Consider the following 55,808-nt stretch of genomic DNA (forward strand, 5'->3'; position numbering starts at 1 on the left):
GTCGAGAGTGAAGTTCAGCGCGTCAAACGCCGTTTATGGTCGAATTGTCGGATTCATCCCCGTCCTAAAGGACGAGGCTTTCTCCTTGACTTTCCGCAAACCGAACGACCGACACCTTTTGTTTCCCGAATCGCTACGAAGGCGTATGAACCGACGGACGCTCCTGATCGGAGCGGCGACAGTTCCACTCGCCGGTTGTCTCGATTTCGGCGAGGGCGGCGGTTCCGGACTGCCGAGCAGCGGACAACCCGACCTGCTCGACGAACGCGGTGAAATCGAAATCGTCATCGACGGCTCGGAGTTCAATCTCTCACAGGACCGATTTCAGGCCGAACACTCGCAGAATCACTCGTTAGATTTCCACCTCCACGAGTTCGACGACTACTGGTATATGGAAGGTATCGAACGGGTTACGGTCGCTGAAGGAGTCGATCTCCTTCCGTACGTCGAATATACGCAGGAGAACGATAGCCGTCGTCTCGTCATCGACGAAACGGAGTACGACGACCGCGAGTCCGACACCGAAATTACGTTTTTCGTCGAGGACGACGAAGTCGATCCGACCGAGTACGAACTCAAGGACGGAGACGAGGTTCGTGTCGAAATCACGACCGAGTAACTGCCTTTTTGCTCTGTCACTCGCTCGAGTCGCCGACGAACTGATCCAGCGTCGTGTAGATGCTGTTTCGAACGTCGCTGACGAGCGGTCCGTCAATGTCGAGCCCGAGCACGTTCAGCGCCGCGCGGCCGACCTGTTCGCTTGAGGCCGCAGGCGAGTAGACGCCGAGTCGCCATTGAGAGTACTGAGCCGATCGCAGCGCGTCCACGAGCGGCGACTGCTGGCCAAGCGGGCGCACCTCGCCGTTGACCATCACTCGAGACGTCGATTCGGTCATCGACGGCCGACTCGGAACGTCCAGAATGACCGCTTCGGGATCGACATCGGCGTTCTCCGCAATCTCACGTTCGAACTCGCGGATCGCGTCGTGATCCGATTCGATGATTCCGCCGGGAACGTCGTCGATTTCGGCCCAGACCGCGCGTTTGTAGAGGTTACGATGATCCAGCCTGCGGGAGAATTCGCTCGTTTCCGGACGCCTTCGCAGGGCGACGATCAGATCGTGATCGTCCATTCGCTGGAGGGTTGCGGCATCGGTCTCGGTCTGTTCGAGGAGCTGCTCGCCCGCTCGTCTGAGCATTGCCTTGCTGATTCTGGCGACGCTGTGACTGTACACCGTTGGGTTCATCAGCGCGCGCGCGACGAGTAGGCTCTCTGCGGTCTGGACGTTACCTTCTGCGAGAACGAGTTCACCGTCGACAAAGGAGAGTTCGCGCACGAGTCGCCCATGGTCGATCGTTCCGTACGGGACGCCGGTGTGGTGGGCGTCTCTGACGAGGTAGTCCATTCGGTCCACGTCGAGTTCACCCGAAACCAGTTGGCCGAACCGACCGTCGCCGGCGACGAGATCCGCCACGTTGTCGGGCTCGAGGTCGTGGTCTCGAAGCACGTCCCCGACCGCGCCGTCGGCGAGCAGGCCGTGAACGTCGTCGTGATATCTGCCCGTTCGACGGTAGGTCAACGACTCGAGGTTGTGACTGAACGGTCCGTGTCCAACGTCGTGTAAGACCGCCGCGGCCTCGACGCGTTCGGCTTGCTTCCCTTCCACGCCGAGGTGTTCGAGGGCGTTACACGCGAGGTGGTAGACGCCGAGGCTGTGCTCGAAGCGGGTGTGGTTCGCCGAGGGATAGACCAGCGAGACGGTTCCGAGCTGTTTGATCCGTCGGAGCCGCTGGAGCGGCGGCGTATCGATCAGATCGCGTGCGACTCCGTCGATCTGAATGTGATCGTGCACGCTGTCCTTGATAACTTTCATTGCCGACGTTTCGGCTGGATGCTACAAAAACTGTTGTACACCCACGACACGGAAGAACCTGAGTTCTTCGATGCGGTGGCGTTTTGCGTTCGCTTCGGGTGAGGTATTTATATCACCAGGTCCTCTCGTCGGATTCTTCTACGACGAACAACATCACAGATAATATTCGGTATCGGTTAAATAGCAAGAGTTAATATAAATTTCCCTAATGATAATAACATGGCCGGAGCCATAGACAGTGCTCGGATCAATCGGCGGCGGCCGATTCGATCGGGATGGATCGTTTCGAGGTGCAAACCCGAAGTTTTACAACTAACATTTCACTACTTAAAATCGAATTGATGTCCGTGACGCATCATCCCGGTTACCCACGGACCGACACGTCCCGTTCCGGGGCGGTCGACGCTCGTGTGCTAAATACACAGTCGACATCGATGCCGATACGAGGAGTATGGATCCGCCGGAGTGAAAACGCGTGATACGATCCCTTCTCTCTCGGATTGGCTCGATGTCAGTCGTCCTCGTGGGCGTTTCGCTTATCACGTACGCGTTCGTATTTCTCACGCCCGGCGATCCAGCGTACACGATCCTCAGAGAGCAACAACAGGGCCCCCCATCCGACGCGCAGGTCGAAGCGTTTCGAGCCGAACAGGGCCTCGACGAGCCGTTCGTCGTGCAGTACGCTTCCTGGCTCGGAGACGCCGTTCAGGGAGACCTCGGCATCTCTTATTACCGATCGGAACCCGTCACGTCGCTGTTGCTCGAGTACCTACCGAACACGCTCGAGCTCGCCCTCGCCGCGGTAGCGGTTTCGTTGCTGCTGGCGATTCCGACGGGAGTTGCAAGCGCCGTCCATCGGGACACGTGGATCGATCGAACCAGCCAAATCGTCGCGCTGACCGGCATTTCGATGCCGAACTTCTGGCTGGGATACCTGCTAATTCTCGTCTGCTCGCTCTGGTTGGGACTTACACCCGTTTCCGGCGCGGGAACGCTTGGCCACCTGGTGTTGCCCGCGATCACCCTCGGGACGGGGATGGCCGCGGTCGTCACACGACTGGTCCGCACGTCGATGCTCGAGGTGCTTGACGCCGAGTACGTCGATACGGCGCGGTCGAAGGGCGTCCGCGAACGCCTCGTGGTGTACAAACACGCCCTGCGAAACGCACTCATTCCGGTCGTGACCATCGTCGGACTGCAGTTCGGGTTTATTCTCAACGGCGCGGTCATCGTCGAGGTTGTCTTCCAGCGTCCCGGGCTCGGCACCTTGCTCGTCGACTCCATTTTTATCCGTGACTATCCGATCGTACAGGGCGTTGTCCTGGTGACCGCGGTCGCGTTCGTGGTGACCAACCAACTCGTCGACCTCGCTTACGTCGCGCTCGACCCGCGAATCGAGCCGGGCGGCCGAGGGGTGAGCGCGAATGAGTGAACACACCGCGGGCCGGAGTCAGCCCACCTCGAGGGTCTCTGCCGTTCTCGAGCGCGTGCGGCGGTTCGGTCGCTCTCGGGTCGGAACGGCGATGCGGATGAACGGACAGATTCGCCTCGGCGGCGGGATCGTCTGTCTGCTCGGACTCGTCGCGGTCGTCGGACCGTTTCTCACGCCGTACGATCCGGCGGCCCAGGCGCTTGAAACTCGCCTCCAGGGGCCGTCGCTCGCACATCCGCTCGGAACCGACTCGCTCGGGCGTGACGTTGCGACGCGGCTGGTCCACGGCGCGCGGATTTCGCTCGCGCTCGCCGTCGCAGCCACGGCCGTACGGGTCGTCCTCGGTACGACTATCGGACTGCTCGCGGCCGTCAGCGGCGGGCTGGTCGACACCGCGTTGATGCGACTCGCGGACATTCAGCTCGCGTTCCCGGGACTCGTTCTGGCGCTGGTGATCGCCGGGGCGCTCGGACCCAGCATCCAAAACGTTGTCATCGCCCTCTCGGTAGTCGGATGGGCGACGTACGCGCGGATCGTTCGCGCCAATGCACTCGCCGTCAAGGAGCGGCCGTTTGTGCAATCGGCTCGCCTCTATGGCACGCCGAAACGGCGGATCGTCAGGCGGCACCTGCTCCCGAACGTCGTCAACCCGGTGGTCGTCCTCGCGACGCTCAACCTCGGGACGGTCGTGCTCGCGGCCGCCGGCCTCTCGTTTCTCGGCCTCGGCGCACAACCGCCGACGGCGGAGTGGGGGACGATGATCGCCGGCGGCCGGGACTACCTACGAGCCGCGCCGTGGCTGATCACGGCACCCGGCGTCGCGATCGCGTTCACCGTCATCGGGTTCAACCTCCTCGGCGACGGTCTACGGGATGCACTGGACACTGACCACATTGACGACGGCAAACGGAGGCGAACCTGAGATGACCGGAACGCTCTCGGTGGAGGACCTGCACGTCAGGTTCCGAACCGAATCCGGGCAGGTTCACGCGGTCAACGGCGTGAGCTTCGAGGTATCTCAGGGCGAGATCGTCGGCCTCGTCGGCGAGAGCGGCTGCGGCAAATCGGTCACCGCGCGCTCGCTCGTCCGCCTCGAGGATCCCGGAGAGATCGTCGACGGGCGCGTGCGCTTCGACGGACGCGAACTCACGACCGCCGATGAGCGGACGTTGCGAGGGCTTCGAAGCACCGAGCTGGCGATGGTCCCGCAGGATCCGTCGACGGCGCTCAATCCGGCCTACACCGTCGGCGAACAGATCGCCGAGGCGCTTCGAGTTCACCGGAGTCCAGATGACCAGCCGTTTTTCTCGGAGCTCGCCATTGGTGTCAGCTCGCGGCTTCGCTCTCGAGCGCTCCAGTCGCGAGTTCTCGAGTTGCTGGAGACGGTTGATATTCCCCGTCCCGAGGACCGGATCGACGACTACCCCCACCAGTTCAGCGGCGGCATGCGCCAGCGTGTCTTGCTCGCGATCGCCCTTGCCCGCGATCCGTCGGTGCTGATCGCCGACGAGCCGACGACGGGATTAGATACGACGACGCAAGCGGCGATTTTGGACCGACTGGCCGACCTCAACGACTCTCGAGACATGGGAATGTTGCTGATCAGCCACGACTTCGGCGTCGTCTCGGAACTGTGTGATCGGGTCGTCGTCATGTACAACGGGACGGTCGTCGAGCGTGGGCCGGTCGAAGCGGTCCGTTCGAATCCGACCCACCCCTACACGAAGGCGCTACTGGGTTGTCTGCCACACCGATCCGAACCGCAATCGCGACTGCCGACGGTCGGGGGGTCACCGCCGGATGGATCCGCGTCACCGGACGGCTGTGCCTTCGTCGACCGGTGTCCGTTCGCGACGGAAGATTGCCGCGGGGCCGCTCCGCCGGTCGTTCACGTCGCGGACAACCACGACGTCCGGTGTGGCGTTTCCCAAGCGCGCGAGGCGACCCTCGAGTCGACGCTTGCGGCCGACGACGACGGTTCGTTGGACAACCCAGCACCGGCGGGAGATCCGGATGCGAGACAACCGACTCCGGCGACCGTCGTGGACGGCGGGGCCGTCCGAACTGACGAGACGGGCGGCGAACGGACGGGTGATCGAACGGCGGAACCGACGATCGCGAGCGATCCAGCGGCTACCGCCGAAAAACCGTCGGCAACCGCCGGCGACGACGCGACGGCCGCGCCCACCTCCGACTCCGGCGACACGTCGCCGGTCGTCGAACTCGAGAACGTCCACAAATCCTTCCGAGAATCCGACGCGCTCCTCGATCGAGTGCTTCCGTTCGGGGACGACGAGACGGTCGACGCCGTCAGGGGCGTCTCGCTCGAACTCCGCGCGGGGGAGACCCTCGGGCTCGTCGGCGAGAGCGGCTGCGGAAAGTCGACGCTGGCGAAGCTGGTGACCGGCCTCGAGGCGCCGACGGGCGGGAGCGTTCACATTCGCGGTGAGGCCGTCGACGGGGTCGACCGACGGACGAACGAGCAACTCGCAGAGATCGGTGCCGTCTTCCAGAACCCCGGAGCCAGTCTCAACCCGAAGCGGACGGTCGGCGAATCGATCGCCGAGCCATTATTCGAAGCCGGCTGGGACAAACAGCGACGAATCGATCGGATCGAAACGGTGCTCTCGCTCGTCGATCTCCCGCTCGAGTGCGCCGATCGGTACCCGCGACGGCTTTCCGGCGGTCAGCAACAGCGAGTGGCGATCGCTCGCGCGCTCGCGCTCGAGCCGGCGGTGCTCGTCCTGGACGAGCCGACGGCCGCCCTCGACGTCTCGACCCAGGCGACGGTCCTCAATCTCCTCGCCGACCTCCAGGACGAACTCGGGCTCGCGTACCTGTTCATCTCTCACGACCTCGACGTCGTGCGCAACGCCGCTGATCGAGTCGCCGCGATGTATCTGGGTCGGCTCGTGGAGGTCGGACCGACCGGGCGAACGCTCTCCAAACCGACACATCCCTACACACAGGCGCTTCTGGACTCGATCCCCGGCGATCGATTCGGCGAGGGGTCGTCCGATCTCCGACTCACGGGCGAGCCGCCGAGTCCGACCGACCCGCCCGATGGCTGTGCGTTCCACCCTCGCTGTCCCGCCGCCACGCCGGAGTGTTCGCGGATCGACCCCGACCTCGAGTCCGTCTCAGAAGGACAGTCGCGGTGTCTGTACGCACCCGATTGGCGGGACGGTGCGGGCGAGACCGATCAGCATCGAGTGACGGACGAACGGCGAGCGACGGGCGAACAGCAGTCGATGCCGCGATCGAGCGGCGACCAGCGCTGATCCCGCGAGTACCCACACCGACGCGAAACAGACCCCGAAACCGAATACGACGACCGAAAGACGATGACAGAACGAACACGACCGACGATGAACCGACGTACCGCCTTGCAAACGACGATCGGAACGGCCGCGCTCGCGGTTGCCGGCTGCCTCTCGAGCGAGCCGGACGAGGTCGACTTTCGAATCGGTTCCCCGTGGGACATCAATCGAGATCCCCTCGACGGCGGGAGTATGGTTCGGCGACTCGGAATCGCGGAGTCCTTACTCAGTGTCGACTACGAGGCGAACCCCGCACCGGGAATCGCGACCGAGTGGGATCGTCCAGACGACTACCACTGGGAGTTCTCGCTTCGCGAGGACGTAACCTTTCACGACGGCGACTCGCTCGAGGCGGAGACCGCGGTCGAATCGCTCGAGCGCACGTTCAACGCGGCTTCGTTTACGGACTTGCCGGTCGAATCGATCGACGCGACGGACGAGACCACTATCGAAATCGCGACTGAGACGCCGTTTTCGCCGCTACCCGCACATCTGGCCCGAAGCGACGCGTGCATCCTGAACCCCACGACGTTCGGCGATGAGGGGTCGGTTTCGGAACTGATCAGTACGGGACCGTTCGCCGTCGACGAGTTCCAGCCGGGCACCTCGGTAACGACCGTTCGCCACGAGGAGTACTACGGCGAGGTCCCCGAGATCGAATCTGTCCGCTGTGAGATCATCGAGGACGACCAGACTCGGCGCATGAACCTCGAGAACGGCGACATCGATATGGCGCGGATCATGCCCCTCGAGATGGTCGAGTCGCTCGAGACGAACGACGATATCGAACACTACATGCCCGAAATCCCGCGGATACGGTTTCTCACGTTCGACACCGAATCGGAGCCGTTCGACGATGCAGACGTTCGCCGGGCGGTGAACTTCGCGATCGATCTCGAGGGGCTCACCGAGTCGATCCTCGCAGGGGTCGACGAGCCCGCAGTTGGACCGTTTTCCGAGGAGATAACCGAGTGGGCGAACCCCGACCTCGAGGGGTACGAACACGACCCAGAACGCGCCCGCGACCTGCTCGCCGATGCCGGGTGGACGGCGGCCGGTTCCGACGACGTTCGAACCCGAGACGGCGAGGCCCTGGAGATCGAGTTCGTCACGTTCGACTCGAGAAGCCTGCCGTTGATCGCGGAGGTGCTTCAGGACGATCTCGCGACGGTCGGATTCGACGTCGACGTCTCGACGGTCGAGTACAATGCGATGCTCGACGAGGTCGGACAGGGGTCGTTTGACGGCTACCTCACCTCGTGGGGAACCTTGCAGTACCCGGATCCGGACCGCATCGCCGAAATGTTCCACTCCACGGATGCCACCCTGTTTCACGGGTACGAAAACGAGCGGGTCGACGAACTCCTCGAGGAAGCGCGCGAACTGACCGACCGGGAGGAACGAGCGGAACGGTACCACGAAGTGCAATCGATCGTCCGCGATGAGGCCCCCGTCGCCTTCCTCACGAACTACACCAACGTCGTGGCGACGGTGCCCGAACTCGAGGGCTATGAACCGCATCCGACGGAAGCGAGCTACGGGCTCGAGACCGTCTCGATGAACGGGGAGTGAGGCCGCGCCGTCCTCGGCGAATGTCCCCTCGCTGTCTTCGGGTTGTGATCCCCGAACAGTCTCACTCGTTGACGAGCAGAAGCTTGCCCTGGAAGTCGCCCGCTTCTCCCGCGCGGTGTGCGTCGGCGACGTCTTCGAAGGCGAATCGCTCGTCGATGTGCGGTTCGACGACGCCGTCGTCGACCAGCGTCGCGATATCCGCGAGTTCGTCGCCGATCCGCTCCTGTCGCTCGCCGAGTAACACGGGAAGGATCACGAGCACGACGCCGAGCTCGAGCGAGCGTTGGTGCATCGCGGAGAGGTCCTGCGTCGAGCTCGATTCCGTCGTTACAACGGTTCCGAACGGCTCTACAGCGTCGAAAGCCGTCTGGAGGTGGTCGTCGCCGATCGGATCGAAGACAACGTCGAAGCCGTCGCCGCCCGCGTGTTCCTCGACGTACGACTCGACGTCGGTCGCGGTGTAGTCGACCGTCGTGTCGGCACCGAACTCTTCGGCGAGAGCGCGTTTTTCTTCGCTCGAGGCCGTCGCGGTCACGTCGGCCCCGAACCAGTCGGCTAACTGGACGCCGATGTGACCGACGCCGCCGGTCGCGCCGTAGACGAGCACCTCGTCCCCGAGATAGACGGTCGACTTGTCCACGAGCATCTCCCAGGCTGTGAGCCCGACGACCGGTAACGCCGCGGCGTCCTCAAGCGGGATCGACGCCGGCGCGTGGGCGAACGTCCCGACGTGGCCGACGACGTAGTCGGCCAGCGAGCCCTGCCGTCCTGCGCCGCCGGGCATACCGTACACCTCGTCACCTTCGTCGAAGCGCGTGACGTTCGCGCCGACTTCGTCGACGACGCCCGACACGTCACAGTGGAGCGTCGCAGGGAATTCCGGCGCGAAATCGGGAATGGCTCCCTGTCGGATCTTGTAATCGACGGGATTGACGCTCGAGGCGACGACTTCGACGCGAATTTCGTTCGGATCGGGTTCGGGAACGTCGACGGTCGTCTCCGTGAAAACGTCCGGTTCTCCGTACTCTTCGATCACGTGGGCGGTCATTTCGGAAGGCATACCGATTCGACAGTCGGTCGCCAACAGGGAATATACGGCGCTTGCGGCGATCGAGTGGGGTGGTCGCGGCGACCCGAAACGCCTAGTCGACGCGTTCAACAAACGAACCGAGCGCGTCGACTGCCGTCTGGAACACCGCTTCGCCCTGTTTTGCGGTGGCGCCGGTCGCGTCTCCGACCGCACCGTTTTCGCTAAAGCCGTCGGTGAATCGGTGGAGGGTCCCGCCGTCGACCGTGTCGTCCCACTCGAGTGCGTCGCCGACGACGGGTTCGCCGACGTCGTCCGGGCACAGGTGGAGCAAGACGGCAGTCTCGAGTTCGCCCGCGTGACCGACGTGCTCGTCGACGGCGCGCATCCACTCCCAGCGATAGGCCTCGAGGCCGTTCGACGGCGATTCGCTGACCTCTCGAGCGAGGTGTGCGAGCGTGTCTCCGTTCCCGCCGTGGCCGTTGACGAACACGACGGTTTCGACGCTCGAGTCCGACAGCGACGCGACGATGTCCCGAACGTAGCTCCGGAGGGTTTCGGGCGAGACAGAGAGGGTGCCAGGGAAGTGTTCGTGATACGGGGCGACACCCACGGGAAGCGCCGGGAGCACGACCGAGTCGGTGTCGCCTGTCCGGTCTGCTTCGGCGGCAATTGCTCGCGCGACGATCGTATCGGTTCCAACGGGCGCGTGCGGTCCGTGCTGTTCCGTACTCCCGACGGGAAGCAGGGCTATCGTCGGCGCTTTCTCGTCGACCTCCGTCCACGAACTCGTCTCGAGGTGCATGCGATCACCTTCTCGCGCTGAAACTAAGGGACTGCTATCTCGAGTCGTCGCACGATGAGTGAAGGTCGCTCCGAGTGGTGGCTCTTGGGCCCTACTTGCGGCGTTCTCGAGGCCGCAAGAGGGAAAAACAGGGAGTGTGTTTCGGAAACGTCGCTTTCGTTACTGCTCGAACCCGCCCTGGAACGTGATCTCCGAAAGTGGTTTGCGGTCGCTCGGCTGCTCACGTTCCTGCAGTTCCTCCGAGAGCGTCTCGGGCGGCGCGCGCTCGCCGACCGCGAACATGGCTTCGACTTCGAACTCCTCTGGGACATCGAGGTCTTCGGCGGCCTGCTCGTAATCGAACCCGGCCATCCCGTGGACCGCAAGCCCTCGACGTGCGCCCTCGAGCGCGAGGTTCTGCCAGGCGGCACCCGTATCGAAGGAGTGGACCGGCGCGGGTTCGCCGTTGTGATCGAACGTCGTCTTCGAGACGACGACGGCGAGGACGCCCGCCTCGGTGGCCCACTGGTTACCCTCGCTCAGGAGGTCGACGAAGGTGTCCCACTCGTCGTCCTCTCGAGTCGCGTAGAGGAACCGCCAGTGCTGGTTGTTGAACGCCGACGGAGCCCATCGGGCGGCTTCGAACAGCGGGAGATACTGTGCTTCTTCGAGCGCTTCACCGGTCATCGCCCGCGGAGACCATCGGTTGACAAACAGCGGGTCGATTTCGTGGTCAGGGTCGCGGTGGTCGGCGACTTCGTCGTTGAGTTCGCGGTCAGTAGCAACTGTCTCTTGCATACTCCGGCGTTCGGTCCCCACGTATGTCTGTGTTTTTGGACGGTTGGGTTACCTGGTAACGCTCGTGTCGTCGGTTCGAGTCAACAACTGTCGTGAAATCCGTTCCCAGGCCACTTCCAGAGTTCCGCTCGCGGGGATTCGCGGTCGGCGCGCTGACCGCTCGAGCGATGAACGCGCCAAGAAAAACGGGTTCGAACGCGGCGATAACACGCCGTCGAAAATCTAATCGTCCGCAGGCGCAGGCGTCTCGCGTTCAATGTCGATTTCGCCGGCATCGAGCTGTGCTTCGACGTTGCGAGCGGCCTCGACCATGTTCGCCATCTTGCCGTAGGCGACCTCGCGCGGAAGGAGCTTCACGCCGCAGTCCGGCGAGACGACGAGCTGTTCGGGCGGCACGATCTCGAGCCCTTTCTTTATGTTCTCCTCGATCTGCTCGACCGACTCGACTTCCGCAACGTGAACGTCGGTCACGCCGAGTGCGAGATCCGCGGTGAACTCGGGGTCCTTGAAGACATCGAGCTGGTCGTAGTCGCCGTTGGCGAGTTCGAGGTCGAACTCGTCGACGGGGAACTCGAGGATCTCGGGGTAGATCCGGGAGTAGTCGCCGTAACAGACGTGGAGGCCGATGCGAACTTCCTCGGGAATGTCGGCGACGATGTGTTCGAGCGCTTCGCCGACGATAGCGTGGTCGTCAGGCGTCGTCGCGAGCGCGGGCTCGTCGATCTGGATGTAGCGAGCGCCGGCGTCGACGAGCTTTTCGATCTCCTCGTTAACGAGGTCGGCAAGCTCGAGCGTGAGGTCGTCGTCGTCGTCGTAGGCCTCGTTGAACGACCAGTTCGCAAGGGTGTAGGGTCCCGTGATGGGGACCTTGACGGGGCGGTCGCTGGCCTCGGCGGTGAACTCGTACTCGTCAACGAGCCAGGTTTCGTCGTACTTGACCTCGCTGACGACGCTCGGCTTATCGAAGTAGTTGTGTCCCCAGACCTTGACCGGACCGTTGAACTCGTAGCCCTCGATACGGTGGGCGAAGAACTCGACCATCTCGTTTCGGCGCATCTCGCCGTCGACGACGACGTCGAGTCCCGCTCGCTCGTGTTCGTTGGTGATGAGGCGGGCGGCGTCGTCTTTGGCTTCCTGATAGTCGCCCTCGTCGAATCCGTGGTCCGGGTCCTGATAGAGCTCTTTTGCGCGGTTGAGCCACTTCGGTTTGGCGTAGCTGCCGACGACCGTCGACAGCAGGAAGTGGTCGTTTTCGTGATCGTCCGGTCGGAACTGGTCTTTGTTCTCGTTCGTGCTCATGCGGCTTTCACCTCGGCGAGATCCGCGGCTTCGGCAAGGATCTCGAGTTTCGCTTCGTGTTTGTTATACGGCAGGTGGAACGTTCCCGTGTTCGTGGTCAGGTAGACGGTCTCGAAGTCGGTGACGGGAATCTGGTCGAACACCCAGTCGGTTCGATCTCGAACCGCTTCCGGATCCTCGACAAGCGTGTTCTGGCCGTCGACGAGTCCGAGCGAGATCTCGTTCGTCGCGCCGTACTCCTGAATGTTGTAGAGGTTGTCCTCCTGTTCGGAGACGAAGTCGAAGCCGACCGCGTCGATGTCGGCATCGAGCAGGTGCGCGTAGGTCTTCTCCTCGAGTGCGCCCCAGTAGGGGTGGGCGACGACGTCGGCGTCGGTCGCGGCGGCGACCGTGTCGATGGCCTCGCTGGCGCGTTCGTCGAGTCCGTCTTCGGGTGCATCTTCGACGAGCGACGGCTCGAGCAGGTACAGCGTCTCGACCTCCGGGAATGCCTCGACCTCGCCCGCGAGGAAGTCAGCAACCGCGGCAAGAAAGTCGGCTTCGTCGTCGTAGTGTTCGTCGGTCGCGAGCTCGGCCAGTGAGTACGGACCGGGGAGAACCGCCTGTAGATCCGCATCCGGCGCGAGTTCACTGGTCGCCTCGAGCTCGGACGCAATGTCGCCGGAGAAATCGAGCTCGCCGGAGACGACGGGCTCTCGGTAGAAGTTGTTGTTGTCGTAGTATCGAACGATGCCCCGCGTTTCGACGGCATCGTGGACGGCAAGGGGATGGGCGAGCATATCGTCCCAGCGCAGTTGCCCTTCAACGATGCGGTCGAGCCCGGCATCCTGTTGGGCGTCGACTACTTCTTCTCGAGCGCTTTCGTAAACCGAGGTAATCTCCTCGCTTTCGTCACCGCCGATGAGGTCGTGCTTCTGGTGTCCCTTCAGATCCGAAAGGTCGTCTTTCGCCCAATCGGGGAGCGCAAAGAGCCCCGCCGTGGTCGAAACGTATTCGGTCATGCGTATAGCCGGCTAGGCTATGCCGACGCTTAATATTTTCCATCCACGTTAATACACCACAGTAATTATGCGGCGGAAGCCGTCCGAAGCTCGACGCCGTCGGGACAGACGGAAATCGGTGACGAAGGACCTAAGAGGTGAACGCAGACAATGTGAGTTAATGGAGACGACCCACCGGTTGTTCGTCGGCGACTCGCGGGACCTGACCGCCGTCGCTGACGATTCCGTCGAACTCGTCGTCACGTCTCCGCCGTATCCGATGATCGAGATGTGGGACGATCTCTTTACCGACCTTGATCCGGACGTCTCGAGCGCGCTGGATGCGGGTGACGGACAGGCGGCGTTCGATGCGATGCACGCCCAACTCGATCGCGTCTGGGACGAACTCGAGCGGGTGCTCGTCGACGGCGGAATCGCCTGTATCAACGTTGGCGATGCGACCCGCTCGCTCGAGGACAGCTTTCGCGTCTATCCGAATCACGCGCGAGTGACGGAGGCGTTCGAAGAGCGAGGGTTCGACCCGCTCCCCGACGTGCTCTGGCGGAAGCCGGCTAACAGCGCCGCGAAGTTCATGGGAAGCGGCATGATCCCGCCGAATGCGTACGTCACGCTCGAACACGAGTACGTCCTGATCTTTCGCAACGGCGGCGACCGTCGGTCGTTCGAACCCGGCGCGGATCGGCGGTACGAAGCGGCCTACTTCTGGGAGGAACGCAACCGCTGGTTCACCGACGTTTGGACGGAAGTCCGGGGCGAGTTACAGGACCTCGAGAACGTGCCCGAGGACGTTCGGGAACGTTCCGGCGCGTATCCGCTCGAGATACCGTATCGCCTAATATCGATGTATTCGACGTACGGCGACACCGTTCTCGATCCGTTCTGGGGGACCGGAACGACCTCCCTGGCCGCGATCTGTGCCGGCCGTAACTCCGTCGGCTACGAACTCGAGGACGGCTTCCTCGACGTCTTCGACGAACGGGTCGCCGAAATCGGATCCCTCTCGAGGGATATCGGTCGAACGCGCCTCGAACGACACCGCGAGTTCGTCGAGCAACGCCGACGAGACGGGGATGACCTTTCCTACGAAGCCGCCAACTACGACGTCCCCGTCATGACGAAGATGGAATCCGAGATTCTGTTCAGAGAGGCCGAGGAGGTACGAGAAACCGACGCGGGGTATCGCGTCGAACACGTTCCGCTCGAAGAATCCAAGTAAGCGCCGGAGCGTTCTCGTCAGCGTTTCACGCTGTGACGACGGCCCCACACTACCGCGACGCGGACTTTTTATACGGTCTCGAGCAAACCACCGCTATGGATATCGACCTGGACCGGTACGACTCGAGGCGATCGACGGTCTACGCGGATCGTGGAATGGTTGCCACGAGCCAACCGTTGGCGGCGCAGGCGGGAGTTTCAGTTCTCCAAGACGGCGGGAACGCGTTCGACGCCGCCGTCGCGACGGCAGCCGCGCTCAACGTCGTCGAGCCCACTTCAACGGGTCTGGGCGGCGACGTCTTCGCGCTCTATCGGACTGCCGACGGGGAGGTCGGCGGCATGCGTTCCTGCGGCGGTGCGCCTGCTGATGCGACCATCGAGAACGTCCGGGCCTCGCTCGAGGAGACGGACGATCGGTCGGCGTACTATCCCGAGTCGAGAGGGTACGCGGTCGACGCGGGCGAGGAGACCGACGACCTCGAGATGCCGTTTCTCGGCCCCCACGCCGTCACCGTTCCCGGGACGGCGCGAGGTTGGGAGGCGACGATCGATAAGTTCGGCGAGACGTCGCTCGCTCGCGCGCTCGAGCCGGCCATCCACTACGCGACGGAAGGGTACCCCGTCTCCGAAGTGATCTCGTACTACTGGAAGGGTGCCGACGAACTCTTCACCGACGATAACGCTCGCGAAACGTACCTTTTTGACGGGGAAACGCCCGCCGCGGGTCAGACTGTAACGCTCCCGCGTCTCGGCGAGTCGATGCAAACGATCGCGACGGAAGGGGCCGACGCGGTCTACGAGGGCGAGATAGCCGGCGAAATCGCCGAAGAGATACAGCGCCAGGGCGGGTTCATGACTCGCGAGGATCTCGCGAATTTCGAACCGGAGTTCGTCGACCCCGTGAGCACGACCTACAACGGCGCGGAGATCTTCGAACTGCCGCCGAACAACCAGGGGCTGATCGCCCTCGAGGCGTTAAATATCGCCGAGGAAATCGACGCGGGCGAGCACGCCTACGATTCGCCCGAGCGGGTGCACGCGTTCGCCGAAGCGATGAAACTCGCGTTCGTCGATGGCCACCACTACATCACGGATCCGGAGTACGAGAAGGTGCCCCCGCTGGCGTCGAAAGCCTACGCCAGCGAGCGCGCCGAAGCCATCCGCGACGACGGGTCGCCGATTCAGGACCCGGCGGTGGGCGTTCCGACTCGAGCGGCCGAAGACGCCGACACCGTCTTGCTGACCGTCGGCGACGAGGACGGAAACCTGGTTTCGTTCATCAACTCCCGTTTTGCCGGCTTCGGGAGCGGAATCGTCGCTGGCGACACCGGCATCGCCCTCCAGAACCGCGGCGCATCGTTCTCGCTCGATCACGAGGACCCGAACAGTCTCGAGCCCGGAAAGCGCCCGTTTCACACGCTGGTTCCGGCTATCGCGAGGTTCGACGAAGACGACTGGGCGGCCTTCGGCGTAATGGGTGGATACATGCAACCGCAGGGCCACGTTCAGGTGATTTCGAACGTCGTCGACTACGGGATGACACCGCAACAGGCCCTCGATGCACCGCGATGGCGATACCGCGAAGACGGCGCGCTCGGCGTCGAGGAACGGTTGCCGAACGGATCAAAACTGGCACGAATCGGCCACGACGTTCGCGTCCTCCCGCCGACGCTGTTCGGCGGCGGACAGGTCGTCAGGTTACGAAACGGGACCCTCGAGGGCGGTACCGAACCGAGAAAGGACGGCGATGTCGCTGGGTATTGATTCCGCTCGGCCGTTCGCATCAACGAGAAAATGTAGATCTATTGAAAATACGCGAAGCTTTTACTTCCAGAGCACTGACCGCCTGCATGAACAGCGGTCCCGAGGTGGCCAGTCTTTCGTCGATCCGCGTTCTCGTCGTTGGCACACCGGCGTGGACGGAGTCCGTCGCGTCGTCGCTCGAATTCGGTGACGTTTCCGTCGAGGGACCAGTCAGCGACCTCGACGATTCCGACCTGACGGATGTGAACTGCCTACTCACGGACGACCACTCGCTCTTCCCGAACGGAAACGTGCAGTGTCCAACCGTCGTCGCTATCGACGGCGGCGACACCGATCAGGCCGAACGACTGCTCGAAAGCGGGGCGACGGACGTGATACGAGGGGATGAAGCGCAGAACGCGGAGCTGTTAGAACATCGAATCCGCCAGGCGATCGACTCTTCGGCGGCGTCATCGCCGTCGGTCGACCGAAATAGATTATGTCGGGAACTGCTCGCTTATACGCGGGAGCCGGTGTTGGTTCTGAACAGGGAACGGCGTCAGATTTTCGTGAGTCCAGCGATCGAACGGTTCACCGGTACCGGCCCCGAAGCGTGTCGCGGTGAGACGGTCGATGACGTTATCCATCCGGCAGACGTCTCCGACTTCGTCGGCGCCTTCGAGGACATCCGTGCTGGTGGCCCCGAAACCACGACGACTTGCGAATACCGCTTCTGTCACGCGGACGGATCGTGGCACGTCCACGAGGCAGTTCTCACGAACAAATTCGAGGACGAAACTATCGGCGGCGTCGTCGTATCGATACGAGATGTCACGGAGAATACAAAAATCGAACAGGAACTCCGCGAATCCTTCGAACGAGTAACGGACGCGTTTTTCGCACTCGACTCGAGTAACAGATTTTCCTACGTGAACGATCGCGCCGAAGAGTTCTTCCAGTGCAACAGGTCCGAGATCGTCGGACGACACTTCCTCGACGTGTTCCCGGAACTCGCAAACACTGAGTTCGAAGCACAGGCGCTCGACGTACTCGAGTGTCAAGAGCCGCGGACGGTCGAGGGCTACATCGAACGATATCAGCGGTGGATCGAAGCCCGATTTTTCCCCTCCGAATCCGGCCTCTCGGTGTACTTTCGAGATATCACCGAGCGAGTTGACCGCGAACAGACCCTCCTCGAGCGAACCGAGCGACTCGAGACGCTCCTCGAAAACGTTCCGTTGATCGTTTCCGTTCTCGATGACGACGGGAAATTCACGTTTGCGGAGGGAAGAGCACTCAAAAACCTCGGATTCGACTCCGGCGAAGTTGTCGGCGAATCGTTTTTCGAAACGTTCGAGGAGTATCCGGAGGTCCGTGCGGACGCAAACCAGGCACTCGACGGCAACCCCGTCCATTCGCGAAGAACAGTCGGGGAACGGGTCCTCGAAACGTGGTACCGTCCCGTTTTTGACGAGGAGGAATTGGATCGAGTCATCACCGTCTCGGTCGACGTGACCGAGCGTGCGCAGTACGAAGAGACGTTGAGCACGCTTCAGGAGGCGACGCGGCACTTGCTTTCCGTCGATTCGAAACAGGAGGCCTGCGAGTACATCGTCGACGTTGCCGACGACGTACTCGACCTCGATACCGTCGTCTTTCGCTTCGACGAACGCGCGAACGAACTCGTCCCCGCAGCGTACGCCTCGGATATCGAAGACTCGGTCGGGGTTCCGACACGATTCAAACCGAACGAGAGCATCACCTGGGAAACGTTCGTGACCGGCGAGCCACGATGGTTCGACGACGTTCGAGACTCGCCGGTGGTGTACAACGAATCGACGAACATCAGAAGCGGCCTCTACGTCCCATTCGGCGATCATGGCGTTCTGGCTGCCGTCTCGACGGAGCACGGTCAGTACGACGAGGAGACGTTCGAACTCGTGAAACTGTTCGGTGCGACCGCCGAAGCCGCACTGGACCGCATCGGTCGAACCCACCGCCTTCGAGAACGCGAACAGGAACTCAAACAGCAGAATATGCGCCTCGAGCGAATAAACCGTGCGAGTCAGTTGCGAGAGGAGATCGAAGAGCACCTGTTACGTTCGAACACGCGAAGCGAGATCGAACGCGGAATCTGCGAGCAACTTGTCGAGATGACGGAGTGTTCGTTCGCCTGGATCGGCGAACCCGACCCCGGCGGAAATCACATCGTCCCCCGGACGAACGCCGGACGTGGAGCGGAGTATCTCGAGGAGGTTTCCGTCACGACCGTCGATGATTCGGCGACTGAACCGGCTGGACGGACGGTCCGTTCGGAAACACCGACGTACATCGAAAACGTCGCCAGCGAACTCCGGAACGGCGAGTGGCGAACGGCCGCACTGTCTCGCAACTTTCAGTCGGTCTACTCGGTCCCGCTCGTGTACGACGATTTCATGTACGGAGTGTTGACCCTCTACGGAACCCAGTTCGAGGCGTTCGACGAGACGATCAGATCGATGCTCGAAGAACTTGGGGAAACGATTGCATACGCGATCGATACCGTCAAACGAACGAATCCGCTGACCGAAAGCGGCCGAACCGAGATCGAACTCGAGATCGAGGACGGCTCGGTTCTGAACGAGATAGCTGAAACGTTCGACACCAGTGTTTGGCTCGAGGGAGCGATTCCACAGTCCGACGGATCCACGATCGTCTTCGCACGGACGACTAACGTAACCGACCCCGATTGGACGTCCCTCGAGGGGATCAGCGACGTGTCGACAATTGTGGACGGCGATGATAGTTCGACGATTCAGCTCCGACTGGATACGGAGTTCTTCGGTTCCGTCGTCGAAACGAACGGCGGCGTGTTACGAGAATTCTTCACAGACGAATCGGGAACTCGAGCGACGGTCGATGTCCCCCACTCGGTCGACGTTCGCGAAGTGATATCCGGAATCAATCGACGCGGCTTCGACTCGAGGATGATCGCGAGACACGAGAAGTCTTCGGAGACGCAGCCAGTTCTCGGCGCGAGTTCACGAAATCTCCTCCTCGAGGAGTTCACCGAGCGACAGCGGGAAGTCGTCCAGACCGCGTACCACGGCGGGTTCTTCGAGTGGCCCCGCCGAACTACCGGCGAAGAAGTCGCGAGTTCGCTCGACATTTCATCGCCGGCGTTTCATAAACACGTTCGGTCGACTCAGCAGAAGGTGTTCTCGTCACTATTTGATTCGGAAATTACCTCCGAAGACGGTTAATCAGTTAACCCCCAACTGAATGAGTCATTATACAGTTAACGGCCAAACTCTTTACGACCACTACCAAAGATGGCGCTGTCTCCGAACAGCGTATGGGGATACGCATATACCATGACCGAAATGACTACACAATCTTCGTTCACAGCAACTGATGAGGAGTACTCCGTACAGTATGATAGACTCGGTAACGAACCGCTGAGTGTTGCCGTTGCCGAAGCGGTCGCAACGTTCTGCGGTGAAGATGTCACCGAACTCGAGCCGCTACATTACACTATCAACGCCGACGCACTCGAACGATTGTTCGAGCCACGAGCGGACGGTCTCCGATCGGGCGGATCGGTTACGTTCGAATACAACGGTTGCGTGGTTACAGTAACCGCTGCCGGCGAGATTGCCGTCGAATCGGACACGCTCGAGTGACTCGAGTCGGCGCAAATACACCTTTTCCGGCCAGTCGTTAACCGGTGCCTCGCTCGCCGAAATACATATTTAGTGCGGCGTGGTAACACAGATCATGGCAAAGCGAAAATCACCGACCACGATGAAAGAGATCAGCCACACGCCGCCGACCGGGAACTCGGTTACGAACGTCTGGAAACGAGGGAGCGACGAGTGAATTACTCCTTTCTAGGGCTTCCTGTACCGAACTGACGGGCAATATTTATCCCTCTCAATCACCAAATCAGACATATGAAAGGCGAAATCAAACGTCGACTGAGCCGTGCGCGATACGCAGCGATGGGAGCCGCGGCCGGCGCGGCAATTGGTGGACTGGTAAGCCGGAACGGAGCGAGCACCGGCGGCGCTATCGGCGGCATCGTCGGCGCTGTCGTCGGCGAAAAACGCGTCGCCGCCAGTACGTTCGTCAACCGGGTCAAAGACCGAAATCAAGAGCAAATCGCGGATTCGAACTGAGCCGATAGTCACCGCGTCGACCGCCCATTCGAATCGTTGCTATTCGACCCGTTCCAATCCAGGCGGATCGACGGGCGTGACTCCCTTTTCGTCGACGAATTCCTGCAGAAACGGCGTTCGATTTTCGACCTCGGCGGGCGCGTGACTATCAGAGCCGATCGTAAACGCAACGCCATGATCGAGTAGGATCTCGAGAAGCCCCGGACGGGGATGGACGATCGCGCGATCTCTCAGTGCTCGGCCGGCGTTGATCTCCGGAACCGTTCGAGAGTCGTCGAACGCGCGTGCGATCCGCTCGTACTGATCAATCGTTGCGCGCCCGGCCAGCGGACTGGTTCGCTCGAACAGGTCCAGATGGGCCGCAACGTCGAAAAGCTCCGATTCGATCAACTGGACGAGCGACTCGACGTACTGCTCGACGAGGTCGTCGAGTCCGGCGTCCGACTCGTCGCTGAAGTGAGACGGAACCTGCACGTTTCGACCGGCCAGCTCGTGGACGCTTCCGATCGCGTAGTCGAAGTTCGCTTCATCAAGGAACGATCGAATCTCCGCTTCGTCGTCCGGATGGTAGTCCATCTCGACCGCGTCGTAGACCGCAATCTCTGTCTGTTCTCGCACTCGCTCGATACCACGCCGCCGACGCTCGTAGGTCAAATCGAGGTTGAAGCCGTGTGTCGCACGCATCGACTGCGGACGGTCGCGGGTCGAGATTGTACAGTGATCCGTTACGCCGATTCCCCCGAGACCCGCCGATTCCGCGGCTCGGACCATTTGCAACAGAAAGGTGCCGTCGGAATAGTTCGAATGCAGATGGAAATCGTGCATACGCCTTCCATCAGCGGCTGGATGTTAGTTCCTTCGTCGTCGTGGGTGAGTTGTAGAGTGCTCGAAGCCGATTGTGACACTCGAGTCGAACTCTACGACCTCGATCCGAAGCGGCCGGAACGCTCGTCTCCTCCGCGTCATCGAAACGCCGTCGATCTATACCAACTCGCCGAGCGCTTCCATCGTCGTTTCGATGTCCTCCTCGGTCGCCCCTCGGACCGATCCGACTCGAACGGCGTCGACGCCGTCGATCTCGCCATACTCCTCGACCCACTCGCGGACCTCCTCCGGCGTTCCTGCGGGCGCGAGTTCGTCGAGCAGGTCGTCGGGAAGCGCCGCCGCCATCGCGTCGGTATCGCGCTCGGCCCAGGCGTCGCGGATATTCGAAACGGCCTCCGAGTAGCCCTGTTCGGCGACGGAATCACCGTAGTACGGGCCGTAGGCACCGAGCATGAACGCGATCGTCGACCGTGCGAGGTGACGCGCGCGCTCGCGGTCTTCCGAGGCGATGGCGCGAACGAGCGGGCTCACTCTAATATCCGAGAGAGCTTTCCCGCCGAGTTCAGCGCCTCGTTCGAGGTCCTCGAGTCGGTTCTCGAGCCCGTCGGAAGTGAACATCTGCGGGGCCCAGCCGTCGCCGAATCGACCCGCCATCTCGGTCGCCTTCGGACCGAGCGTCGCGACGTCGATCGGCGGCGGATTTTCGGGCAGGTCGCGCTCGTATTCCAGTCCGCCAATATCGAAAATCTCGCCCTCGTACGCCGGCGTTCCGTTCTCGTAGACCGCCCGGATAATCTCGATCGTTTCGCGGGTTCGCCGGAGCGGCCGGTCGAACTCGACGCCGTGCCATCGTTCGGTGATCGCCGGCGAACTCGGGCCGAGCCCGATTCGGTACCGTCCGTTCGAAACCTCCTGCAGGGTGAGGGCGGTCTGGGCTAACATCGCCGGCGAGCGACCGAACGGGGAGATGACGTCGTTCGTGACACCGATTTCGTCCGTTCGATCGGCGATGAGCGTCAGCACGGGGACGATGTTCCAGCCCGTCGTCTCGCCCATCGTCACGCGGCTGAATCCGAGTTCCTCCGCGAACCGTGCGCGATCGGCTGCGGAACCGGGGTCCTCGTGGTTGCTGAGGATCATCAGGTGGTCGAGTTCCGCGTTCACGGTTCTTCCCTCCGGCCGGCGTTCGCAACTGCTGTTGCCATCATCCGCATTGACATGTTGATTCATTATAAATCTCTCCGTCGGGGAAATATCCTCGTCGGAAAGACCACTTGGACCGGCCGAACGGTTCGACCGGCTCGGTACTGTCGGTTCTTCGGTAGGGCTGAGCGCTAATCATCCCGAGAACGCGACCGCCGGTTATTGATCGTCCAGAACGTCGTCGCAGATTTGCTTCGCCGCCTCGAGGTGTGCCGTCGCCTCCTCGTTATTCGGCGTTTCGGCCTCCTCGAGAAGCCGCTGTACCTGCCGAACACGTGTCTCGATCACCCGTTTCTCCAATCCGGGCGTTATCGCATCTTCAGCGACGGCTTCCGCCTCGCCGAGCCATCGGTTTGCCTGCCGATCGATCGGCAGTGAAGCGGTCGCCTCGAGGTGGTCGTAGAGCGCGGTTACCTGCGATTCAATCGAATTCGATCGATCCGGAAGATTCGACACGAGTCGACGGACGGCTTCGATCACCGTGAGAGTTCGCCTCCCGGTACATTCGATCCTGCGAGCAGATATCGAACCCGACCACCTCGCACGAGACGGTGGAAACGTTGATATCGGTCGTGGCCAATGATGGCCTATGTCATACGACTGCTCGTTCCTCGCGGACCTCCGGCTCGAGGACGGCCAGTTCTCGTCCGACGAAAGTCACCTCGAGAGCCACGCGGCCGATTGGGGTACCCAGGAAACTGATCGCGCGGTTGTTCCCGATGCGGTCGTCTATCCCCGCTCCACCGCCGACGTCTCCGCAATCCTCGCGGCGGCGTCCGATCGGGGCGTTCCAGTAACCCCCTACGCGGCCGGAACCGGTCTCGAGGGCGGTGCCGTTCCCGCGTCGGCCGGGATCAGCCTTGATCTGACGGAAATGGATCGAGTGGCGGACTACCGACCCGAAGATTTTCAGATCGACGTCGAACCGGGGATCATCGGGTCGGCCGTGAACGAGCACGTCGCCGAGGACGGGCTCTTCTTCCCGCCGCTTCCCTCCTCCGGCGACATTTCGACAATCGGCGGCATGATCTCGACCGACGCGAGCGGTATGAAGACCGTCAAGTACGGCGAGATAGCAGACTGGGTGCTCCACCTCGAGGCGGTGCTGGCCGACGGAACCGTGATCGAAGCCGGCTCGAGGGCGGTCAAGACCTCGAGCGGCTACAACTTGAAGGATCTTCTCGTCGGAAGCGAAGGAACTCTAGCCGTGATAACGCAAGCGACGCTCGAACTCGCCGGGCGGCCGGCCCAGGTCCGTGGCGGCCGGGCTATCTTCGAAACGCTCGAGGATGCCACCAGAGCGGTTTCGGACTGCGTTCAGGCGGGCGTCGACGTGGCGAAGATCGAAGTTGTCGACGGGCTGAGCGCGACGATGGCCAACGAGTACTTCGGAACCGAACTCCCCGACGCGCCGATGGTCTTTCTCGAGTTCCACGCGAATCACGGCATCGACGAGGAGGTCGAATTCTGCCGGGCGATCTTCGAAGATCACGACGTGTCCCGTTTCGAGATGAGCGACGACGATGACGAGATGGACGAACTGTGGCAAGTGCGTCGGGAACTCGCCTACGCCGTCGCGACGTACGATCCGGGCCTCGAACCGATCCAGTCAGGGGATGTGACGGTCCCCATAAGCAAGTATCCGGAGATCGTCCGGACGGTCAAACGCCTCGCGGCGGAACACGATCTCCTCGCCCCGTGTTTCGGACACGCTGGCGACGGGAACCTCCACTACACAGTGCTCGTCGATTACGACGATCCGGTCCACCTCGAAACCTGCAAGGACCTCTACGCGGAAGTCGTCGATCGTGCGATCGGCCTCGGCGGCACCGCGACGGGCGAACACGGCGTCGGACTCGGCAAACGAGACTACCTCGAGGACGAACACGGCGGTGCAGCCGTCGACGCGATGAAAGCGATCAAGCGGACGCTCGATCCGGACGGGATTCTTAACCCAGGGAAGATCTTTCCTGACGACGAGAGCCGTCGAGCCGACGATTAATCGGCTCGGAGGCGGCCGTGATTCGGACGACGAGAACGGGCTGTCAACCCAGCACCTCCCCAAACCAGGACGTCATCTCGCAGTGGACGGAGACGGCAGTGCAGCTTTGCTGTGGACCTCCCTCGTTACACAATAGAGCTCGGACACCGAAATTTGGCTGCGGTATTATAGGTTACTCCCTCGTTACTCGTGCTATGGAACTGGCACGACACGGGTCCGGCCTCGAGGCGACGACTCGAGCCTATCTGTCACAAGTCCATCCCGTGTTCATGTTGCCGCCGCTCGCCGCCTCGGTATTCGGCGCGCTTCTCGCCCAACGAGTCGACCCGGCGCTAGCGGCGATCCACGTGCTCGCGATATTTGCTGCGGTGTACACTGCCCACGTCAAGGACGGCTACGTCGATTTCCACCAGCGGGGTGAAGACGACGACCACCCGCTCACCGAGACGGGATGTCGGCTCGGACTCGTGGCCTCGACATCGGTCTTCGTCGGTTGTTGTGCCCTCCTCTGGCTGTTCGTCGGGCCGGTAGCCGTCGCGCTCACCGCGCCGACGTGGGTAATCGCGTACCACCACGCCCCGCAACTCGATACGAACCCCGTGACGGCGACGACGGGGTATCCACTGGGAATCGCACTCGCCATCGTCGGCGGGTTCTACGTCCAGACCGCGACGCTGACTCCCGTCGTGGTGGCGTTCGCACTCGTCTTTCTCACGCTTCTGTCCGGCGTCAAGGTGATCGACGACTCGCAGGACTACGACTACGACCGATCGATTCGGAAACGAACCGTCGCGGTCGTACTCGGCCCCGAACGGGCAACGGCGGTCGCGTACGGACTGATGCTAACGGCACTGCTTGCGGTCGTCGGATTCGCGGCCGTCCGAGTCTTTCCCCCGACCGCCGTTCTCGCCTCGGTGGCGTTCGGCGTCGTCGCGCTCTTCGCCCGCCGGAGCGGACCGGAAATCGCCACGATGCTCCTCGTTCGCGGCTCCTACGTCTTCCTCGCCATCCTCGTGGCGGCCGTCTGGTTCGAACCGCTGGCCCGGTTCCTGTGACCAGCAGTTCGCTCCGGAAGCTGAACGTCTGCCTACAAAACTACCAGCGCGTACAGGACCGATAGCGAGATACTGAACAGTCCGAGTCCAGCGAGCAGGTAGCCGACCCAGCTTCGGCGCATCACTGTCGACAGTTTGTAGCCGAAGTAGGCCGCGAGAAACCCCACGATCGGAATCATGAGCGAGCCGAACGCCGAAAGCGCCGCACCCCACAGATAGGCCGTATTTTCCTCGTGTGCACGCTCTAGGTCGTCCATCAGCGATGGCGTTGTGGTTGTCATGTCTCTCGAGGGCCAGTACGATTTCGCCGGATTTAAACTGACCGGTCAGTCAGCAGATCACCGGGTAATGAACGGAACGGAATGTTAACCGAACAGCGTCTCGTCGTGGAGAATCCAGGACTCTCCGGCCGGACTCAGTCGGCTGGAATGTTCACGAGGCTGTCGAAACGATCTTGATCAGTACTTCTGAGTACACACAACGTACACAACGGATAAATACAGCCAGACTCCGTGAGCTGCAATAGCAAGGATTACCTCGGGTGCAGTATGATTGAACGAACGAATGGCAGACTCGTTCTGGTATCCGTCAGTGGGCGACGTTCTCGCCATCCACGACGACACCGTATCAGAGTATTCTGACACGCACGCTGGCGTCCAGAATCGTGGAGATATCGAGTTTGCCTTGAACTACATCGAGAGTGGGAGTTTTGGGACGGTACCCGAGACCATTCACGAGAAAGCGTTTCACCTCCTCTGACTGTTGGTAGCAAATCATCCGTTCGTCGATGCAAACAAACGCACCGCGCTCAACACGACGGTCGTGTTCTACTTCCTCAACGGATATCGGTTCGTGTACGACGACGAAATCAGGACGATCCTCAAGCAGTTCGGCACGGATCAGGCAACCGTCGACGAAACGGAAACCCTCGAATACCTTCGATCTCACACCGAAGAAATCGACCTCGCAGGTGAAATCGAACAGTGGCGCGACGATCTCATCCGGTACGGACTGGACGAACTAACCGGCGACTCGTCTAACCCGAACGATTAACCGCAGTTGGGGCGATACAACAGCTATGGCGACCAAGGAAAGTTCAGAGTCCGATACTCCACTCGATGAAGTGATGGAGGATATCCGAAGTGAGCTCGTCCGGCGGGTAGCAGCAGCTGACCGGGACGCAAATCGAGACATCTACGACGCGCTCGAAAACGAGTAGCGTGCCTCGGTTCCGATTTACCACTATTTGTCGGATTTCTGTACGACGGATTCGCAGCATCTCTCGTAGAGCAAATGAGTAGCGTGCTAGATCCCAACACACCGGGCGAAACCTGAAGAACGAGCGTTGAGGAATCCTCGTATGGAACTCGTGGAAGCTAACGCAGACGACCTCGATGCGCTCGTCGACCGTTGGTACGACCTCGCAACGGGGATGGAAGAGTACTCTGAGTTGAACGAACTCGCCTACTCGGGCGTTCACGAGGTCCCCGACGACGGCTTCCGCGCTCACCTCGATGACGAGGACATCACGGACTATCTCATCGTTCACGAAGGCGAAACGATCGGCTTCGTCACTCTCCGCGAGGACCGCCACCCCTCCCGAAAGTACTCGAAGTACCTTCGCATCGTGAACATCGCTATCGACGAGGACGATCGGAGTCACGGTCACGGCACGGCGGTCGTCGAGCGCGTGAAAGAACTAGCTCTCGAGCGAGGGTGTGACCATCTCAAAGTCTCTTGTGAGTGGCAGAACGAGGGTGCACGCCGTTTCTACCGCAATACGGACTTCCAACCGAAACAAGTCGACTACGTACAGTCACTGGAGCAAGGCGAAGTACGCCTCTGACCGCTCCAAGAGCCGATGAGGAAATAGTATTTAGTTGTCAGTTAGTACTCACGATCTTGACGACATCGCCTTCCTCGAGTTCGTGCGTATCCCCGATCTCCCGGCTCGATTTCGCGTCGACGGCGTGGAGGTAGCCGTCGCCGATATCGGAGTGGACCGCGTACGCGAGGTCGACCGGGGTCGAGCCGTCGGGGAGCAAGAAGGCGTCGGGCAAGACGTTCCCGCTCCCGTCGGACCACTTCGAGGCGTCTTCGACCGGATACGCGGTAAAGTACTCGAGCAGGTCGTAGACAGCGTAGTTCAGCGCACCCTGTACGCCCGTGCCGTCCCAGTTGGTCATCGTCTCCGAGAGTTCCTTGAGCGCCTCGCGCTGTGCCTCGTTCACGCCGTCGCTGATCTCGACCGTTTCGTCACCCGGGTCGTATTCCGCGAGCCCGCCGTCGGCGGCCCGTCTGAGCGCGAGTTCTCCCTCCGCGGTCGTTGGTATGACGGGCTTGTCGAGCTCGAGCAGTCGCTCGACGTTTTCTTCGGGCGCGATATCGATCTTGTTCGCCGCGACGACGATCGGTTTCGTGCGTCGGCGAACGTCTCGAGCGAGCGCCTCTCGGTGCTCGTCGGTCCACTGGATCGGGTCGTTGGGGTACTCGAGGTCACGGAGGACTCGAGCGACGTCCGTCGGCGTCGCTCCGAAGCCGGTTAGCATGTCGGCGAGTACGTCGTCGATGTCGAAATCCGGCGAGCGGGACTTTCGCTCAACCGACTCCCAGTTTCGGTCGACGATATCCGCCAGCCACAGGTCCATTTCCTCCTCGACGAAGTCGATGTCCTCAAGCGGGTCGTGCTCGCCGATGTCGACCGGTTCGCCCTTCTCGTTCGTGCCGCCGGAGGCGTCGACCACGTTGACGATGACGTCGGCGTTCGTCAGCTCGTCGAGGAACTGGTTGCCGAGTCCTTTGCCCTCGTGGGCACCCGGAACCAGCCCGGCGACGTCGAGCAGTTCGATCGGGACGTAGCGCTTGCCGTCCTCGCAGTTGTCGGCGTTACAGCGCTCGTCGCGCTCGAGACACGGACATTCGGTTCGAACGTAGCTCACACCCCGGTTGGCGTCGATGGTCGTAAACGGATAGTTAGCGACGTCGACCTCCGCCATGGTCGCCGCGGTGTAGAACGTGGACTTGCCGGCGTTCGGTTTTCCGGCAAGCGCAATCGAGAGCATACCTACCCGTCGTTCGGTCCGGAAAACTGTCTTTCGGTTCGGGGAGTCGAACACCGCCGCTCGCTCGATGGGCCACTCCGCTCGATCGAATTCGGCTTCGGTCCCCTTCAACTGAAGGCTCCGAACTCATCACCGTGCCCACTGAACGGCCAGCTATGCAGTTCGAAGAATTCACCGGCAACGTGCAAAATCGCGCCCAACTCGACTCTCGAGAGGCCGCCCTGAGCATCTCGCGGGCGACGCTGACGACGCTCTCCGAACGGATTCAGCCCGGCGAAGCGGAGAACCTGGCCGCACAGCTTCCCGAGGAGCTCGGCCGGTTCCTCGAGAAGGTCGACGATGTCGAACGGTTCGATTTCGACGAGTTTGTCGACCGCGTCGACAAGCGGGACGAAATCGGCGAGGAAGATCCGTCGGAGGCGACGTTCCACGCGCAGGCCGTGGTCGACGTCCTCGCAGAAGCGGTGCAAGGAGGCGCACTCGAGGACGTTCGCATGCAACTCCCCGAAGACGACGGGTACGACGCGCTCTTCGAGATCGCCGAGAGCGAGGAGAGCCCCGCCTGAGCATCGTCTCTCGAGCGTTCAAAACCGACGAGCCGGCTACTCGAGGAATCGAGTCTGCGGGTTTCCGTCAGTATCGGGCATTGCACACCGGTCTTTCTTTCCGAACCACCGATAACGGCGATCTGCAACGAAATCGTAGGCGAAATCTCGAAGCGCGCGAGGGAGGTGTCGAAACGGCGAGAGGAGTCTATAGACGCCGCCGAGTTTTGCGGCGATCCGGATAACGGCTCCCGATTTTACGAAGGCCTCGTTCCCCTCGATCAGTACCACTGACTCGAGTTCGTCCGTCGGAAGGTCGTGTTCGGCGAGCAAGGTTTTGCCGACATCGGACTGGAGCGACGCGAAATAGAACTGCTCGTCCGTATCTCGAGGCAGGATAAACTGGACGAATTCGTTGCAGAGATTGCAGACGCCGTCGAAGAGGACGATCGGCGCGTCGTCCGGAATCTCCTCACTCATCGGATGGTTGTGATAGTGTGCGGCCGCAATTCAGGATTTCGGTTGGCCGTACCGAGAAAGGGAGTCGAAATATCGTCGCTCAAGGCACCGCTCGCCGTAGCAGTTCGGTGTTCAGTGACTCATAGCAGTTCGGTGTTCAGTGACTCGTAGTCGACGACCGACAGCTTGGTCGCCGCTACAGTTCGATCGCCATCATCACTTCGTCGGTGTACTCGCCGTTGAGCTTGTAGTGGTCCTTTCGAATAGCCTCCGTCCCCCAGCCGTGGGACTCGAGGAACTCGATGGCATCTTCGTTGACCGACGGAACGCTCTGATAGACCTTTTCGTAGCCGTTAGCGCCGGCCCACTCGAGACCTCTCGAGAGGAGGTGGGAACCGAGTCCGTGCCCACGGTACTCCTCGAGGACCCCGACGGTGAGCTCTGCGGTGTGGCTCAGTTTGTCCAACTCGGGCGCGTTGAGGTGGACCCAGCCGACGACCTCGTTCTCGACCGTCGCGACGAAGAACATCCGCGACTCGAGTTCGTTGTACCGGAGTAACGCGTTCTCGTGATCGATCTCGTCGGCGACGCTCTCGGCGACGATGTACGTTCGTTCCTCCGCAACCTGGCGGATCGCGCCGACGATGCCGGTCAGATCCTCCTGTCTCGCTGGCCGGATGTGGAACTCGAGATCCTCCGTGACGTACTCCTCTCTCGCGCCCGCGTCGATCGTTACCCTGAGCTTGTCGTTGTCGGACTGGAGACGACCGTCCCGTTTCAGTATCGCCACGTGATGGCGAAACCCACCAGCGTCGATGCGAAGCTGGGTACGAACCGTCTCGGGATCGACGGCACCCTTGCGCTCGACGTACTCGTAGATGCGTTTTCGGTCCTCGTGGCCGAACTCGAGTTCTTCACTGAAAGCCATGTTACGTTATAACATCCCAAACTACTTAATGCTTGGTCGACCACTACCAGCGTTGTTCTCGGCGGCGAGTGGGTTCGAGAGTGCTTTCGAGTCGAAATCGTTCCCGAGAGACAGCCGTCGGCGGCGCTGGACGTTCTCGGACTCGATATCGGCGGACCGCTCGTCAGCGACGTCCAGATACTATCGAGGCCCGCGTCGTCCGCCGCCTCTTCGATGATCAATAGTTCGTCGTCAATCTCGGCGAGCAAACGATCGCCGTCCGGACGCTTTTGTGCCGTCAGCGATCCAATTCCGACGTCCATAGACCACGAAACAGGAGTGAGAAGAGAAAACGCCACGACGACGTTCCCGACTGGCAACCAACGGATTGATAATCGCATCGTCGGGACCAGATAGCAATTCAGGCGTGTTATGATCGGAATCGAAGTCGCCGTCGCTGGGTGTGTTCTCGTCGCAACGGTCGGGATCGGGTTGGTCGCCCACGAGTTGTCACACGCGTTGATTTTGCGTCTCGGCAACGTCGAGTACGAGATTTCCTACTTCCCCGCACGGTCGGGAGGGGTTGTCGGTGCGCTGGCCAGTTATCCATGGGCCGTCGTCGAACCGAGCGACGCACCAACCGTGTCGACGCGGGTACTCCGGATCGCCGCACTGGCTCCGTTAGCACTTACGGTTCCAGCAATCGCGCTCACCTCGAGCGGAATCGCCCCGGCCGACGACCCCTTCGTCGCGGCGTTCACCATCGGCGTGCTCGCGTGTGCGCTCCCCAGTCCGCAAGATTTCTCCGTCGCCTTCTACGCTCATCGACACGAGCACAAATCCTCGGAAAAACACGGCTCCGACTCCGATATCGAGCCTCCGTACTCGAGGGACCCCGGTCACGGTCAGCGGTCACGATAGGACGGATTCCCGATCCAACTCACCGCGATTTGACCACCAGTGAGCGACCGCGACGAGTCCGACCGCCGCGAGAACGAGTAGAGTGAGCCAGAACGGTGACGAGAACTCGCCCAGAACTATCGCACCTCCTGAGAGGACACCACAGAGAAGAACGACAGTCCCGTACCGCCGGGGCCACGGGTCCCGAACTGGTTGTTGGCTCTGGACGTCCAGATATGACTCGAGTTGACTCGCCCGCGGACACCGTTCGACGAGACCACGATCTTTGTTGTAGTCGACGATATCGTGTTCGTCGAGTTTCGGCAGGTGCGTCTGGTACAACGAGATATACACCCGCTGTCGTTCAGAGGACGTGAGCGACTCGATAGTCGTCTCCTGTTCCCAGGCAGCAACCTGTTCGGCGAGGTTGCGAAGCTCGATCGGACCGTCGCGATCCTGCAGATATCGAAGCACGTCACGACGCCGTTGGGTCTGGAGAAGATGAAAGATATCGTCCTTCGGTAACACTGTAGGCTTGTCGTCCGAACCAACCGACGATACTGGTTCGACCGTCTGCCGTTGTCGACTTTCGTTTTCGCAACCAACACCCATCGGTTATGGTATATGTAGCCTCACCACATAAAACCGCGACTTGTCATGATTCACCGGGAAACGGGGGACGAACGGACGGGTGAGACAACCGCCTGGCGGCGACTCTCGACGGTCTGTATAGCGGTGAAAGAACCCAGCGGACCCGTATTGTTCGGGTCCAACAGGGCTTGACAGTGGGGTCGGCCACACAGCCACGAGTGGCCATAAAACGCTGATTGAGCATGAGTGATCCACAGGACACAGGGGATGTGTCCTTCGTCCGCGGCTGGGAACCGCGGTCCACCAGCACTCACAGGGATAGTCGGTAGCCAATACGTTACATCACGTCGTCGGGGTCACACCGACAGGAATGTTGTTGTACTGTCCAATATTAAAGCTAACTATGAGGGCAATATGAAACTGATCTCACTAATAAGTGCAGATATTACAAAACTTTCCCAAATAGAAACCCAAACAGCAAAATACCAACTCATAGAGGGGAGAAACTTGTCCGAGCCGGAAACGATCGACATCCGATCGAGAGTGATCGGTAGCGTGTGAGCCGAGCTATCGTGTCCTGTCCCGACGCCCCCCTACGAGTCAACGACGCTCGATGTGCTCGTCGCTCCGAGGAGGCGGTGGCCTCCTCACCACTTTTGGATGGAAAATCAATCAGCAATACTCACCGGTCCATCCCGACCGGAGCCATTCGGTTGGATAATTCAGCGCTGACGAGCGCGGAATGGCTCCGCCGTAACCGTTCGGAGAGGGCCTGATGCGAGATATCGAGTTCCGAAGCCAACTCCTCGAGTGTGACCTGGCGTGGAACATCGAAGTATCCGAGTTCGTGCGCCTTCAGAATCGTCTCGTACTGGATTTCGGTCAACGGTGTCTGGCCGTTCGACGTATCGTTCATGGAGCTGACGCGCGTGACGGTGGCCGCAAACTCGTGTTGTTCGAACAGCGAGTGACACTCCGAGACGGCCTCCCGATCGTGAAAGAGCAACTTGACGGACCACGTGCCGTCCTGTCCGCTCGCCTCGAGAATCGCGCCGTCGTTTTCCGAGACGATCTCCTGGAACGTCTTGATTCCCTGATTGAACTCGAGTCGGAGTAACCACCGTCCGTCGCTCGCGTCGTCTAACGTTGCGATTACGTCGACCGACGGATCCCGTTCGAGCGCCGATTCAACCCGTTCACGCTCCGGTCCCGAAACGTATACGAGCGGCGGTCCTTCCCCGATCAATCCGCTTACCTGAAACTCGAATGTCTGGACGCGATCGAACGTTCGAGCGAGTCCGAGGCGTTCTGCTGGGACCTCGAGTTCCACCACTGTGGTCATCATCGAAATCCACCACAAACACGTATAGACGAGTTGTGTTAGCGGTAGCCTTGCCCGCCACCATTGTCGACAGACAGTCCCGAGTTGATGAGGCTCAGTTCCAGTGATCAGTCGTGGTTCGGAACGGTCAGTTCGTGTGACGAAAGCTGGGGACGTGAAGAGTCAGCGCAAGCATAGTCAAGCCAATTGTATTTGATCGGAGCGAACGAATGTTCAGTTGAGATGTACGATACGATCCTGATCCCGACCGATGGAAGCGACGAGTCGAAAGCGGCCATCGAGCACGGAGTCGCACTTGCCGATCGACTCGGTGCGACGATCCACGGCGTGTCGATCGTTCCGGACGGGCCACACGGAGCGATGAAACGGGACGAGATGCGTGCAGACCCCGAAGAAGAGGCACAGGAAGCCATTCAGAACGTCGAAACGACGGCAAAACGCCACGGTGTCGACGTGACGAGTAGCATCCGTGAAGGTGTTCCCCAGGACGCCGTCCTCGAGTTTGCAGACGAGATCTCGGCCGATATGATCGTCATCGGAACCGTCGGCCGAACCGGCATTGATCACGTGTTACTCGGGAGCGTGGCGGAAGAAATCGTCCGCAACTCGCCTGTCCCCGTCGTAACGGTTCGACCTGAAGAGTGATCCTCGAGGACGCCGATAACTTTCTGGACGATGGCAAATGCTCTTTTGTAGGGACGAATACATCCACTGGAAAGTGGTGGACAAACCGCACCAAAGATGGAACACCTACATGTATACGAGTTGGTGAACGTCCGTAACGATGTTCGCTACAGGGGGATAACCATCAATGACAGGCGAATGACGGGCGTCTGGTTATCCCACTCGAAGCCCGATACTTGACGTGATGACCCCTGAGGATTCACTATCACGACGACGAATGATCCAGTATACAGGTGTTGCCGCCGCAACAGCCCTCGTTGCTGGGTGTAACGACGACGGGAATGGAAACGGCAACGGTAACGGAAATGGAAACGGCAACGGTAACGGAGACGACGTCGCCGAGTGGGAAGGCGTCGACGAAATCGAACTCGAGGGCCAGACATCCGGCTGGATCGGCGTCTCGCCCGATCCGATCGCCGACGAAGAGAATCCGACGCTGATCCTCTTCGAGGGCCAGGAGTACGACATCACCTGGGAGAACGCCGACGGCGACGAGCACAACCTCGAGCTACGGGACGACGGCGGCGAGGTCGTCGACGACTACGAGACCGACTTCAACTCGAGCGAGGGCGAGTCGGAGACGCTCGAGGGCGTCGAGCCGACCGACGAGATGACGAACTACGTCTGTGAACCCCACGAGAGCACGATGGACGGGGAGATACAGATTGAGCAGAACGGCGGCAACGGCGACGAAGAAAACGGCGACGAAGAAAACGGCGACGAAGAAAACGACCAGTAGCGTTTTCGGTGTTGGGGGCTACCGCCAATCCGACGGTTGTTGTCAATGTTTTGATGGCATTCGGCTCCATAGATAGCCGTTCGTCTCGGAACTGACTACCGTCGACTACGGGTTCCTCCTCGAGAAGCGGTCGCCTTCCATTTAGACTGCACTCTCGAGTGTACATTACCAGAGCGTATCGGCGTCTACACGATCTGCTCCGAACACAAGAGTAAGGCCGCCACAGCGTGATCTCGAGACGATGCACTTCGATCACGCGGGGATCGCAACCGACGATGCACAGTCGCTTGCCCAGCTGTACGCTGACCTTTTCGGCCTCGAGATCGCTCACGAAGAGGAGTTCGACGGTTTGAGAGTTATCTTTCTCGAATGTGGTGCCGGTTACTTCGAGCTTCTCGAACCGCTCGAAGAGGGGACGATCGCTCGATACCTCGAGAATCAGGGCTCCGGAATTCATCATCTGGCACTCGAAACCGCCGATCTGGAGGGTGCTCTCGATACCGCGCGCGATCACGGCGTTACGCTGATCGACGAGGAGCCCAGACCGGGTGCGTGGGGGCATTCGGTTGCGTTCCTCCACCCGTCTGATACGGGTGGAATTCTGATCGAACTCGTCGAACACTGACCTCGAGGCACCCTCACGCGAGTAATGAACCGAGACTCGCTCGTTCGAGAGCGAATCGGAAGAAAGTACTATTATCCGAAGTTTTCGATCAGCGCGTCGTCAGAATTACCGCCTACTTCGTCGATACGTTCTGCGATTGTCGTCACGAAATCGCTGAAGCCGAACACGTAGAACTGTCCGTCATCGAGGTGATCCGCCACGGCTTCTTCGAGTTCCTCGTTGCTATCAGCGTCGACGATACTGACCGCCGCACCCTCCGCTTCGAGCGCCTCGAGTCGATCTCGGTGGGCCGGCTCGTCGTCTTGATAGATCACGCTCGCGTCCTGATCGTGTTTGTGTGCAAATTCGGCGATAGCAACTGCGGGCCCGACACCGGGACCGCCTGCGACCGCGACGACATCCTCGGCCCCTTCGTAGGTTATAGCGCCCATCGGTCCCTCAACGTGTACCGTTTCCCCGCCCTCGAGGTCTGCAAGCCACGGCGAGAGGTCGCCGTCGGGATCGATCCCGACCGTGATCTCGAAGGTGTCGGTGACGGTCGCAGACGACAGCGTGTAATGACGCGCCAGTTCCTCCCCTTCGGGAGCCGCCCGAAGGAGGACGAACTGTCCCGGGAGCGCATCGAACGATTCGGGCGTCTCGAGTTCGATGGCTACCGTCTCGGGTCCAACCTCGCGAACTGCTTCGACACGAACTTTAGTTCCATCCATGAAGGCGTGTTCGATAGTCACCCGAAAAGTCGTTCCGTTCTGCGAGTGTCAATCCGTTCTTGGCGAAAAAATCTTCACTACAATAATCCCCAATACTCGCGCAAAAACGGCCTGTAAACCGGTACTACCGGCAACATATCAACGTCAGCTATGGTTAGGCGGTTGGGGTTTCAGAAGGCTTTTCATTTGGTGGGGGCAAGGTGCGACATAACATGGCTGAGGACCTTAATTGGGCAATCGGAGGTGAGGCCGGGGATGGGATCGACTCCACCGGGAAGATCTTCGCTCAGGCGCTCTCCAGGGCAGGACGACACGTGTTCACATCCAAAGACTTCGCGTCCCGAATCCGGGGCGGCTACACCGCCTACAAGATCCGGACGTCAGTCGACCAAGTCCAGAGTGTTGTCGATCGGCTCGACATTCTGGTCGCGTTAACCCAGCGGACCATCGACGAAAACCTTGACGAGCTCCACGACGGGAGCGCAGTCATCTACGACGGCGAACGCTCGTGGGACGCGGAGGTTCCCGACGACATTACGGCCGTCGACGTGCCGCTCAAGTCGATCGCTGAAGACGCCGGTGGTGCGATCATGCGCAACATCGTCGCGCTCGGTGCCGCGTGTGAAATCACCAACTTCGACGTCGAATACCTCGACGAGTCCCTCGAGAAACGCTTCGGCGGCAAGGGATCGAAGATCGTCGAGAACAACAAGAAGGCTGCCCGCCTCGGTCAGGAGTACGTCCAAGAGAATTACGACTTCACAGACCTCGAGTACGACCTCGAGACGACGGACAACGACTACGTCCTGCTCAACGGCGACGAAGCCATTGGTATGGGCGCGCTCGCCGCTGGCTGTCGGTTCTACGCGGGATACCCGATCACGCCGGCGACGAACGTTATGGAGTATCTCACCGGACGAATCGAAGAGTACGGGGGTCACGTCGTTCAGGCCGAAGACGAACTCTCGGCCATCAACATGGCGCTTGGAGGGGCTCGAGCCGGTGCGCGATCGATGACGGCAACGTCCGGTCCGGGTATCGACCTCATGACCGAAACGTTCGGGCTAATCGCGACCAGCGAAACGCCGCTCGTCATCGTCGACGTCATGCGCTCCGGTCCCTCGACCGGGATGCCGACCAAACAGGAGCAGGGCGACCTGAACATGACGCTGTACGGCGGCCACGGCGAGATCCCACGGTTCGTCGTCGCACCGACGACGATCGCGGAGTGTTTCTGGAAGACCGTCGAGGCGTTCAACTACGCCGAACAGTACCAGACGCCCGTCTACGTCGTTTCGGATCTGGCGCTTGCAGTCACCGAACAGACGTTCCCGCCTGAGGCCTTCGACATGGACGAGGTCGAGATCGACCGCGGCAAACTCGTCGAGCAGGACGAGGTCGATCAGTGGCTCGACGACGAAGGTCGATTCCGCGCCCACGCCGTCACCGACGACGGCGTCAGCCCTCGGGCCATCCCGGGAACGATCGACGGTGCCCACATGAGCACCGGCCTCGAACACGACGAACTCGGTCGCCGAACCGAAGAGGAGGGCGAGCGCGTCGAGCAAGTCGATAAGCGAAACCGGAAGGTCGAGACGGCAAAAGAGCAAGAGGAGTGGAACTACCGAGAGTTCGGCGATTCGGATTCGGACAATCTGGTCATCTCCTGGGGCTCGAACGAAGGCGCGCTCGTCGAAGCGCTCGAGTATCTCGAGGAGGACGGAATCGATGTTCGCGTCATCTCCGTTCCGTACATCTTCCCGCGACCGGATCTGACCGAAGAAGTCGAAGCCGCCGACGAAGCGATCGTCGTCGAGTGTAACGCGACGGGACAGTTCGCGGACGTAATCGAACACGATACGCTCACCCGCCTCAAGCGGATAAACAAGTACACGGGCGTGCGCTTCAAGGCGGACGAACTCGCAACAGAGATCACCGACAAACTCACTGAGGAGGTTCCAGCACAATGAGCTCCGACGTACGATTCACTGACTTCAAATCCGACAAGCAGCCGACGTGGTGTCCCGGATGCGGTGACTTCGGGACGATGAACGGCATGATGAAAGCGCTGGCCAACACCGGCAACGACCCCGACAACACGTTCGTCGTGGCGGGGATCGGCTGTTCGGGCAAGATCGGGACCTACATGCACAGCTACGCGTTGCACGGAGTCCACGGCCGCGCCCTGCCGGTCGGAACCGGCGTCAAGATGGCCCGCCCCGATATCGAAGTGATGGTCGCCGGCGGCGACGGCGACGGCTACTCGATCGGTGCCGGTCACTTCGTCCACGCCGTTCGCCGAAACGTCGACATGACCTACGTGGTCATGGACAACCGCATCTACGGGCTGACGAAGGGCCAGGCCTCGCCGACCTCGCGGTCGGACTTCGAAACGTCGACGACGCCGGAAGGGCCACAGCAGCCGCCGGTCAACCCGCTCGCACTCGCACTCGCCTCCGGTGCGACGTTCATCGCCCAATCGTTCAGTTCGGATGCGATGCGCCACGCCGAGATCATCGAGAAGGCGATCGAACACGATGGCTTCGGCTTCGTCAACGTCTTCAGCCCGTGTGTCACCTTCAACGACGTCGACACCTACGACTACTTCCGCGATACGCTCGTCGACCTCAAGGAAGAAGGCCACGACCCAACCGACTACGAAGACGCCAAGGAAGTCATCACCGACGGTGAAAAGGAGTACCAGGGCGTCATGTACCAGAACGATGAGGCGTTACCGTACCACGAACAACATGGTGTCACCGAGGACATGTCCGAAATTCCTGACGGTGCACCCGAGGACGCGATGGATCTCGTTCGCGAGTTCTACTAAGCAACGGACTCGCCGCGAAGCGTCTCAATATTCTTCAATTTCTTTCCCATGATTTCGCTTTTCGGAGCGAAGTGGGCCGATTCGGACGTCCCCCGGGACGAATAATGTCTGCTATCAGCGATAGTCAAGCAGTCCAGTATCGCAGACGAACGGCGGAAAAGACCATCCCCTAGACGGGGTGTTCGACCGACTCGAGTAACGACTCGACGTCGTCGCCTTCGTCCTGGAACATCTCAGGATACGTTCCGACGAGGACGATGTAGTCGTCTTCGTGGGAAAACGACGACACCACGAGGTCGATATCGATCTGTTCGTCCTGGTATTCGGTTTGGCCTCGAAGGAGATCGACATCACGCCCCTCGCCGAGAATCGAGACTGAGAACGTCTCCTCGTGGTCGATATCGTCGATGTCCGCCTGGTCGCTTTCCATCTCGTCCATAAACTCGTCGAGCAACTCTTCGCTGTCCATATCGTCGATCGGGTTAAACGACCGGCCAGCGACGCTCATGTCGGGAATCGAGACGGCGACGAACGCCGTCGCATCCTCGGATTGACCACGAATATCGACCTCCTTGGAGTAACTCGAGATCCACAGCGACGCCCGAATCTCTCGTTCGACGCCGACCTCGACGGTCTCTTCGAACGTCTCCTCTTCGATTTCGAGTTCCTCGAATCCAGTCTCTTCTAGCGTTTCGTCCGACGGCCCAACCCGTTCGGCGTCGAACTCGAGCGGCCCCTCGCCGCGGACGAAGTCTACACAGCCAGCCGATAGTGCGACCGCACCTGTCACTCCAGTTGCAAGAAAGGCCCTGCGTGAGGAAGTCATTATAGCGAGTATTCGGCAGGAACGCCATATTCGTTACGGCTTGTTCATTCGTGTAGACAATATTGTATTGACACGAAGGGGGTGGACAGGCGACTCGGCAGGCATTCGAGAGAGACACATCAAGAGTTATCGGGATTGGCCCCTCTCTAAGAGACATGACGGAGTTCTCAAATCGGGTCGAGCAGGTGTCAATCAGCGGTATTCGTGAAGTGTTCGAAGCGGCGGGCGACGACGCGATTAACCTGGGCATCGGGCAACCGGATTTCCCGACCCCCGAGCATGCTCGAGCGGGCGCGGTCGACGCGATCGAAGCGAAGAAAACCGACGCCTACACCTCTAACAAGGGGACGCGGGAGCTCCGCGATGCGATCTCGGCAACGTACGACCGTGAGTACGATATCGCGGTCGATCCGGCGGACATCATCGCGACCTCCGGCGGAAGCGAGGCCCTGCATCTCGTTCTCGAGGCCCACGTCGATCCCGGCCAGGAGGTTATCTTCCCCGACCCTGGCTTCGTCTCCTACGACGCGCTGACTCAGATCGCCGGCGGAACGTCGAAGCCGGTTCCGCTTCGGGACGACCTCACGCTCGATCCGGCGACAGTCGAGGAGGCCATCACCGACGACACCGCGGTGTTCGTGGTCAACAGCCCCGCGAACCCGACCGGTGCGGTCCAGAGCAAGGACGATATCCGGGAGTTCGCTCGCATCGCCGACGAACACGACGTGCTCTGTCTCTCCGATGAAGTGTACGAACGCATAATCTTCGAGGGCAAGCATTATTCGCCCCTCGAGTTCGCTCAGACGGACAACGTCGTCGTCGTCAGCGCCTGTTCAAAGACCTACTCGATGACCGGTTGGCGGCTCGGCTGGGTCGTCGGATCGAACCGCCGAATCGAACGAATGCTCCGAGTCCATCAGTACGGCCAGGCCTGTGCGAGCGCACCGGCTCAGTACGCCGCCGAGGCGGCTCTGAGAGGGCCACAAGATGCCGTCGAGGAGATGGTCGAGGCCTTCGAACGTCGACGGGATGTCGTCCTCGACGGGCTTGAAGACGCGGGACTCGAGGTTCCGAAACCGTCAGGTGCGTTCTACGTCATGCCGAAGGTCCCCGAAGGGTGGTGTGAGGAGGTACTCGACCGCGACGTGATCGTCGTCCCCGGCGACGCCTTCGGCGCGAACGGCGACGGCTACGCGCGACTCTCCTATGCGACCGGCATGGAGGAGTTAAAAGAAGCGCTCGAGATTATTGACACGGCGACTCGAGCGGTTCAGTAACTCTCCATCCTAGTATAGAACCGATGCTACCTGTGAAATTCCAGGAGAGTTATTAGCAATCAACACGCCATACAAGCTACTCGAGCAAGATAGCCGGATCCTCAGTTGACGTCCTCATCCTCGAGTCGCTCGAGGACCTCCTGTGCGTTCTCGACGGCGGCTTCCTTTTTCGCGGGATAGGCTTCGACTTTTGCGCGGAACGTGATTCCGTCACCGAGACGACTCTCCTCGTTGAACGCGGCTTGTTTGTCGAGCGTGAGGTAGAGTTCGGTGTTCTCGGTGACCCGCTGATCGAGTTCGGCGATCAGTCCGTCGAAATCCTCGAGATCGGTGAGTCTCGAGAGGACGTGCCGAACGTCATCGGCGTTTTCGGCCCGCGCCGAAAGGACGAGGATGCGATCGCCGTAGTGGCCTTCGCTCTCGACGCGCTCGAGTTCGAACTCCTCGGGGAGGAACGTTCGCAAGGCCTCCTCGACGCGTTTTTCGTCTTCGGTGGCGTAACAGAACGTTCGCAGATCGACGTAGTGAAGCGGGATTTTTGGCATCGGTCCAGTAGAGAACGGGTGTCGTCGTTATGATTCGGCTACTCGTCGTCCGCGTCGTCGTCCGTCTCGGCGTCCTCGGGAGCGGCCTCGAGGGCGTCTTCGGGAACGCCGGACTCCTGGCCGTCTTCGAAGCTGATCGTGTAGGTAACGTCGCCGAACATGGATTCCATCGTCTGGGTGATCGTGCCGACTTCACCGTCGAATTCACTGTGTTTGTCATGTAGCACGACGTGTTCGTCTTCCTCAAAGCTCATGTGTCAACCTTCCCCGCCATCGCGTAAAAAGGGACTGATTCGATTCGGTACCAGTCGGATACGCCGACGGTATGGCCACGGTATCCGCTATACGTCGTCAGGCTTCGATTCCGAGTTCCTCGAGGAGTGTCTCTCCCGCAACACGGGAAGAGCCGGGCCCTCGGCCGGTGATCAGGTCACCGTCGACGGTGACGCTCGTGTCGGCCTCGAGTTCGGCGTCCCAGTTGCCCCCCGCTGCGATCACTTCGTCTTCGACCCAGTAGGGCAGTTTTCGACCGTCGGGCATCAGGTCCTCGTCGTCGACAATTCCTTCTTCCCACTCGTTCGGGAACCCGGTGACGTCGCGGTCGTGAACGATAAACGCCCCGTGACTGTCTCGAGTGAACGCGAGAATCGCGACGGCGTGACAGACGACGAGTGCTTTTCCGTCGCCCTCGATCGTCTCCCGCAAGAGCGCGCGAGCGTGTTTATCCTGGTTGATATCCCACTCGGTTCCGTGGCCGCCGGGGAAGACGACGGCGTCGTACTCGCCCGCTCGTGCCTTCGCGAGCGGAATGGGATCGTTCAGTCGCTCGTCGCTCTCGTGGACTTCCATCACGTGCTCGGCGGTCTCCTCGCCGACCTGTTCTGGGTCCGCCGAGCGCTCGTCAATCTGTGGCGGTCCGCCCGTCGGGGTCGCGACCGTGATCTCGACCCCGGCCTCGGAGAGCGTCTCGAGCGGCTCGATGCATTCTTCTCCCCAGTAGCCTTCCTCGCTGACGACAAACAGTGCTCGAGTCATACGCTCGAGTACGGGCCCCAGCACATTAACGGCCGTCCAACCCCTCGGTTCTGCCGCAATCGCCCTTTCCGACCTATTTCGATAGCGAACGGTCACGACTGCCGAGAATGGGCTTTTTCGCCGTCGGCGTCCTAGAGTACCCTATGTCAAAGCGAACGAATCCGTTCGAAGAACTGCTCGAGCGATTGACCCGTCAGTTACAGTCGGCAAAGCGCTCCAGCGAGCGCGCGACCGAGATGAACCCGGAACGCTTCGGTATGAGCGTCGGGTCGCCGGAGACGGGAATCGATATGACCGATAGCGGCGACGAATTCGTCGTTGTCGTCGACGTTCCCGGATTCGAACAGGACGATATCGATATCCGATTGACCAAGCGGAAGCTGTCTATTGACGGCGAACGCGAACACGAAATCGACGACTCGGAGGAGACCTATCTTCGGCGCGAGCGCCAGACTCGATCGTTCAGTCGACAGCTCACCCTTCCCGATCCCGTCGACGCCGAGGCTGTCGACGCACAGCTTAATAACGGCGTTCTGACGATCCACCTGCCGAAGCTCGAGCCGGACGAAGCGGCTCACTCGATCGACATCGAGTGAAGTAGACAAGCCAGCATTCGACGGAGGTCCGAGTCAGTATTCTGGGTCGACATCCGCTGAAACGTTCGGATATGTGAACCGCTTCGTTCGCTCGAATAGCGTTACTCACCGCTCCCGTTGAGGTTGAGCGCATCGAAAAACCGCTTCTCGAGGCGAGTGCTGGCGAACTCGAGCAGTTCGTTTTCGTCTCCCGCGACATCGGCGAACAGACCGAGGTCGATGTGACCGCCGGCCATGTCGTGGTGGCCCCCGACCGTTCCGAGCTCTCCGAACGCCTTCATCAACGTTTTACCGGCCTGTATGCGCGGATCGATAGATCTCGCACTCATTCGTATCGTGCCGTCGACGATTCCGTAAACCAGCACGGTATCGACACCCTCGAGATTGAGCAGGTAGTCGGCCGCCTGGGGGAGGGCATCGGTCTCGGAGGTTCGCCCGACGCCCGCGGCCAGCGACGATCCGCGCCGCGTGCGCGTCGAAATCGCGTGCCCGATTGCGTCGATCGTCGCTGGAGAGAAGGCGCTTCCATACAGTTGCTCTAACATCTCGAGATCAGCCTCCGGATACACGGCCAGTGCCGCCTCGTACTCTCGTTCGGTCGGATCACGTACGAAGTCGAGGCGCTCTCGATGCAGTGCGAACAACAGGGCCGAGGCCAGCCGGGTCGAAATCGACAGTTCGAGGTCGAAGCAGTACTCGACGAATATCGTCGCCGTCGCTCCGTAATTCGTCCGAATATCCACGAACCTCGCGTCGACGTCGCCGTCCGGGTGGTGATCGACGACGATGTCCGGTTCGATCGCCTTCGGAAGCTGCGTGTTCCTGCCCGGTACCGAGTGGTCGACGAACGCCAGGCAATCGTCCTCGGCCATCGACACCTCTCTCAACGGTTCGATCCCGACGTTGAGCATGTTTACGAACGCTCGATTCTGCTGGTGGGAGATCTCGCCACCGTATACGATATCGATCTCGGAAAGTTCCTGCGCCCGTGCGATCCGTTTCAGTGCGAGGGCGCTCGCGAGACAGTCCGGATCCGGATTGTCGTGACAGACGATGGTGAGCGAATCCATCTCCTCGAGAGTGTTCCCTAACTCCTCCGCTCGAGACATACCTAATCCTACGGACACGAGGGGCTTGTAAGTCGTGTCGGGAGGGAACGCGTATTCTCGAGAAATCCGCGATTGAAAGCTGAAATAAGATGGTATGATTGTCCTGTCCTTTCCACCCGACACGTATCTCTCGACTACGTCAACATACCATACAGAATATATTTCTCTCCCACGACGGGAACAATCCACCCGAAGGACGGATTCAGCGTCCCCCTACCATTGTCTACTGAGATTATATAATTATTTTACGTCGGGTCTCCCAGCCACTCCTATGTCAGACGCGTACCTCGTCGGTGCCGGACAATCGGACTACGGGGCGTTCCCCGAAGAGAGTTACAGGTCGCTGTTCCGAACGGCGTTCGAGTCGGCCCTCGAGAGCGTTCCGAAAGGACTCGAGAAGTCGGCCATCGACGAGGCGTTCGTCGGGACCCTTGGCGTCGGCGGGCGCCAACTCGGGCTCTCGGGACCCGCTGTGACCGAACACGTCGGGCTCGAGGGCGTTCCCTGTACGCGCGTCGAAAACGCCTGCGCCGCAAGCGGCTTTTCCGTTCGCAGCGCCGTCCAGGCCGTCAAGTCCGGGATGGCGGACGTCGTCCTCGCGAGCGGCTTCGAGGTGATGTCCGACATGAGCTCCGACGCGACGAAGTACTGGCTCGGCGTCTCCGGCGAAACCGAGTGGGAGCGTCTCTCAGGAACGACGTTTTCCGGCGTCTACGCACAGATGGCCAGCGTTCACATGGAACGGTACGGAACAACACGTGAACAGCTCTCTCGAGTCGCCGTTAAAAATCACTCGAACGGGGCCAAGAATCCCCACGCCCAACTCGGGTTCGAGTGTTCGCTCGAGGATGCGATGGAAGCCCCGGTCGTCGCCGATCCGTTGAACCTCTATCACTGCTGTCCGACCTCCGACGGGGCCGCCTGCGCGCTGATCGTCAGCGAAGACGTCGTTTCCGAGTACACCGACGAGCCGATTCGGGTTGCCGGCGTCGGAGCCGGAAGCGATTCGGTCGGACTCTTCGAGCGCGAGGAATATACCCGCGTTCCGGCTAGCGAACGAGCCGCTGACGCCGCCTACCAGACGGCGGGCGTCGGTCCCGACGACCTCGACTTCGCGGAGGTTCACGACTGCTTTGCCATCGCGGAACTGCTGGCCTACGAAGACCTCGGCTTTTGCGAACGCGGTGAAGCCGGCTCCCTGGTCGAGGCCGGAACGACCGAACTCGGCGGCGAGCTTCCGGTGAACACCTCGGGAGGCCTCAAATCCAAGGGCCACCCCATCGGCGCGACGGGTGCCGGGCAGGTCGTCGAGGCGTACAAACAACTGACCGGAACCGCCGGCGAGCGACAGGTCGAGGGCGCGACTCGCGGACTCACCCACAACGTGGGCGGAAGCGGTGGCGCAGCTGTCGTTCACATCTTCGAGAAGGAAGGCGAATCGGGGGTGCAAGCATGACCGGCATTTCCGCGATTGGTACCTACACCCCGCGGTTTCGAATCACCGCCGAGGAGTTTTCCGACGCGTGGGGCCAATTCCAGGCCTCGGGCGTGAACCAGAAGGCGGTCGCTGCAGCGGACGAGGACGCACTGACCATGGCCTACGAAGCCGCGACGAGGACGCTCGAAGTCGGCGACGTCGACCCCGAGTCGATCGACTGGCTCGGCTTCGGGACCTCCCGGCCGCCGGTCGCCGAGGAGGATCTAACTGCACGCCTCGGCGCGATGATCGCGCTCGAGTCCGAGACGTCGAGACACGTGTTCACGTCGAGCACGCGAGCGGGAACGCGCGCGCTGTGGGCGGGCATGGACGCCGTGCAAGCTGGCGCGGAGCGTGCGCTGATCGTCGCCGCCGACGCGCCCCGCGGCGAACCGGACGACGCTATCGACCACGCTGCTGGTGCCGGCGCAGCGGCGTTTGTCCTCGAGTGCGACGGTCCCGCACGGATCGTCGACCGGGCAGAGTACGCCCGTGCGTTTCCCGGGACCCGCTTTCGCGAATCCGGTTCGGAGACTATCGACGAGCTCGGCGTGACCCAGTACGACCGACGCGCGTTTACCGAGACGATCGGCGGCGCTATCGACGGACTCAAAGAAACGTGGTCGCCGTCGGCCGCCGCGATTCAGGCACCCGACGGAAAACTCCCCTACCGCTCGAGTGGGCCAGTGGGCGTGGAGACGGACGACATTCGAGCCGCCACGACGGTTCACGACCTCGGCGATCTCGGGGCGGCGAGCGTCCCAATTTCGGTCGCCAAAGCCCTCGAGAACGGCTATGAAACGATCCTCGCCGTTTCCCACGGAAGCGGCGCAGGGGCCGACGCGTTCGTGATCGAGAACCCGAGCGGGGTTCCGACGACGCTCGATCTCGGCGGCGAAACGCCGCTTTCCTACGCGGCATATCTGCGCCAACGCGGTGTCGTCACCTCGGGGCCGCCCTCAGGCGGCGGTGCCTACGTCAGCGTCCCTGCCTGGCAGCGGTCGATCCCACAGCGGTATCGACGCGAAGCGGGACGGTGTCCGGAGTGTGGGTCGCTCGAGTTCCCACCCGAAGGTGCCTGTCGATCCTGTAATTTCCTCGGCGAGTACGACCCGGTACAGCTCCCGAGAGAGGGGACGATCGAGGCAGTGACGACGATTTCACAGGGCGGAGCGCCGCCCGAGTTCGCCGAACAGCAGGCCCAGTCGGGCGATTACGCCGCGGCGATCGTCGCCTTCGAGGTTAGCGGCGAAAGGGTATGTCTCCCCGCGATGGGAACCGACGCCGATCCATCAACGCTCGAGGTCGGAGACCGAGTCGAGACGACGATTCGCCGAATCTACACGCAGGAGGGTGTGACTCGATACGGATTCAAGATTCGGCCGCTCGAGACCGCTTGAGTGATTTCCGCCCCTCATTAGCGTTCCGAACTGGCGATAAGGTTGAAATGGGACTGCACCGGAGTACCCTCTGCGGGGTGGATGTCGTCACCACTGGGCGTTCCAGGACGACCGCCACGCCGCTGTCACCAGCGGGGGCACCCAACGTAGGCCGTATCGGCCTTTTTGTAGTCGTCTGTGGAGGATGTCGAGCTACTGGGAGTCGAGTCGACCCGTCAGCACTTCGCTCGCCGGTGCGAACGAAATTTTCGTGCCGAGGTCGTTTTCGAGCGCTCGTTCGTACAGCAACGACGCCGCGGCGACCGTTTCGATCCCCGTTCCCCCGCTGTCGAAGACGGTTATCTCGTCGTCGGACGTCCGTCCGGGTTCGGCGCCCGCGACCACGTCCCCGAGTTCGGCGTGAACGTGATCCGCCGAAACGCGGTCCGCCTCGAGCGCGGCGATGAACGATCCCGCATCCTGGGTTACTCGCTCGCGAAGGTCGGGAACGTAGGTCGCGCGTTCGATGGTCGTCACGTCCAGTTCCCGTTTGTTCGGATCGTACTGGCCCATCGCGGTCACGTGCGTCCCGGGATCGAGGTGCTCGCCGTCGAACACCGGATCCGTTGCCGTCGTCGCCGTGATCACGACGTCCGCACCGGAGACGGCGTCCTCGCTCGAGGAGACGGCCGTGACCGACGCCTCGAGGGCATCGTCGAACTCCTCGGCGAACGACTCCCGGTTTTCTCGAGTCGGCGAGTAGACGCGAACGTCGGTGAACTCGCGAACGGTCGCTGTGGCGTGGAGCTGTCCGCGGGCCTGCGGGCCGGTTCCGATGACTGCGAGCGTCGTGGCGTCCTCTCGTGCGAGATAATCGACCGCGACGGCTCCGGCGGCACCGGTTTTGAACGGGTTCATGCTCGCCCCGTCGAGCACTGCAAGCGGTTCGCCCGATTCGGCGTTGAACAGCGGCGTCATAAACCACGCGTCTTCAGTCGAGAAACCCGCACTGTACATATACCCGCCCATCGCTCCAGTTTCGGGCAGCAGGGCGCCATACTCGGTGAACATACCGTCGGGATCGGTGCGGAAGTACGCCGAACGGGGATCGGCGGACGCGCCGTTCCCGACCTGACGGTACCCTTCTCTGACGGCTTGGACGTACGCTTCCGGTGTTGCGAGCCCGGAGACATCATCGCTCGAGAGAAACAGTGTATCGGTCATACATGACCCATAGCGACCAGGAGAGAAAAAGACAGGGAGAGAGCGTCGCGTTCAGTCAGCGTTGATCGGCGGTCGCGTCGTTCCGGTTTCGTCCGTGGGCTCGACTGGGGCGTTGACGAACATCGCGTGACCGATAAGCGCCATCGCAACGAGCGAACCGATCGGTATCGCTGCGCTCGGGGAGATCCCAACGACGGTGAGGGCTGCGGTGATCCCGAGCAGTGCGACTGGGATGAGGCCGAGAACAATGTCGTAGTATCCAGTCATAATGTATTCTAACGTATGTGGAATAGTAATATAAGTGTTTCTCATAATCGCTTGATACTGGACTTGTCTCAAACACGGATCTGTTTCACCACGTTCTCATAACTTATGGAGATAACATACTTCGACACAAGATAGTACATTTTCGACACAAGTATGGTATTAGATAACCACCAACATGATATGCCGCTGTTTAATTTGCATCTAATCGCCGTACAAAGCCGACATCGGTACTAGTAGCGAAAGTAATCCTCGAGAGCTGTCGAACCAGACGCCCCGCTCGTCTCTCGAGCCATCCTACTAATTATAATTTGATGTGTCTGTCTTCAAAGATGGGAAGGATCGGCCCCGGCTCGTCCCTCGGTCGCGGCATTCACCTGCTCACGGCGAACGCGGTCCGCCAGAGTACGAAGACCACGAGGCCCGTACCGGTGATCACCAGGTTGAACGGGTACGCTGCGCCGCCGTCGAACAGGGGCGAAGACCGGATGATCAACCCGAGGTTTGCCGCAGCGATCCAACTGAGGGTCGCGTACCGGACAACTCGAGCCGGATCGGCGTACACACCTCTTGTGTACAGTCCCGCCAACATCGAGACGAGCACCCATCCGATAAGAAACGGAACGATAGCCTCGACCGCTCCGAGCGGGTTCGCCAGCGGGTTGCCGCCGTGGTGAAGGTGTCCGTACGTGACGAGCCCGGACAGGAGCGCGATATCGACGACGCCGAGACCGACCCCTTCGCGCGTGAAACCGCCGGCAACGTCTCCAAATCGAGTTCTCGTGCTCATGGATATGCTACAGTTCCCGTCCCTATTGTGTTACCCGATTTCCACCACTACACAAACAGCTTGCGGCGTCGAATCCGATCCGAGGCTATCGCACACTTCGCCTTGCGTATCCCGTGCTAACGGACGGACTACGCGAGACGACAAATCTCTCAGCAGTGACGCCACCCTCCCTCGAGCCGTGACTTACTCCTGAGACGGGGCCCGGATCGTTTCGAGCACGCGCTCGGAAAATTCGGGTGCCGACAACCCCTCCGAGAGCCCCCGAAACCACGCCTCTTCGACGTGCCAGTGGCCGCGAACGGCACCGTCGGTCGTCGTTGAGGTCACCTCGAGCCGTCCCGGCTCCCAGTCGTCGCGTTCGTCTTCGATAGCGAGTAGCGTCCGGACGACCACGCCGACTTCGTGACTAGTTACCGTCTCCGATTCGCTAACCGCCTCGTATGTTAGCGTGATTCGATCTGCAGTCTCTTCGTACGCCGTGACGTAGTAGCCGTTGCTCATCAATCGGTTCTCGAGACTCACGGAAACAGGACGGTCCTCGCTCATTACCGGGCGTTTGCGAGCGAGCACAAAAAGGGTAAGCACGAAACTGCGGGTGCGAGACGGGTGAGGACCAAGCCATCACCCGGTTCGGCGTTACAGCGGATCGACGAGGTCCTCGAGCGCCGCCTCGGGGTCGTCTGCCTTCGCGACGCCGCTGGCGAGCAAGACGCCTTCCGCGCCGAGTTCGCCCGCAGAAACGACGTCGTTGCCGGTGCTGATTCCCGCACCGCAGAGGACCGAAACGTCGTCATCGACGCCGCTGGCGGCCTCGACGGCATCCTCGACGATATCGGGATCCGCCTGACTGACCGGCGTCCCGGTTCCGATGAGTTCCGGCGGCTCGACCGCGACGGCGTCCGGGCCGAGCGCCGCGCTGGCACCGATCTGTGCCGGATTGTTCGCACAAACGATCGTCTCGAGGCCTGCACGTTCGGCGGCCCGAACCGAGCCGTCGATATCCGCGAGCTTCAGTCGGTTCTCGGAGTGATTAATCAGCGTTCCCTCGGCTCCCGCTTCGGCGACCGATTCCGCCAGCGTGTGACCCGTATTACTTCCGTAGTCGATCGAGTCAACGTGTTGGGCCCACGTCTCGACGCCGGTTGCCGCAACCCGCTCTATGTGAGCGTCCTGGGGAGCGACGGCGAGTCGAGCGTCGGTTTCCTCGTCGACGTCGCGAACCGCTTCGGCGACGGCGACTGGATCACACGGATACGTCTTCAGATTGACGAGGATCAACATACCGGAGACAGGCATGCCAGAACAGAAAGAGGTTTCGACAACTGTGCGAGGGCGGTCCGAGTGGGCCGTCAACCGCTACCCGCTGAGGAATCGGACGGGTCCACGTCGATACCCGCGCGATCAGTCCTTTCGCTTGACCACGTCACCGAGCGTGTAGCTTCCGCTCGAGGAGCCTCCGTCCCAGTCGGCATCCTCGCTCGAGCCGCCCTCTCCGGTGAGGCTAATGTTGAGGAACTTCTCGAGTTTCGACTGGACGCTGTCGGTCGGAAGCGTGTCGCCGCGCTCGAGTTTCGTGATAAGGCTCGCCTTTTCGTTGAGTTCGTTTGCGAGCTCCGACTGGCTGAGTCCCTCCTTTTCGCGGGCCAGACGAATCCGGTCGTCGTAGTCGGTCGCGATTTCGTCCATGTCGTCGAACATGTCCGACCTTCGGGTCGAGCCGCCCGAACTGCTGGCGGTGCTCGAACTCGAGGCCGACCCGGAAGACTGCCCGCTCGAACTCGAAGAACTACCGGCGTTCGACCCCGTCGAATACTTCGTCGACGTACTCGAACTCGAGGACCCGGTTTTCACTTCGGTGCCGAAATCTGTGCAATCCGAACACACGTCCAGTTTGGCACCCTCAACTTTGATCGTTTTCGGGGACGACGTCTCGGCGCCACACATTTCGCACTGAACCATGGCAGACTCTATATTCCGGTGCGTGATAAACCATGCGGCGAGCCTCGAGTTGGTAGAGAAACAGGTACCTGGCGTCGATCGACGTTCAATCGAGCGCCGACCAGGAGTAGAAAAACCGCTGGAGGGCGGTGAAGTGCCCGACGACGGCGAGGAAGACCAACAGCCAGCCGATCACAGTGAGGTCGGCCGGAGCGATATCCCACAGCGGGTAGGCCAGAAAGCCAACGATGCCGATGATCGCGAGCCGGTCCGCCCGACCGACGAGTCCGCCGTAGACCCGATCCAGACCGACGGCCTGGGCCTGCGTTCCGAGATACGACGTCATCACGACGCCCGTCACCGCGAGGAAACCGAGGAAGTAACGCTCGATGCCGGCTGCCAGTCCGGCGATGATGACGATATCCGCGTACCGATCGAGGACGTGATCGAGCAGGTCCCCGCCGGCAGAGGCGACGCCCTGCTCACGCGCGAGCGCGCCGTCGACGATATCCAACCAGCCGTTGACGAACACGAGTACCGCCGCAACGACGAACCAGATCGGGTCCGCCCGTCCGCCGAGCATGAACGCGACGGCCGCGGCGGCCGCCATCCCGAACGCGAGCACGCTGACGCTGTTCGGCGTCATGCCGATTCGATCGAAGCCCTTAACGAACGGGTCGAGAAAGCGCGAAATGTACGGTCTGAATTGATCGAGCGTCATGTGAGATACCCCATAAAGTCGACCTCGCCTGCACCCGGTTCTCGCTCACCAGAAACGACCGCCTCGAGCGCGTCTGCGACATCGTCAGGCCGGCTGTCTGTCGTATCAATTTCGTACACCGACTCGAGACCGTGCCGGTCGACGGCTTCGCCGAGGATGACATCGAGCGCTTCGCTCTCGGCGTTTTCGCTCGCTTTCTCCGGTGACTCGCCGCGCTCTTCGAGACGTTTCTCGAGGAGATCGGGTTCACAGCGCAACACGGCGACACGATCGGCCTCGAAGTGGTGTGCGAGGTGAGATTCGATTAGCACGTCGTCCTGTCCTTCGAGCCGAGCCTCGAGGGCGTCCATATCCGCGACCTTGCTCTGGCGGTCTTCGTCAACCTCCGTGTACAACTCCTCGTCCTCGAGTAACTCGTTGAGATGGACGACCTCGAGCGTCGAGCCGTCGACGGAGACCGCGCCCGTCTTCGAGTCCGAATCGGATTCGGCGAATCGGGACTCGAGTGCGGCAGTCGCGGTGGTCTTTCCGGTTCCGGGCGTTCCGGTGATGGCGACCCTCACGTGTCCGACACCTCCGAGGCGTTCGTGTCGGAGGTGTCACCTGTTTGTGCTCCATCGGGGAGGCCGAACTCCTCGATCACCCGATTGAGCGTCTCGACCGCGCGTTCGGTCTCGGATTCGGTACCGCAGGTGATGCGAATACAGCCCGGTAATCCGAAGCTCGTGCAGTCCCGAACGATCACGCCCCGCTCTTGCATTTCTTCGGCCACCGCCGAGGCGTCGCCGACGGCGATGAGGACGAAATTACCCTCGCTCGGCCAGACGTGCGCCTCGACGTTCTCACGCATGGACTCGCGCGACTCGAGCGTCGTTTCGACGGTTCGATCGACGTGCTCGCCGTCGTCAAAAGCCGCCAGACCCGCGCGACAGGCCAGTTCGCTCGCCGCAAACGGGGTGTTTACGCGTGCGTACGCGTCGCCCCACTCTTCGGGAACGATGGCATACCCGAGTCTGACGCCGGCGAGGCCGTAGGCTTTCGAGAACGTCCGCAGGGTCGCGACGTCGTCTCGAGCGTCGTATCCGTCGTTCCCCTCGATCAGCGCGAGTGCGCTCTCCACGTCGGCGAACTCGCCGTAGGCCTCGTCTACGACGACGAGCGTGTCGTCACCCGTTTCCTCGGCTACCCGCTCGATTTCCTCGAGATCGATCGTCGAACCCGTCGGATTGTGCGGGCTGGTCAGGTAGACGACCCGCTCGCCGTCGTAGGCTTCGAGAACGGGTTCGGCAGTCTGTTCAAAGTCGTCTGTTCGCTCGAGCGCGTACGTGCTGATGTCGCCGTGGTGGAATCGGGCGCTCATCCCGTAGTAGGCAAATCCCGGCTCCGGAACCAGAATCTCGTCGTCAAACTCGAGAGTCGCTCGGTGAAGATAATCGATCGCCCCGTCGCCGCCGTTGGCGAGCCACACCTGCGAGTCGTCGACTCCCCAGTCCTCGGCGATAACTTCCGTCAGATCCGCGTGTGCGGCTTTCGGGTAGCTATTGACGCTCGAGGCGGTCTCGCGGATAGCCTCGACGGCTGCGGGCGAGGGCCCGTGGGGGTTCTCGTTGGAGGCCAGTTTGATGAATTCGGCGGGATCACGCCCGAGTTCGCGGGCGACCTCCTCGATCCCCCGACCGGCCTGATACGCGACGTGGTCGGATAGATCGCGCGGTTGCATACGACAGCCTTCTCGCGGCGGCTCTTAAGGGTGCTTACCTGGCCTCGATCCTATTCGTCCCGGATCCGTTCGATGCGCTCGAGCGAATCGGCGTCGGCCGGGTCCTTGTCGTGGCGAACGCTCCGGAATCTCGGGAAGCGAAGCGCGTATCCCGACGAATACGTCGGCGACGATTGGATCTCTTCGTACCCGACCTCGAAAACGACCGCGGGCTCAAGTTCGACGCGCTGGCCCTCTTCGGTCTGAACGTGGGGCTCGAGGAGTTCCGTGAGGTCGGCCAGCTTTTCGTCGGTGATCCCCGTCGCAACCTTCCCGACCGTCTCGAGGGAGTCCCCGCTATCGCCGTTGCGAACGGAGAGCTCGAACGTTCCCAGAAACGTCGCTCGTCGCCCTTCGCCCCACTCCGCCCCCGTCACAACGCAATCGAGTGTCTCGACGTCAGGTTTGCGCTTTCGCCAGTGTTTCCCGCGTCGCCCCGGCGAGTACGCCGAGTTCGGATCCTTGAGCATGATTCCCTCGTGACCGGACTCGAGGGCCTCGGCATCGATCGATTCGATTTCGTCCGGGTCGTCGGTCCGCCACAGGAGAGAGAGCCCCCGAATTTCATCGAGCGAGTCGCTGTCTGGCTCGTCCGCTTCCGCGAGCAGTTCGACGAGCTGATCGTGTCTCTCCGTCAGCGGAGACTCGAGATAGTCCGTCCCCTCCGCGTGCAAACAGTCGAAGAAGACGGGCCTGACCGTCACGTCTTCGCGCGCTTTCGCAATGTCGTGTTTCCGCCGGAAGCGTTTAAGCACCTCCTGGAACGGAAGCGGCGAACCGTCCCCGTCCACGGCGACGACCTCTCCGTCGAGAATAACCGGTACTTCGAGCGTCTCCTCGGCGAACTCGACGACCTCGGGAAGCGCGGTCGTCACGTCCTCCATGTTCCGTGAAAAGACGCGGGTTTCGGCGTTCGACGCCTCGATTCCGTCGGGATCGTAGTGCAGTTGTACGCGCGCGCCGTCGTACTTCCACTCGACGGCGGCTTCCTCCCACTCCTCGAGTGCGCCGGTTACCGTTCCCGTCTGGGCGAGCATCGCCTGGACGGGTCGCCCGACCTCGAGGTCCATCGCGTCTAGTCCCTCGAGCCCCTCGTCTCGTGCGACGCGAGCGACTCGTCCGTAATCGTTCGAGACCTGCAGCGCTCGTTCGACGCGCTCCGTCGGAACCTCGAACGCCGCCGCGATGGCATCCCGAACGGTTCCCTCGCCGACGCCGATTCGCATCTCCGAGAGGACCAACCTGGCGAGGTATCTGGCTTCCTCGTTCGAGCACTGGTTGAACAATCCAAAGAGCAGGTCGATCTTCCTGTCGGCGCTCCCGGAGCCGTCCGCCGCCGCGAGATCGCGGAGCGTCTCGTCGACCTCGCGGACGGTGAGCGCGTTCCCACCGGCGTCCCCGGTGAACGCCCCAAGACCCCGCTGACCGCCGTACTCGTAACTCGCCGCGACGTCGCCGATCTCGCCCAGTTCTGCCAATCGATCCTCGACATCAGCCGGACCCACGTTCGTTCCCGCCGCGCGAGCGATCGCCTCGTAACACGAACTGGGACCGATATCGAGCGTCGTCGACTCCCACGCAGGAAAGACCCGACCCTGGACGTACCGAGCGACGATCTCGAGTTCGTCGTCCCCGCGCTCGAGATCCGCCCCGTCTTCCTCGGGGATTTCCCCCGTGCTCTCCTCGAAAAGCGCCCTGACGTGATCGACGGTCTCGAGGTCCGCTGGCTCGGCTTCGATCTCGGCGGCGCGATCCGCGAACGTGGCGAACTCCATCGACGATGGCTACGTAACTGACGGTGTTAAACGGATTGACTGGCCGTCGGTCGACCGACGAACGAATTCTTCGCAACGTCGTCTGTCGGCGAGCGATAATCGGGTCAACGAGCGCGGTCGTGTGAACATATCCCACCCGTGGTTCGATGGGCGTGCCTTCAAGGCAATCGGGCTCACACTCGGATGTATGCCAGAGGAGGAACTCGCTGAGCGGGTCGCAGACGTACTGACGGTCGACGCCGAGGAGTTTCGCTCCCAGGCGGAGGCCGACGCCGAAACGATCATTCAGGCGATCGACGAGGGCGTCTTCGATAACCCGCAGGCCATTGTCGGCCTCGAGTACGAGTTCTACGCGGTCGAATCCGACGCGTGTTCGCTCCGACGGGTCCCGC

57 protein-coding genes and 1 pseudogene (1 of these 58 running past the window's edge) are annotated in these 55,808 nt (G+C 61.3%); 27 read left to right on the plus strand and 31 right to left on the minus strand.

Going from position 1 to position 55,808, the window contains the following annotated elements; translation table 11 throughout:
* Positions 1-145: 145 nt before the first annotated feature.
* A complete protein-coding gene (locus QNM96_RS20555) occupies positions 146-619 on the plus strand; it encodes a hypothetical protein (protein ID WP_283838677.1) in 474 nt (157 codons plus the stop codon).
* 16 nt (positions 620-635) lie between these two features.
* Here QNM96_RS20555 and QNM96_RS20560 read toward each other — a convergent pair whose 3' ends face one another.
* Positions 636-1,874, minus strand: coding sequence for an HD domain-containing protein (locus tag QNM96_RS20560; RefSeq protein WP_283838678.1), 1,239 nt, complete (start codon positions 1,872-1,874; stop codon positions 636-638).
* A 475-nt stretch (positions 1,875-2,349) separates the two neighbouring features.
* On the opposite strand from QNM96_RS20560, the gene nikB reads away from it, so the two are divergent.
* From nikB to QNM96_RS20580, 4 genes are all read left to right on the plus strand, one after another.
* The gene (nikB, locus tag QNM96_RS20565; protein WP_283838679.1) at positions 2,350-3,306 is read left to right on the plus strand and encodes a nickel ABC transporter permease; all 957 of its coding nucleotides are present in this window, start codon (positions 2,350-2,352) and stop codon (positions 3,304-3,306) included.
* 91 nt (positions 3,307-3,397) lie between these two features.
* Positions 3,398-4,228: a nickel transporter permease gene (gene nikC / locus QNM96_RS20570; protein ID WP_345782559.1), complete on the plus strand. Its 831-nt coding sequence runs from the start codon at positions 3,398-3,400 to the stop codon at positions 4,226-4,228.
* Position 4,229: 1 nt separating this feature from the next.
* On the plus strand, positions 4,230-6,587 hold the full coding sequence (locus QNM96_RS20575) for an ABC transporter ATP-binding protein (protein ID WP_283838681.1): 2,358 nt from the start codon (positions 4,230-4,232) through the stop codon (positions 6,585-6,587).
* A gap of 63 nt (positions 6,588-6,650) precedes the next feature.
* Positions 6,651-8,198: an ABC transporter substrate-binding protein gene (locus tag QNM96_RS20580; RefSeq protein ID WP_283838682.1), complete on the plus strand. Its 1,548-nt coding sequence runs from the start codon at positions 6,651-6,653 to the stop codon at positions 8,196-8,198.
* A gap of 61 nt (positions 8,199-8,259) precedes the next feature.
* Here QNM96_RS20580 and QNM96_RS20585 read toward each other — a convergent pair whose 3' ends face one another.
* From QNM96_RS20585 to QNM96_RS20605, 5 genes are all read right to left on the minus strand, one after another.
* Positions 8,260-9,258: a zinc-binding dehydrogenase gene (locus QNM96_RS20585; RefSeq protein WP_283838683.1), complete on the minus strand. Its 999-nt coding sequence runs from the start codon at positions 9,256-9,258 to the stop codon at positions 8,260-8,262.
* Positions 9,259-9,340: 82 nt separating this feature from the next.
* Positions 9,341-10,030 carry a creatininase family protein gene (locus QNM96_RS20590; RefSeq protein ID WP_283838684.1) on the minus strand — a complete coding sequence of 230 codons (690 nt, stop codon included), beginning with the start codon at positions 10,028-10,030 and terminating at the stop codon, positions 9,341-9,343.
* Between the two features lie 159 nt (positions 10,031-10,189).
* Positions 10,190-10,807 (minus strand): nitroreductase family protein, encoded by a 618-nt coding sequence (locus tag QNM96_RS20595; protein WP_283838685.1) that lies wholly within the window; start codon positions 10,805-10,807, stop codon positions 10,190-10,192.
* Between the two features lie 222 nt (positions 10,808-11,029).
* Positions 11,030-12,106, minus strand: a complete 1,077-nt coding sequence (locus tag QNM96_RS20600) for a methionine synthase (RefSeq protein ID WP_283838686.1) — start codon at positions 12,104-12,106, stop codon at positions 11,030-11,032.
* Positions 12,103-13,107: a 5-methyltetrahydropteroyltriglutamate--homocysteine methyltransferase gene (locus tag QNM96_RS20605; RefSeq protein ID WP_283838687.1), complete on the minus strand. Its 1,005-nt coding sequence runs from the start codon at positions 13,105-13,107 to the stop codon at positions 12,103-12,105. Before QNM96_RS20605 ends, QNM96_RS20600 begins: the two co-directional genes overlap by 4 nt.
* Before the next feature lie 160 nt (positions 13,108-13,267).
* On the opposite strand from QNM96_RS20605, the gene QNM96_RS20610 reads away from it, so the two are divergent.
* From QNM96_RS20610 to QNM96_RS20630, 5 genes are all read left to right on the plus strand, one after another.
* Positions 13,268-14,323 carry a site-specific DNA-methyltransferase gene (locus QNM96_RS20610; RefSeq protein WP_283838688.1) on the plus strand — a complete coding sequence of 352 codons (1,056 nt, stop codon included), beginning with the start codon at positions 13,268-13,270 and terminating at the stop codon, positions 14,321-14,323.
* 95 nt (positions 14,324-14,418) lie between these two features.
* Positions 14,419-16,086, plus strand: a complete 1,668-nt coding sequence (locus tag QNM96_RS20615; RefSeq protein WP_283838689.1) for a gamma-glutamyltransferase family protein — start codon at positions 14,419-14,421, stop codon at positions 16,084-16,086.
* An 86-nt stretch (positions 16,087-16,172) separates the two neighbouring features.
* On the plus strand, positions 16,173-19,307 hold the full coding sequence (locus QNM96_RS20620; protein WP_283838690.1) for a PAS domain S-box protein: 3,135 nt from the start codon (positions 16,173-16,175) through the stop codon (positions 19,305-19,307).
* 111 nt (positions 19,308-19,418) lie between these two features.
* Positions 19,419-19,727, plus strand: coding sequence for a HalOD1 output domain-containing protein (locus tag QNM96_RS20625; RefSeq protein ID WP_283838691.1), 309 nt, complete (start codon positions 19,419-19,421; stop codon positions 19,725-19,727).
* Positions 19,728-19,997: 270 nt separating this feature from the next.
* Positions 19,998-20,222, plus strand: coding sequence for a glycine zipper 2TM domain-containing protein (locus QNM96_RS20630; protein WP_283838692.1), 225 nt, complete (start codon positions 19,998-20,000; stop codon positions 20,220-20,222).
* Between the two features lie 39 nt (positions 20,223-20,261).
* Here the strand turns inward: QNM96_RS20630 and QNM96_RS20635 are convergent, their stop codons facing one another.
* The 3 genes from QNM96_RS20635 to QNM96_RS20645 form a co-directional block, all read right to left on the minus strand.
* A complete protein-coding gene (locus QNM96_RS20635; RefSeq protein WP_283838693.1) occupies positions 20,262-21,047 on the minus strand; it encodes a PHP domain-containing protein in 786 nt (261 codons plus the stop codon).
* A gap of 156 nt (positions 21,048-21,203) precedes the next feature.
* Complete coding sequence (locus QNM96_RS20640) at positions 21,204-22,211, minus strand: TIGR04024 family LLM class F420-dependent oxidoreductase (protein ID WP_283838758.1); 1,008 nt, start codon at positions 22,209-22,211, stop codon at positions 21,204-21,206.
* 198 nt (positions 22,212-22,409) lie between these two features.
* The gene (locus tag QNM96_RS20645) at positions 22,410-22,730 is read right to left on the minus strand and encodes a hypothetical protein (RefSeq protein ID WP_283838694.1); all 321 of its coding nucleotides are present in this window, start codon (positions 22,728-22,730) and stop codon (positions 22,410-22,412) included.
* A gap of 109 nt (positions 22,731-22,839) precedes the next feature.
* Between QNM96_RS20645 and QNM96_RS20650 the strand changes: the two genes are divergently transcribed.
* Positions 22,840-24,252 carry an FAD-binding oxidoreductase gene (locus tag QNM96_RS20650; protein ID WP_283838695.1) on the plus strand — a complete coding sequence of 471 codons (1,413 nt, stop codon included), beginning with the start codon at positions 22,840-22,842 and terminating at the stop codon, positions 24,250-24,252.
* Between the two features lie 194 nt (positions 24,253-24,446).
* Complete coding sequence (locus QNM96_RS20655; protein WP_283838696.1) at positions 24,447-25,307, plus strand: UbiA family prenyltransferase; 861 nt, start codon at positions 24,447-24,449, stop codon at positions 25,305-25,307.
* Positions 25,308-25,339: 32 nt separating this feature from the next.
* On the opposite strand, the gene QNM96_RS20660 is transcribed toward QNM96_RS20655, so the two are convergent.
* Positions 25,340-25,588, minus strand: coding sequence for a hypothetical protein (locus QNM96_RS20660; RefSeq protein WP_283838697.1), 249 nt, complete (start codon positions 25,586-25,588; stop codon positions 25,340-25,342).
* A gap of 283 nt (positions 25,589-25,871) precedes the next feature.
* On the opposite strand from QNM96_RS20660, the pseudogene QNM96_RS22980 reads away from it, so the two are divergent.
* From QNM96_RS22980 to QNM96_RS20680, 3 genes and pseudogenes are all read left to right on the plus strand, one after another.
* A pseudogene (locus tag QNM96_RS22980) lies at positions 25,872-26,360 on the plus strand (type II toxin-antitoxin system death-on-curing family toxin).
* A gap of 25 nt (positions 26,361-26,385) precedes the next feature.
* Positions 26,386-26,526, plus strand: a complete 141-nt coding sequence (locus QNM96_RS20675; protein WP_283838700.1) for a hypothetical protein — start codon at positions 26,386-26,388, stop codon at positions 26,524-26,526.
* A 141-nt stretch (positions 26,527-26,667) separates the two neighbouring features.
* Positions 26,668-27,153, plus strand: coding sequence for a GNAT family N-acetyltransferase (locus QNM96_RS20680; RefSeq protein WP_283838701.1), 486 nt, complete (start codon positions 26,668-26,670; stop codon positions 27,151-27,153).
* Between the two features lie 37 nt (positions 27,154-27,190).
* Here QNM96_RS20680 and QNM96_RS20685 read toward each other — a convergent pair whose 3' ends face one another.
* Entirely contained in the window at positions 27,191-28,369 is a 1,179-nt protein-coding gene (locus QNM96_RS20685) for a redox-regulated ATPase YchF (RefSeq protein ID WP_283838702.1), read from the minus strand.
* Between the two features lie 155 nt (positions 28,370-28,524).
* Between QNM96_RS20685 and QNM96_RS20690 the strand changes: the two genes are divergently transcribed.
* Positions 28,525-28,935, plus strand: coding sequence for a DUF2267 domain-containing protein (locus QNM96_RS20690; protein ID WP_283838703.1), 411 nt, complete (start codon positions 28,525-28,527; stop codon positions 28,933-28,935).
* A 36-nt stretch (positions 28,936-28,971) separates the two neighbouring features.
* On the opposite strand, the gene QNM96_RS20695 is transcribed toward QNM96_RS20690, so the two are convergent.
* On the minus strand, positions 28,972-29,394 hold the full coding sequence (locus QNM96_RS20695) for a DCC1-like thiol-disulfide oxidoreductase family protein (RefSeq protein ID WP_283838704.1): 423 nt from the start codon (positions 29,392-29,394) through the stop codon (positions 28,972-28,974).
* Between the two features lie 175 nt (positions 29,395-29,569).
* Positions 29,570-30,301 (minus strand): GNAT family N-acetyltransferase, encoded by a 732-nt coding sequence (locus QNM96_RS20700; protein ID WP_283838705.1) that lies wholly within the window; start codon positions 30,299-30,301, stop codon positions 29,570-29,572.
* A gap of 411 nt (positions 30,302-30,712) precedes the next feature.
* Between QNM96_RS20700 and QNM96_RS20705 the strand changes: the two genes are divergently transcribed.
* On the plus strand, positions 30,713-31,201 hold the full coding sequence (locus tag QNM96_RS20705) for a hypothetical protein (RefSeq protein WP_283838706.1): 489 nt from the start codon (positions 30,713-30,715) through the stop codon (positions 31,199-31,201).
* On the opposite strand, the gene QNM96_RS20710 is transcribed toward QNM96_RS20705, so the two are convergent.
* On the minus strand, positions 31,193-31,792 hold the full coding sequence (locus QNM96_RS20710) for a hypothetical protein (RefSeq protein WP_283838707.1): 600 nt from the start codon (positions 31,790-31,792) through the stop codon (positions 31,193-31,195). The two genes, QNM96_RS20705 and QNM96_RS20710, sit on opposite strands and share 9 nt — an antisense overlap.
* A 661-nt stretch (positions 31,793-32,453) precedes the next feature.
* Entirely contained in the window at positions 32,454-33,113 is a 660-nt protein-coding gene (locus tag QNM96_RS20715) for a helix-turn-helix domain-containing protein (protein ID WP_283838708.1), read from the minus strand.
* Positions 33,114-33,335: 222 nt separating this feature from the next.
* On the opposite strand from QNM96_RS20715, the gene QNM96_RS20720 reads away from it, so the two are divergent.
* The 3 genes from QNM96_RS20720 to mce all read left to right on the plus strand — a co-directional run bounded on the left by QNM96_RS20720 (position 33,336) and on the right by mce (position 35,161).
* Positions 33,336-33,758 (plus strand): universal stress protein, encoded by a 423-nt coding sequence (locus QNM96_RS20720; protein WP_283838709.1) that lies wholly within the window; start codon positions 33,336-33,338, stop codon positions 33,756-33,758.
* A 256-nt stretch (positions 33,759-34,014) separates the two neighbouring features.
* Positions 34,015-34,536 carry a plastocyanin/azurin family copper-binding protein gene (locus QNM96_RS20725; protein ID WP_283838710.1) on the plus strand — a complete coding sequence of 174 codons (522 nt, stop codon included), beginning with the start codon at positions 34,015-34,017 and terminating at the stop codon, positions 34,534-34,536.
* Positions 34,537-34,777: 241 nt separating this feature from the next.
* Complete coding sequence (gene mce / locus QNM96_RS20730) at positions 34,778-35,161, plus strand: methylmalonyl-CoA epimerase (RefSeq protein ID WP_283838711.1); 384 nt, start codon at positions 34,778-34,780, stop codon at positions 35,159-35,161.
* 71 nt (positions 35,162-35,232) lie between these two features.
* Here the strand turns inward: mce and QNM96_RS20735 are convergent, their stop codons facing one another.
* Positions 35,233-35,871, minus strand: a complete 639-nt coding sequence (locus tag QNM96_RS20735) for an FAD-dependent oxidoreductase (protein WP_283838712.1) — start codon at positions 35,869-35,871, stop codon at positions 35,233-35,235.
* Positions 35,872-36,083: 212 nt separating this feature from the next.
* Here QNM96_RS20735 and QNM96_RS20740 point away from each other — a divergent pair, with 212 nt between their 5' ends.
* Both QNM96_RS20740 and QNM96_RS20745 read left to right on the plus strand, forming a co-directional pair.
* A complete protein-coding gene (locus QNM96_RS20740) occupies positions 36,084-37,841 on the plus strand; it encodes a 2-oxoacid:acceptor oxidoreductase subunit alpha (protein ID WP_283838713.1) in 1,758 nt (585 codons plus the stop codon).
* A complete protein-coding gene (locus QNM96_RS20745) occupies positions 37,838-38,701 on the plus strand; it encodes a 2-oxoacid:ferredoxin oxidoreductase subunit beta (RefSeq protein WP_283838714.1) in 864 nt (287 codons plus the stop codon). The genes QNM96_RS20740 and QNM96_RS20745 overlap by 4 nt, the downstream gene beginning before the upstream one ends.
* 169 nt (positions 38,702-38,870) lie before the next feature.
* On the opposite strand, the gene QNM96_RS20750 is transcribed toward QNM96_RS20745, so the two are convergent.
* On the minus strand, positions 38,871-39,527 hold the full coding sequence (locus QNM96_RS20750) for a DUF6517 family protein (RefSeq protein ID WP_283838715.1): 657 nt from the start codon (positions 39,525-39,527) through the stop codon (positions 38,871-38,873).
* Positions 39,528-39,682: 155 nt separating this feature from the next.
* On the opposite strand from QNM96_RS20750, the gene QNM96_RS20755 reads away from it, so the two are divergent.
* Entirely contained in the window at positions 39,683-40,804 is a 1,122-nt protein-coding gene (locus tag QNM96_RS20755; protein WP_283838716.1) for an aminotransferase class I/II-fold pyridoxal phosphate-dependent enzyme, read from the plus strand.
* A gap of 101 nt (positions 40,805-40,905) precedes the next feature.
* Here the strand turns inward: QNM96_RS20755 and QNM96_RS20760 are convergent, their stop codons facing one another.
* The 3 genes from QNM96_RS20760 to QNM96_RS20770 form a co-directional block, all read right to left on the minus strand.
* Positions 40,906-41,349: an RNA-binding protein gene (locus tag QNM96_RS20760; RefSeq protein ID WP_283838717.1), complete on the minus strand. Its 444-nt coding sequence runs from the start codon at positions 41,347-41,349 to the stop codon at positions 40,906-40,908.
* Between the two features lie 38 nt (positions 41,350-41,387).
* The gene (locus QNM96_RS20765) at positions 41,388-41,603 is read right to left on the minus strand and encodes a DUF1918 domain-containing protein (protein WP_283838718.1); all 216 of its coding nucleotides are present in this window, start codon (positions 41,601-41,603) and stop codon (positions 41,388-41,390) included.
* 97 nt (positions 41,604-41,700) lie between these two features.
* Positions 41,701-42,384, minus strand: coding sequence for a type 1 glutamine amidotransferase domain-containing protein (locus tag QNM96_RS20770; protein ID WP_283838719.1), 684 nt, complete (start codon positions 42,382-42,384; stop codon positions 41,701-41,703).
* 143 nt (positions 42,385-42,527) lie between these two features.
* Here QNM96_RS20770 and QNM96_RS20775 point away from each other — a divergent pair, with 143 nt between their 5' ends.
* Positions 42,528-42,980, plus strand: coding sequence for an Hsp20/alpha crystallin family protein (locus QNM96_RS20775; protein ID WP_283838720.1), 453 nt, complete (start codon positions 42,528-42,530; stop codon positions 42,978-42,980).
* Positions 42,981-43,081: 101 nt separating this feature from the next.
* Here the strand turns inward: QNM96_RS20775 and QNM96_RS20780 are convergent, their stop codons facing one another.
* Positions 43,082-44,089, minus strand: coding sequence for a bifunctional oligoribonuclease/PAP phosphatase NrnA (locus QNM96_RS20780; protein ID WP_283838721.1), 1,008 nt, complete (start codon positions 44,087-44,089; stop codon positions 43,082-43,084).
* Between the two features lie 271 nt (positions 44,090-44,360).
* Between QNM96_RS20780 and QNM96_RS20785 the strand changes: the two genes are divergently transcribed.
* On the plus strand, positions 44,361-45,545 hold the full coding sequence (locus QNM96_RS20785) for a thiolase domain-containing protein (protein ID WP_283838722.1): 1,185 nt from the start codon (positions 44,361-44,363) through the stop codon (positions 45,543-45,545).
* Positions 45,542-46,966 carry an ACP synthase gene (locus tag QNM96_RS20790; RefSeq protein WP_283838723.1) on the plus strand — a complete coding sequence of 475 codons (1,425 nt, stop codon included), beginning with the start codon at positions 45,542-45,544 and terminating at the stop codon, positions 46,964-46,966. Before QNM96_RS20785 ends, QNM96_RS20790 begins: the two co-directional genes overlap by 4 nt.
* 192 nt (positions 46,967-47,158) lie before the next feature.
* On the opposite strand, the gene QNM96_RS20795 is transcribed toward QNM96_RS20790, so the two are convergent.
* From QNM96_RS20795 to ligA, 10 genes are all read right to left on the minus strand, one after another.
* On the minus strand, positions 47,159-48,169 hold the full coding sequence (locus tag QNM96_RS20795) for an ornithine cyclodeaminase family protein (RefSeq protein WP_283838724.1): 1,011 nt from the start codon (positions 48,167-48,169) through the stop codon (positions 47,159-47,161).
* Between the two features lie 51 nt (positions 48,170-48,220).
* On the minus strand, positions 48,221-48,436 hold the full coding sequence (locus tag QNM96_RS20800) for a hypothetical protein (RefSeq protein WP_283838725.1): 216 nt from the start codon (positions 48,434-48,436) through the stop codon (positions 48,221-48,223).
* Positions 48,437-48,806: 370 nt separating this feature from the next.
* A complete protein-coding gene (locus tag QNM96_RS20805; RefSeq protein ID WP_283838726.1) occupies positions 48,807-49,223 on the minus strand; it encodes a DUF3054 domain-containing protein in 417 nt (138 codons plus the stop codon).
* Positions 49,224-49,406: 183 nt separating this feature from the next.
* Entirely contained in the window at positions 49,407-49,769 is a 363-nt protein-coding gene (locus tag QNM96_RS20810) for a hypothetical protein (RefSeq protein ID WP_283838727.1), read from the minus strand.
* 90 nt (positions 49,770-49,859) lie between these two features.
* Positions 49,860-50,504 (minus strand): triose-phosphate isomerase, encoded by a 645-nt coding sequence (tpiA, locus tag QNM96_RS20815; protein WP_283838728.1) that lies wholly within the window; start codon positions 50,502-50,504, stop codon positions 49,860-49,862.
* 120 nt (positions 50,505-50,624) lie between these two features.
* Positions 50,625-51,182 carry a multiprotein bridging factor aMBF1 gene (locus tag QNM96_RS20820; RefSeq protein WP_345782556.1) on the minus strand — a complete coding sequence of 186 codons (558 nt, stop codon included), beginning with the start codon at positions 51,180-51,182 and terminating at the stop codon, positions 50,625-50,627.
* A gap of 85 nt (positions 51,183-51,267) precedes the next feature.
* Complete coding sequence (locus QNM96_RS20825) at positions 51,268-51,882, minus strand: CDP-alcohol phosphatidyltransferase family protein (protein ID WP_283838729.1); 615 nt, start codon at positions 51,880-51,882, stop codon at positions 51,268-51,270.
* Positions 51,879-52,445, minus strand: a complete 567-nt coding sequence (locus QNM96_RS20830; RefSeq protein ID WP_283838730.1) for an adenylate kinase family protein — start codon at positions 52,443-52,445, stop codon at positions 51,879-51,881. The genes QNM96_RS20825 and QNM96_RS20830 overlap by 4 nt, the downstream gene beginning before the upstream one ends.
* The gene (hisC, locus tag QNM96_RS20835; RefSeq protein WP_283838731.1) at positions 52,442-53,602 is read right to left on the minus strand and encodes a histidinol-phosphate transaminase; all 1,161 of its coding nucleotides are present in this window, start codon (positions 53,600-53,602) and stop codon (positions 52,442-52,444) included. The genes QNM96_RS20830 and hisC overlap by 4 nt, the downstream gene beginning before the upstream one ends.
* Before the next feature lie 50 nt (positions 53,603-53,652).
* The gene (ligA, locus tag QNM96_RS20840; RefSeq protein ID WP_283838732.1) at positions 53,653-55,416 is read right to left on the minus strand and encodes an ATP-dependent DNA ligase LigA; all 1,764 of its coding nucleotides are present in this window, start codon (positions 55,414-55,416) and stop codon (positions 53,653-53,655) included.
* A gap of 187 nt (positions 55,417-55,603) precedes the next feature.
* On the opposite strand from ligA, the gene QNM96_RS20845 reads away from it, so the two are divergent.
* Positions 55,604-55,808 carry the 5' portion of a hypothetical protein gene (locus QNM96_RS20845; RefSeq protein WP_283838733.1) on the plus strand. Its footprint extends 1,379 nt past the window's final position, so the window shows 205 of its 1,584 coding nt (coding positions 1-205); its start codon is at positions 55,604-55,606; its stop codon lies beyond the right edge, outside the window.

Origin of the sequence: Halostagnicola sp. A-GB9-2 (assembly GCF_030068615.1) — an archaeon.
GTDB lineage: Archaea > Halobacteriota > Halobacteria > Halobacteriales > Natrialbaceae > Halostagnicola.

Bases quoted from the DNA above. Each gene is read 5' to 3' on its own strand.
- QNM96_RS20750 (WP_283838715.1), bottom strand. From the start codon at position 39,527: ATGACTTCCTCACGCAGGGCCTTTCTTGCAACTGGAGTGACAGGTGCG.
- QNM96_RS20655 (WP_283838696.1), top strand. From the start codon at position 24,447: ATGGAACTGGCACGACACGGGTCCGGCCTCGAGGCGACGACTCGAGCC.
- QNM96_RS20755 (WP_283838716.1), top strand. From the start codon at position 39,683: ATGACGGAGTTCTCAAATCGGGTCGAGCAGGTGTCAATCAGCGGTATT.
- QNM96_RS20785 (WP_283838722.1), top strand. From the start codon at position 44,361: ATGTCAGACGCGTACCTCGTCGGTGCCGGACAATCGGACTACGGGGCG.
- QNM96_RS20625 (WP_283838691.1), top strand. From the start codon at position 19,419: ATGACCGAAATGACTACACAATCTTCGTTCACAGCAACTGATGAGGAG.
- QNM96_RS20760 (WP_283838717.1), bottom strand. From the start codon at position 41,349: ATGCCAAAAATCCCGCTTCACTACGTCGATCTGCGAACGTTCTGTTAC.
- QNM96_RS20800 (WP_283838725.1), bottom strand. From the start codon at position 48,436: ATGACTGGATACTACGACATTGTTCTCGGCCTCATCCCAGTCGCACTG.
- mce (WP_283838711.1), top strand. From the start codon at position 34,778: ATGCACTTCGATCACGCGGGGATCGCAACCGACGATGCACAGTCGCTT.
- QNM96_RS20825 (WP_283838729.1), bottom strand. From the start codon at position 51,882: ATGACGCTCGATCAATTCAGACCGTACATTTCGCGCTTTCTCGACCCG.
- QNM96_RS20725 (WP_283838710.1), top strand. From the start codon at position 34,015: ATGATCCAGTATACAGGTGTTGCCGCCGCAACAGCCCTCGTTGCTGGG.
- hisC (WP_283838731.1), bottom strand. From the start codon at position 53,602: ATGCAACCGCGCGATCTATCCGACCACGTCGCGTATCAGGCCGGTCGG.
- QNM96_RS20660 (WP_283838697.1), bottom strand. From the start codon at position 25,588: ATGACAACCACAACGCCATCGCTGATGGACGACCTAGAGCGTGCACAC.
- QNM96_RS20780 (WP_283838721.1), bottom strand. From the start codon at position 44,089: ATGTCTCGAGCGGAGGAGTTAGGGAACACTCTCGAGGAGATGGATTCG.
- QNM96_RS20695 (WP_283838704.1), bottom strand. From the start codon at position 29,394: ATGAGTGAGGAGATTCCGGACGACGCGCCGATCGTCCTCTTCGACGGC.
- QNM96_RS20805 (WP_283838726.1), bottom strand. From the start codon at position 49,223: ATGAGCACGAGAACTCGATTTGGAGACGTTGCCGGCGGTTTCACGCGC.
- QNM96_RS20740 (WP_283838713.1), top strand. From the start codon at position 36,084: ATGGCTGAGGACCTTAATTGGGCAATCGGAGGTGAGGCCGGGGATGGG.
- tpiA (WP_283838728.1), bottom strand. From the start codon at position 50,504: ATGTTGATCCTCGTCAATCTGAAGACGTATCCGTGTGATCCAGTCGCC.
- QNM96_RS20690 (WP_283838703.1), top strand. From the start codon at position 28,525: ATGCAGTTCGAAGAATTCACCGGCAACGTGCAAAATCGCGCCCAACTC.
- QNM96_RS20580 (WP_283838682.1), top strand. From the start codon at position 6,651: ATGACAGAACGAACACGACCGACGATGAACCGACGTACCGCCTTGCAA.
- QNM96_RS20705 (WP_283838706.1), top strand. From the start codon at position 30,713: ATGATCGGAATCGAAGTCGCCGTCGCTGGGTGTGTTCTCGTCGCAACG.
- QNM96_RS20775 (WP_283838720.1), top strand. From the start codon at position 42,528: ATGTCAAAGCGAACGAATCCGTTCGAAGAACTGCTCGAGCGATTGACC.
- QNM96_RS20595 (WP_283838685.1), bottom strand. From the start codon at position 10,807: ATGCAAGAGACAGTTGCTACTGACCGCGAACTCAACGACGAAGTCGCC.
- QNM96_RS20620 (WP_283838690.1), top strand. From the start codon at position 16,173: ATGAACAGCGGTCCCGAGGTGGCCAGTCTTTCGTCGATCCGCGTTCTC.
- ligA (WP_283838732.1), bottom strand. From the start codon at position 55,416: ATGGAGTTCGCCACGTTCGCGGATCGCGCCGCCGAGATCGAAGCCGAG.
- QNM96_RS20710 (WP_283838707.1), bottom strand. From the start codon at position 31,792: ATGGGTGTTGGTTGCGAAAACGAAAGTCGACAACGGCAGACGGTCGAA.
- QNM96_RS20790 (WP_283838723.1), top strand. From the start codon at position 45,542: ATGACCGGCATTTCCGCGATTGGTACCTACACCCCGCGGTTTCGAATC.
- QNM96_RS20715 (WP_283838708.1), bottom strand. From the start codon at position 33,113: ATGACCACAGTGGTGGAACTCGAGGTCCCAGCAGAACGCCTCGGACTC.
- QNM96_RS20585 (WP_283838683.1), bottom strand. From the start codon at position 9,258: ATGCCTTCCGAAATGACCGCCCACGTGATCGAAGAGTACGGAGAACCG.
- QNM96_RS20680 (WP_283838701.1), top strand. From the start codon at position 26,668: ATGGAACTCGTGGAAGCTAACGCAGACGACCTCGATGCGCTCGTCGAC.
- QNM96_RS20630 (WP_283838692.1), top strand. From the start codon at position 19,998: ATGAAAGGCGAAATCAAACGTCGACTGAGCCGTGCGCGATACGCAGCG.
- QNM96_RS20650 (WP_283838695.1), top strand. From the start codon at position 22,840: ATGTCATACGACTGCTCGTTCCTCGCGGACCTCCGGCTCGAGGACGGC.
- QNM96_RS20810 (WP_283838727.1), bottom strand. From the start codon at position 49,769: ATGAGCGAGGACCGTCCTGTTTCCGTGAGTCTCGAGAACCGATTGATG.
- QNM96_RS20770 (WP_283838719.1), bottom strand. From the start codon at position 42,384: ATGACTCGAGCACTGTTTGTCGTCAGCGAGGAAGGCTACTGGGGAGAA.
- QNM96_RS20675 (WP_283838700.1), top strand. From the start codon at position 26,386: ATGGCGACCAAGGAAAGTTCAGAGTCCGATACTCCACTCGATGAAGTG.
- QNM96_RS20615 (WP_283838689.1), top strand. From the start codon at position 14,419: ATGGATATCGACCTGGACCGGTACGACTCGAGGCGATCGACGGTCTAC.
- QNM96_RS20820 (WP_345782556.1), bottom strand. From the start codon at position 51,182: ATGGTTCAGTGCGAAATGTGTGGCGCCGAGACGTCGTCCCCGAAAACG.
- QNM96_RS20600 (WP_283838686.1), bottom strand. From the start codon at position 12,106: ATGAGCACGAACGAGAACAAAGACCAGTTCCGACCGGACGATCACGAA.
- nikC (WP_345782559.1), top strand. From the start codon at position 3,398: ATGCGGATGAACGGACAGATTCGCCTCGGCGGCGGGATCGTCTGTCTG.
- QNM96_RS20590 (WP_283838684.1), bottom strand. From the start codon at position 10,030: ATGCACCTCGAGACGAGTTCGTGGACGGAGGTCGACGAGAAAGCGCCG.
- QNM96_RS20575 (WP_283838681.1), top strand. From the start codon at position 4,230: ATGACCGGAACGCTCTCGGTGGAGGACCTGCACGTCAGGTTCCGAACC.
- QNM96_RS20635 (WP_283838693.1), bottom strand. From the start codon at position 21,047: ATGCACGATTTCCATCTGCATTCGAACTATTCCGACGGCACCTTTCTG.
- QNM96_RS20735 (WP_283838712.1), bottom strand. From the start codon at position 35,871: ATGGATGGAACTAAAGTTCGTGTCGAAGCAGTTCGCGAGGTTGGACCC.
- QNM96_RS20745 (WP_283838714.1), top strand. From the start codon at position 37,838: ATGAGCTCCGACGTACGATTCACTGACTTCAAATCCGACAAGCAGCCG.
- QNM96_RS20610 (WP_283838688.1), top strand. From the start codon at position 13,268: ATGGAGACGACCCACCGGTTGTTCGTCGGCGACTCGCGGGACCTGACC.
- QNM96_RS20795 (WP_283838724.1), bottom strand. From the start codon at position 48,169: ATGACCGATACACTGTTTCTCTCGAGCGATGATGTCTCCGGGCTCGCA.
- QNM96_RS20605 (WP_283838687.1), bottom strand. From the start codon at position 13,107: ATGACCGAATACGTTTCGACCACGGCGGGGCTCTTTGCGCTCCCCGAT.
- QNM96_RS20555 (WP_283838677.1), top strand. From the start codon at position 146: ATGAACCGACGGACGCTCCTGATCGGAGCGGCGACAGTTCCACTCGCC.
- QNM96_RS20765 (WP_283838718.1), bottom strand. From the start codon at position 41,603: ATGAGCTTTGAGGAAGACGAACACGTCGTGCTACATGACAAACACAGT.
- QNM96_RS20560 (WP_283838678.1), bottom strand. From the start codon at position 1,874: ATGAAAGTTATCAAGGACAGCGTGCACGATCACATTCAGATCGACGGA.
- QNM96_RS20700 (WP_283838705.1), bottom strand. From the start codon at position 30,301: ATGGCTTTCAGTGAAGAACTCGAGTTCGGCCACGAGGACCGAAAACGC.
- QNM96_RS20685 (WP_283838702.1), bottom strand. From the start codon at position 28,369: ATGCTCTCGATTGCGCTTGCCGGAAAACCGAACGCCGGCAAGTCCACG.
- QNM96_RS20720 (WP_283838709.1), top strand. From the start codon at position 33,336: ATGTACGATACGATCCTGATCCCGACCGATGGAAGCGACGAGTCGAAA.